The sequence below is a fragment of the Pseudoxanthomonas sacheonensis genome (assembly GCF_010093305.1).
Taxonomy (GTDB): domain Bacteria; phylum Pseudomonadota; class Gammaproteobacteria; order Xanthomonadales; family Xanthomonadaceae; genus Pseudoxanthomonas_A; species Pseudoxanthomonas_A sacheonensis.
Map to the genome: position 1 here is coordinate 57672 of NZ_PDWS01000002.1, position 57492 is coordinate 115163.

Sequence of the window (57492 nt, forward strand, 5' to 3'; positions counted from 1 at the left end):
GGCGCTGAAATCGCTGCAGCCCTGCCGGTCGATCACCACCAGCTCGCCGTCCAGGCGCACGTCCTTCACCGGCAACGCTTCCACCGCCTGGGCCACCTCGGGAAAGGTCGCGGTCCAGTCCAGTTTTCCGCGTGAGCGCAGCTTGACCTTGCCGTCGACCAGGTCGGCCATCATCCGATAGCCATCCCATTTGATCTCGTGCAGCCAGCCGTCGCCGGCCGGTGCGGTTTCGCGGCTGCTGGCCAGTTGCGGGGAGAATCCCGCCGGATAGTCGCCCTTGCGCGCTCCTGCCATGGCCAGGGCGCGACGCTTCCAGGCATCGGATCCCAAGGGCATGCGCTGCTTGGCGCGCGTCGCGGATATCCCGCTTCCGGCCTTCTTCCGAGGCGAGTTCTTGCCCAGCAGATCGTCCGCCTCGGCATCGCCGGAATGTTCATCCTCGCGCTTGATCAGCAGCCACTGCTTCTGTTTGCCCCGCATGCTGGTACGCACCAGTTTCCACGCACCGTTCAACTTGTCGCCGTGCAGTACGAAATCCAGCTTGCCCGCGGCAATGGCTTCAAGGGGGTCGCCTTCGCTGGCCCAGGTGCCGTGGTCGAATACCTGCACGTGCCCGGCCCCGTAATTCCCTTCCGGAATATCGCCTTCGAAGGTGGCGTACGCCAAAGGGTGGTCTTCGACTTCGACGGCAAGCCTTTTCTCCCCTGTGCGCAAGGACGGACCTTTGGGAACCGCCCAGCTCTTGAGCACGCCATCGGCTTCCAGCCTGAAATCGTAGTGGCGGGCGGTGGCGTGGTGCAGTTGCACCACGAATATGGGGCGATGCCGTGCGCCGGAAACGACGGCCGCCCGTTTCCCTTCTGCCGCGCGCCGGGCAGCCGGACCCGCATCGGAATCCGGTTCCGGCGTTTCATCGAAGCGCCGCTTGCGCTTGTAGTCGCGCAACGACATCGGTCAGCCCGCCTTGCGCTTGGCCGCCTTCTTGGCAGGCGCTTTGGCCGCCTTCTTCGTCGCTTTCCTGGCTTTGGGGGCAGTCTTCTTGGCCGGCGTTCGTTTCTTGCTGTCCAGGCTCTTCTGCAGCAGCGACATGAAGTCCACCACATTGGTGGCGGCATCTTCCGGTTCGGCGCTGGATTCGACGATCCTGGTGGTGGCGCCCTTGGACTTCACGCGCTTCTGGATGATGGCCTGGAGCCTTTCCCGGAACTCGTCGTGGTAGTCCTCCGGCGACCATTTCCCCGACATGGAAGAGATCAGTTGCTTGGCCATCTCCATTTCCTTGGGCGTGATCCGGTAATCGGAAGACTTGCCGGAAGGAAGCTTGTAATCGGCCGGGTCCACCAGTTCCTGCGGATACCTCAACAGGATCAGGACAAGCGCATCGTCCTCGGGCATGACCGCGCAAAGGTATTCGCGGGTGCGGATGACCACGCGCGCGATGCCGATCTTCTTGCCAGCCTTCAGGGTTTCGCGCAGCAGCACATAACCCTTCTCCGCTTTCTTGCCCGGCACCAGGATGTAGGGCTTCTCGAAGTAACGATGGTTGATGCTGCCTGCGTCGATGAAGGCTTCCACCTCGACGGATTCATGGCTTTCCGGCGCAGCGGACTGGATATCCTCCTTCTCCACGGTGACGTAGTTGCCCTTGGAGTATTCGAAGGCCTTGACGATGTCTTTCCAGGGAACCTCCTCGCCGGTCTCGGCGTTGACCCGCTCGAAACGGATCGGATTCTTGTCGCGGGAATCCAGCATGCGGAAATGCAGGTCCACCTTGCGTTCGCCCGACATCAGCGAGACGGGGACGTTCAGCAGGCCGAAGGAAAGCGAACCGGTCCAGATGGGTCTTGCCACGGGGATCTCCTTCGATGGGCGACCCGAAGCCAGGGCCGAACGTGGGAACCGATACCGCCGCGGCCGTTATACAAGCGTGAGGAAGCGCTGCGGGGATTCACTTGCGGTTTCGCGCAACCGCGCATCATGCGACGCGTTCTTCCATGGAGACGCGCGGATGAAACTCACGAAGACATTCAACAGATTGGCCCAGTCCACCGCCAAATTCACCGGCAATCCGCTTTGTTTCTGCCTTGCGGCCGTGATCGTGCTGATATGGGCGGCCACCGGACCCTACTTCGGCTTCAGCGAGGTCTGGCAACTGGTGATCAACACCGGAACGACTATCATCACTTTCCTGATGGTGTTCCTGATCCAGAATACGCAGAACCGCGATACCGAAGCCATGCAGATCAAGCTGGACGAGCTGATCTTCGTCACCCGGCTGGCCAACAACGAACTGCTGGATCTGGAAGAACTGGAGGAAGCGGAGCTGGACCGGTTGCGCCAGCGCTACGAGGACATGGCCAAACAGGCGAAGGCGGAACGTGCGCGCAAGCTTGCGGACGGCAAGTCCGGCGACCGGTGACGGGTGCGGAACCGCACGGTCAGAACGTGACCGGGACGCGCACCGTGAAGCTTAGGTCCGGCGTATCGCGGGTCAGGCCGGCGCCCAGGGCGACGTTCAGCGATGCCTTGTCGTTGAAGCGGTAGGTACCGCCCAGCAACAGCGTGGCCAGGGTGACGCGCACCGCGCCGGCGACGTCCTGGCCGTTCTGCTTGGTCTTGCCGATGATGTTCTGGTCGTAGCCGATGCTGATGGCGGCCTTCTCATTGAGCGCCAGGCCCATGCCAAGGTTGAAACCGATGATGTCGCCGGCTTCGACATCGCCCAGGAATTCTTTCTGTCCGCCTATGACGGTGCGCGAGACATCGCTGCGCTCGAAGTTGTGCAGGTAGCTCAGACTGCCGAAGAAGACCACGGGATCGGACGGAAACAGCCAGGTGATGCCCGGCTGCAGGGCCTCGAAGCCGCTTCCAGTGGGCAGTTCCAGAGGAAGGCCGGTGCCGGTGGTGTTGCCTATGCAGCGAGTGACGCAATCGGTGGTCACCTCGAACAGATCGGTGCCGGTACGGCTCTTGTAGCGCAGCCAGGCCACGTAATAAGGCTTGTCCGGACCTCCCCGGTTGAGCTGGTAGCGGGCGGTCACTTCCACATCGCCCATGCCGCTTCCGTTGGCGTTGAACACCCGATCCACCGCCGAACCGGTGAAGATTTCGCGGCTGACCGTGTCGCTGTTGACGTAAACATAAGGCAGCCTGGCTTCCATCTCGAAGCGGTTGCCCATGCCGTAGCGCGCGGTCAACACGGCCGTGGCCGAGGTGGTCTTCACCTGGCGCACGTCGATCAGGCCGATCAACAGCGCGGGGATGATGGTGTAGCCGACCAGGGCGACGCGGTCGTTGGACGCGTATCCGTATTGCAAGCCGGGTTCCAGCACCAGCGTGCCGGATGGCGTCAGCACGCCGGGTTGATCGAAGATCTGGGCCACTTCCGGCGGCCTGTTCTGCGATTCGGGCGCCTGCCCCACCGGCTGTCGCGACGGCTCCTGTGCGGCGGCAGTCTGCGCATAAGCCGGTACCTGCATGCTGCCTGTGGTAAGCGCCGGCGCGGGCATGCCGCGGGCGCGCGCATTGGCCAGCAGCTCTTCGTTCAAGGCCTGCTGGAGTTGCGAGAGATTGCGTTCCTGCGTTTCCAGCGAGCTGCGCATGTCCTGCAACTGGCGCGATTGCTCGTTGATCTGCCGCTGCAGTCCGTCCAGCTTGGATTCTTCATTGGCGGAAACGGATTCCTGCGCATGCAGCGATCCGCATATCGCCAAGGTCAGACAGGCCACGGGTAGCAAAGCAAGCAAATGCGACGGTCCCTTTCGTTTCATGCGTTGTCCCCGGTAGCCTGTTTCAAGGTGATCCTGGTGCAGCGATAAGCGCGTTGTGCAGCGCGCCGTAGGTGTTCATTTCCTGCAGCATGCCCAACGTGTCCACACCCACGTTCAATGTGGTCAGCGCGGTTATGGTCTGGCCGTCCAGCGTGTTCTGGATCACCAGCGCGTTGCCGCCGGCGCCGGGATCGATGCGATTGCCTTCGCCGATCTGCACCACTCTGCCCTCGTTGATGGCGGCCAGGGCGCTGGCCTGGTCGGCGGTCATGCGGCCCAGATCTGGAATCTGCAAGTTGGCGCTGGCGACGAGTTGCCCGTTGACGTAGACCAGCCGTTCGATTCCGAACGAGAGCACCATTCCGGACGGCATCATCAACCCGCCCCTCATGTCGGCTAGTCGGGCCGGATCCACCGGCACCCATTCTTCGCCAAGAAGCGGTGGCGAACTTGCACCGTCCGCTCTGGCGGTAAGCGGCAGGCATGCGCCTGTCGCGAACATGCACAAGCAAGCGAAACCGGCTATGGCGTTCATGGCTCAGATATCTCCCGGTCCACGGCGCGGCATGGCTATATTGCGCAGCCCTTCGCGCTGGATGCCCATGTCCAGCGGGGCCGGCGGCGCGGTGCGCCAGTCGCGCGGATGATTGAAGCGTGCGATCTCGCGCCGGTTATGGATCACGAACAGCACGCGGTTGTCCCACAACGCCTCGAAGCGCGCGCGCGACATCGCGCGGGTACCGCGCGCCGGGTCGCCCAGCAATACGCGGCCGTTGCGCAGGCCTTTGACCACGACGAAATGCCGATAGCCGCGATCGTTCAACAGCACGATCGCCGGCACGCCCTCTTCGGACAGCTTGTCCAGCGGCAGTTCGAAACCGTCGGCCTCGAAACCCCGCGACTGCAGATAGCGCCGCATGTCCAGCATCGAGAAGCCTTCCTTGCGGATCTTGGCCTGGTCGCCGTTGGTGTACATCCTCACGAAGACCTGTTCTTCGTTCACCGGCACGCCGTACTGGTAGCTCAGCAGCGTGGCCGTAGCCGCCGATCCGCAACTGAAATCGTAGCGCTGAGGTACGGTGGTCCTGAACCGCGCTTCCTTCAAACTGGTGATGCGCAAGCCGTAGCTGCCGCCGTACGGCGCGCGCACGTCGATTCCGCCCGCCCGCACCGGCATGGCCCATGCCAGTAGCGACAAAGCCAGACCGACGCCCACGATCAGGGATACGGCTCTGGTCATGGCGTCGGCGCCACGAACTGCACGTTTACCACCATTCCATTCTGGATCAGCACGTTGCTGCCGGTGTTCTGGATCACCGTGTTGATGCCGTTGCCGTTGGCGAAAGAGCCGTCGCTGATGACATTGGCGCCGCTGACGATATGGTCGGCGGTATTGCCTTCGACGGTTCCGTCTATCAGCACGTCGTTGTCGACCGTGCTTTCCCCGCCGCGCAACCGGTCCAGTTCTCCGGCATCGACTGGAATGCCGATACTGGGGTTGCCGACTTCATCGGACGATACTGCGACCGGTGCCGCCGGTTGGATTTCCTTGCCGAAAAGCACACTGTCGGAGTGCATGCCGTCGAGGAGCAGACTGTCGGGGAGCTTGTCGCTGTCGGCAACGCCGTCGACAAGCACGAAGGCCGCAGTGCCGGCAGCAGGCAGTCCATCGGCGTCGTGCCCCTGTACAGACGCTTCGGTGGAGCCTGCCAGGCAGGGGCCGGTCGCTAGAACACAGGCCAGCGACAAAGTGATGCGATTGATGCGCATGGTGGTTTCTCCTTTTCCACGCGTTCCGCGCGCGCTCGCCGTCCGTTCCGGCACGATCGTGCGCGTGATGCACCGGGCCGCCGTAACGGACCGGTGCATCGTTGCGAACCGCTTACGGACCTACGGTCAGGTTGGCCTGCACGGTGATGCCCTGCTGGATCAGCGAGGCTGCGCCGCTGTTCTGGGCCGCTACCATGACGCCCGCTGCCGATTGGCCGACGCTGGTCATGTTGTTGGACATGTCGAAGGCGCCTGCATCGTTGGCCACTGAACCGCCGTTTCCGCCTGCTCCACCGACCGCTCCGTTGCCGACGCCGCCATTGCCGGTGCCGCCGTTGCCGTCGCCGCCCACACCGCCTTCGGCGCCCACCGCGCCCTCGGCGCCATCGCCGGCAGTCGCATCGCCATTGGTCGCGCTTGAGGAAGCGCCGCCGTTGGTGGCATCGCCATTGGTGGCCGAACCGCCATCGCCGCCGTTGCCTGCGGTGCTGGCCACGTCGCCGCTGTTGCCGCCCGTGCCGGAGCCCGCGCCGCCGGTGGAGGTCGCTGCACCCGAAGTGCCCGCGCCGCCACTGGCCGTGGCGGTGCCACCGGTGCCGGTGCCGTCGCCGGAAGTGCCGGCGCCGCCGGTTCCGGTCGCATCGCCGCTGGTCGCGCTGCCTGCACCGCGTTCGCGCACGCGTCCGCTCTGGCCGTCGCCATCGCCGCCGCCGGCCGCACTCAAGCCGCCGCCGTCGCCGCCGCCGGCAAGACCGTCACCGCCGCCGGCCGCGCTAAGCGCGCCCGCATCGCCGCCGTCGCCATCGCCATCGCCGCCACGGCCGCTGTCGTTGTGGTCGGAACGTCCGCCACGCCCGCCGTCACCGGCGGTTGCGTCGCCGATCCAGGCGCTGCCATTGCTGGAATCGCCCGCCGACGCGCTGCCGTTGTTGGCATCGCCGCCGAAACCGCCACTGCCGCCGTCGCCGCCGTCGCCGCCATTGCCACCGTAGCCATTGCCGCCGTTGCCTTCGCCACCGTAGCCGTCGCCGCCGGCACCGCCGCGGGCGCCATTGGCGTCGCCCCAGTTGTTGGCGACATTACCGATATCGTGCACGCGCACATCGGTGACATAGCCATTGAGCTTGGTCGTGGCGATGGCCTTGCTGTGGTTGAACGAATTCGAGAAGGTGGCCGTGGCCGTTCCGCCGTTGTTGGCGGCTGCGGTGCCGAAGCCGTCCGCATAAGCGACGCCATTGGCGCTGTTGTCGCTGTTGTCGCTGTTGTCGCTATTGTCACTGTTATCGCTGTTGTCGCTGTTGTCCGTAAGAGTGATCGTGTCGATCGCTACCTGCAGATTTTCGCCAGCGCCGTTTTCGGTGTTTTCCGCGGCAAACGCCTGGCCGCCCAATCCCAGGCCGAGCGCGACCGCAGATGCAATCAAGGTCTTTTTCGTACTCATCTCCATTCTCCTGACACGTCGGCCCGATACCCAGGGGAGGCATCGATCAAGCGACGTTCGTCGCATTAACAATGCGATTTGTTATCGCCGCGCTTGCGTCGTGTGAAGAAAAACTAATGAATGAAGACGGCGGGAAACCGCCAGATTGCGTTGTATCGACGGTTACACAATTTCGCGCCAATAACGCAGCCAAAATCGGCTACCGGACAAATCCACTGGAATGCGTTGAAAAACAGCGCTGGGAAAAATGCGCTTCGGAGTTAACAAAAAAGGCCCGGCGTGAATTGCAACCGCCCGTTTTCGAGACGATTTCAGGCGTAGAAACAGGCCCGATTGCGCAACCTCATCCGGGCATCGGCCAGGTCGATTGACCTATGCGCCAGCCTGCCAGCACCGCGGCCAGGCCCAGTGCCACATGCAGGAAAACGGTGAGGCCCAGCAACGCCCAACGTTCCGCGCGCACCAATAGCAGCAGGTCCAATCCGAAGGCGGAAAACGTAGTCAGGCCGCCCATCAGGCCGGTCAGCAGCAGCGCACGCCAGAAATCGGTTTCGCTGCGCTGCAGTATCCAGACCAGCAGCAGGCCTGCGAAGAAGCATCCGACGACGTTCACCGTCAGGGTGGAAATGGAGAATGCATGCTGCGTGGACCTGGGCAGCAGCAGATTCACGCCGTGGCGCAACAGCGCGCCGGCGGCGCCGCCTACCGCCACTGCGACGGCCTGCATCAAAGCCGTGCTCATGTTCCGGAATTCTTGCCGCCGCGCGGCTTGTCGTTGCCGCGCCGCGCTTCGCTGCGCGCTGCACGCAAGCGATCGATCTTTTCTTTCAATTTGATCTCCATGCCCCGCTCCACCGGTTCGTAATACACGCGCTCGCCCATCGCGTCGGGGAAGGCGGTCTGGTCCAGGGCGATGCCGCCTTCGGCGTCGTGATCGTACTGGTAGCCGGTGCCGTAACCCAGCTCCTTCATCAGTTTGGTCGGCGCATTGCGCAGATGCATGGGCACATCCTGGGTGCCGTATTCGCGTACGTCGCGCTTGGCGGCGCCGAAAGCAAGGTAACCGGCATTGGACTTGGCGGTACTGGCCAGGTAGATAACCAACTGCGCCAAGGCAAGTTCGCCTTCGGGACTGCCCAGGCGGTCGTAGGTTTCCCAGGCTTCGATGGCCATCTGCAAAGCGCGCGGATCGGCCAGGCCCACATCCTCCACCGCCATGCGGGTCATGCGCCGCGCCAGATATCCGGGATCGCAGCCCCCATCCAGCATGCGTGTAAGCCAATACAGAGCGCCATCGGGGTTGGAGCTGCGCACCGATTTGTGCAGCGCCGATATCTGGTCGTAGAACTGTTCGCCGCCTTTGTCGAAACGGCGGGTGCGGTCGGCGAGCACCTGCAGCAGGGTCTGCTCGGTGATCTCGCCGCCCTCGCCGAGCGCGAGTTCGGCCGCGATCTCCAGCAGAGTGAGCGCGCGGCGTACATCGCCATCGGCCGCGCCGGCGATTTCGCCCAGGGACTGCTCGGACACCTGGATACCCTGCCCGCCCAGCCCACGCTCCTCATCGGCCAGGGCATGCCGCATCGCTTCCATGATGTCCTCGCGCGACACCGCTTCCATGACGTGCACGCGGCACCGCGAGAGCAGTGCGGAATTCAACTCGAAAGAAGGGTTCTCGGTGGTCGCGCCTACGAAGATGATGGTGCCGCGTTCGATATGCGGCAGGAACGCATCCTGCTGGGCCTTGTTGAAGCGGTGCACTTCGTCGACGAACAGCACCGTGTGCCGTCCCTCGGCGAAACGGTGCGCGGCTTCGGCCAGCACCTGCCGTACTTCGGGCAATCCCGACAACACCGCCGAGATCGCCTTGAATTCGGCATCGGCGTACTTGGCCAGCAGCAGCGCCAGCGTGGTCTTGCCGCAACCCGGCGGACCCCACAGGATCATCGAATGCACATGGCCCGACTCGACCGCACGGCGCAGGGCGCTGCCCGGCGCCAGCAAACGGCGCTGGCCGACCATTTCATCCAGCGTGCGGGGCCGGATGCGCTCGGCCAGCGGACGCATCGCGGTGCGGTCCACGCTGAGCAGGTCGGGTTCGTCGGTCAGTTTGTTCTTCGGCTTCGCCACCGGGACATTCTAGCGGTCAGGGGGTCGCAGGCGATGCGAAGAGCTTCACCTCTCCCCTCGTGGGAGAGGTCGACGCGCTTGCGCGACGGGAGAGGGCGAGCGAAGACAGCAGAGTTGACCCAGTAATGCAGCCGCCGCATTCGATATCGACCGCTATGCCGACCACATTGGCCATGGATTGTTTCTCCGTTTACCCCCCATCCCCGCCCCCGTATCAAGTACGGGGCAGGCTCTTCTCCCACAAGGGGAGAAGGATCAGACGGTCAGATATCGCCGACCACGTCCACGCCCTTGGCCGGGGTGTACTTGAAAGTGGTACCGGCGAACGCCGGGTTGCGCTTCCAACCGCTGAAGCTGATCTTGGTGTTCTGGCCGACGGCATCGAGCACTTCCATCCGGCTCAGCCCGCCCTTGCCGAAGCCCAGACGCGCGGACTGGAAGCTGGCCTCGCCCTCGCTCTTGGGCGTCAGGGTCAGCCATTGCAGGCCGTCGGCGGTACCGGACTCCTTGACGTTGAACTGCTGGTCCAGTTTGGCCGGGTCGATCAGCGCCGACAGCGGGCTGTTCTGTTCCTCGCTGCCCTGTTCGCGCACGGTGACCTGCTGGAGGTCGGGGTCATAGACCCACACCTTCTTGCCGTCGGCGACGATGAGCTGCGGGTACGGCTTGGCGTATTCCCAGCGGAACAGGCGCGGCGCGGACAAGGCCACGCGGCCGCTGGAGGTTTCCTTGAGTTTGCCCTTGGCGTCGTAGACCTGCTGGCTGAACTGTCCGTCCAGGCCCTTGAGGCCCGTGGTGAAGGATTTCAGGTCGTCGCGCGCTCCGGCGCAGGCATTGCCTGCCAGCAGCGCGGCGCCGAGAAAAAAGGTACCGAAGGGAAGCGTGCGGAGGGGCTGTTTCATGAGGATCCCTGGGAAGCGGTATGGAGACAGTGTCGCGAGTTGAAGCTGAACACGCACCGATTTGGCTGGACCATCGATGAATCGCGTCGATTTAACTAGTAGTGGGCTTGTTAACTGGTAGTGGGTTGGAGGAAAACCGTTCGTGGTGAGCCTGTCGAACCACGCTTTTCGCGCAACAGCACGGGTGCGGTAAGCCGGACCTGAAGCACCGCGCCAAGAGCGTGGTTCGACAGGCTCACCATGAACGGAACTTCTTGTTTTTGGGTATCCGAATAAAGCCAGACGGACAGCTCTAGCGCACGGCCTCCTCTGAAACCTGCGCCGTATTCAAATCCCCGTACACGATCTGCGCGCGGAATCCGCGGCGGACGTACTGGTAGAGCTCGCGGAAGGCGGGATAGTCGGCGGGCAGGCACAGCTTGTCGGGCCCATGGATGGCGTTGAGGCTGAGGCGATGCGTAGCGGTCACCACCTGCCCCTCCCGCTTCCAGCTGGCTTCGTACTCGCCGGCCGCATTGCTGAAACGGCTGCTGCGCGGAATGGCGATGAGCGGGACCGTCGCAGGGAATTTCAGCGTATAGGTTTCTTCCCGCAGACTGTCGTTGCAATAGAACGGCGTGGCGTTGGTTTCGCTGGAAGCGGTGGCGTAGATGCCGCGCATCGAATCGGCGCCGGGCGGATCCGGCAGCGTCATGCCGCCGACCACACTGAAATCGACGTAGTCGGTGGCGTCGAACTCGAACGAATAACCGAACGGCTTGCCCAGATCGTCCACGTCGCCTTTCAGTTTCAGGCGTCCCACGCCATTGAAGCCGGAAGCGGACATGATGGAGTCTTCCACCCGCGCCCGGTTCTGCGAGGTGAGTTGCGAGAACATGCCGCGCAAGCCGATTTCGCCCGAAGCGCCGCTGTCCTGCAGCGTGTGTCCGCTGACGTCGCCATTGGCGCTGAAGGTGTAGAAACTGTCGGCGCGGTAAGCGCTCACCGCAGGGCCGTTGGCGGGCGTACGCGAGAGCTTTCCATCCGCTGTGTGCACTACTGGCGCGCCCAGGTCGCTGGCGGGCAGCTGTCCGAAACGCGCGTACGGACTGGTGGAATCCAGATAGAGGTCGAATTCCGGCAGATAGTTGATCGCGTGGTTGAAGCGGCCCAGCACCGCGACCGGCGGCAAGGTCGGGCCGCCGCCCGCGCCGATCAGCACGGGCGTGCTGGCGATGCCTTTGGCGGCCAGCAGCGCTTCCAGGATCACGGTGTGATCCTTGCAGTCGCCGTAACGGTTGGCCAGGATGCTGTCGGCCGAATTCGGCTCCAGGCCGCCATTGCCCAGATAGACGGCGACGTAGCGGATGTTCTTGGCGACCCATTCGTAGATCGCGGCCGCTTGCGCGCGGCGGTCGCCGATGCCTTTGGTGATCTCGTCGGCGCGCGACCGCACGGCCGGGGTGAGCGCGGCCGCCTCGGCGCCTTTGGACTGGTAGGCGCGGCCCATCGCGGAGAAGTCTGGATAGGTGCTGGCCATGATGGTGGGGCCGTATTCCCAGCCCGCGGCGGTCCAGTTCTGGTTCTGCATGGGGGTCTTGCGCTGGTAGGTCCACGACCAATGCGCGGTGTCGCCTTCCACTCTGGGACGGTCGCTGCCCTGCACGTCGCGGGTGTACAGATGCATGGGCAGGCTTTTCGGCGCACTCAGAGTGATCTTGGCGTCGTCGTACTGGGTGAACAGGCTCAGGTTTTCCCACAGGCCGAAATAGCCGGGGAAATACGGGGTGTTCTGGCTCTGCCGGTAGCGGTAGACCACGCGCGTGCCGGGCGAAAGGTTGGGGAATACGATGACCTTGACCTTGCGGTCGGCGTACATCGCGGCCGAGGCGCTGGAATAGCTTTCCTGGGTGTATATCTTGTCGGCAGGCACATCATGGCGCTCGCCGTCGGGCGTCAGCGTGTAAGCCGCCAGCACTTCCAGCGATTCCATCTTCTCGCTGTAGCTCAGCCGCACCTGGCTGAAATTGTCCACGCTGGCCTTGGTCTTGATCAGGATTTCGTATTCGTTGGTTTCCACGCTGGTGGCGTCGGCCTTCACTTCGTAATCGGCACGGTAGCGGACGAAGCTGAAGCTGTTGACGGGCTCCTGTGCCGGCGCGGGCTGCGGTTCCGTCTGCGGTGTTGATTGCCGAGCTTGTGCTGGGACCTGAGCGTACGAGGCGATCGGGAAAAGTGCGGCCAGCAGAAGTAAGGCGACTCGTTGCATTCGGTTCCAATTACACAGCATGAGCAGTATGAGGAAGACAGCTGGTGCAGCCGGCTTTGTTTTTGTAGAGCCGGGCTTGCTCGGCTGCTTCCGACTCATGCCAAGAGCAGCCGAGCAAGCTCGGCTCTACAAGGAAGGAAAGCGAGCCATGATTGACCGGGTTGGCACATGACTCGAAATACTAATCGCGCGGCGGTGGGGCCAGCACGCTGCGATCGCCGTTGTGTTCGGGCGGAGTCACTACGCCTGCCGCTTCCATGGCTTCGACCAGGCGCGCGGCGCGGTTGTAGCCGATCTTCAGCCGGCGCTGCACGCCGGAGATGGAGGCCCGGCGCGTTTCGGTGACGATGCGCACCGCTTCGTCGTAGAGCGGGTCGCTTTCGGCGTCGCCCGATCCCGCCGCGGCTTCGGGCAGGCCGGTGGCTCCGACCACGGTGCCGTCGCCCATGGTCTGTATTTCCTCCAGCACGCCTTCGATATAGTCGGCCTTGCCGGTGGCTTTCAGGTGCTCGACCACGCGGTGCACTTCTTCGTCGCTGACGAAGGCGCCATGGATGCGCTCGGGCATGGCGGTGCCGGGCGGCAGGTAAAGCATGTCGCCCATGCCCAGCAGCGTTTCGGCGCCCGACTGGTCCAGGATGGTGCGCGAATCGATCTTGCTGGAGACCTGGAAAGCGATGCGGGTGGGGATATTGGCCTTGATCAGGCCGGTGATCACGTCCACCGACGGGCGCTGCGTGGCCAGGATCAGGTGCATGCCGGCTGCGCGCGATTTTTGCGCCAGACGCGCGATCAGTTCTTCCACCTTCTTGCCGACGATCATCATCATGTCGGCGAATTCGTCGATGAAGATGACGATGAAAGGCAGCGTTTCCAACGGCATCGGCGCTTCGGACAAATCGGGATTGGGCTTGAACAGCGGATCCATCAATGGCTGCCCGGCATCCTGGGCATCCTTGACCTTCTTGTTGAAACCGCCCAGGTTGCGCACGCCCACCGCGCTCATCAGCTTGTAGCGGCGCTCCATTTCCGCCACGCACCAGCGCAGGCCGTTTGCGGCCTCCTTCATGTCGGTGACCACCGGCGCCAGCAGGTGCGGGATGCCCTGGTAGACGGACAGCTCCAGCATCTTCGGGTCGATCATCAGGATGCGCACGTCCTTGGCGCTGGCCTTGTACAGCAGGCTCAGCACCATGGCGTTCACAGCCACCGACTTGCCCGAACCTGTGGTGCCAGCGACCAGCAAGTGCGGCATGCGCGCCAGATCGGCCACGGTCGGCCGGCCGGCGATATCCTTGCCCAGGGCGATGGTCAGCGGGCTGGGAGACTTGTCGTATTCCTTGGAGCGCAGCAGCTCACTGAGGTAGATCATCTCGCGGCTGGTATTGGGGATTTCCAGACCGATCACCGACTTGCCGGGAATCACGTCCACCACGCGCACGGATTTCACGCTGAGGCCGCGGGCGATGTCCTTGTCCAGCGAATTGACCTGGCTGACCTTCACGCCGGGCGCGGGTTCCATCTCGAAACGCGTGATCACCGGCCCCGGATAGGCGCCGACCACCTGCACGTCGATGCGGAAGTCCTTGAGCTTGAATTCGATCTGGCGCGACAGGGTTTCCAGGGTTTCCTCGGAATACCCCCGGGTCTGCGGCTTGGGATCGTCCAGCAGCGAAAGCGGCGGAATGCCGGAGTCGTCGCCACCGGTACCGTGGAACAACGGGATCTGCTGTTCGCGCTTGGCGCGGTCGCTTTTTTCGATCACCGGCGCTGGCGGCGGCTCGATGTGCACGGGTTCGCGGCGGGCGCGCTGCACGGCATCGACTTTGCGCACTTCCTCGCGCTCCTCGCGCAGCACGCGGGTTTGTTGCCATTCCTGCGCCTGGTGGGTGCCGCGGCGGAATAGCGCCGGTAGCGCCATCACGCCCTTGCCGATGCGCTCCATCACCGCGAACCAGGACAGGCCGGTGGCCAGGGTCACCGAGACCAGGAACAGGGCCAGCAGGAACAGATTGCCGCCCAGACTACCGAACAGGCTGTTGAGCGAACCGCCGACCAGGCGCCCCAGGATGCCGCCGGGGCCCGCAGAGAAATCCGCAGCGGGAACACCACGCATGAACAACAGGCCAGTGGACGAAATAAGGAAGCCGACCATGCCGATAAGACGCAGCGCCGGCCCCAGGTCCGCTTCGCCGTCGCCGTCGGTGTCCATGCCGAACAGCGCGATCCAGGCCACCACGCCGAGCATGATCGGCAGCAGGAAAGCCACATAGCCGCAAAGGTAGAGCAGCATGTCCGCCACCCACGCCCCTACCCGTCCGCCCAGGTTATGAATGGGCGCGGTCAGACTGCCGGATTGCGACCAACTGGGGTCATCGGGCGAGTAGGTGAACAGACTCGCCAGCAAGTACAGCAGTAAAGGCGCGATGGCGATGAGTGCGAGATCGCGCCACAGGCGCTGGCGACGCGGATTGACCGCCGACGCCTGCTTGCGGGCGGCCGAATTGGCGCCCTTGGCTTTGGAAGTTTCCGGAAGCTGCTTTGCCACCTATCGACCAGACCTTAAGAATGCTGCATTAGTCTTTGATAATAAACGAATCAGGAAGGGATTTCAGTAGCAATCCGCCATTGTGATGCGATTACCGGTAACCGAGGATCTCCATGATCCCGTTCGTGGTGAGCCTGTCGAACCACGCTTTCCGCGAAAGGCTCCAGGCGCATCGGTATTCCGCCAAGAGCAATGGTTCGATGCTTCGACAGGCTCAGCACTCACCACGAACGGGTCCCGTGGACTCCCAGGAACCAATACGCATCACCGCATTCCATCCGCGCGCCTTGATTCGCCTTCGCCCCACCGCCACTCTATGCGCTTGCCGAAGCGATGCGAAAACGCAGCCGCATCGCCTTTCCCACCTTCATTTTGAGTATACATGAGCACTTCAAAGCACTGCCGTCTCTTGATCCTGGGTTCCGGCCCCGCCGGTTGGACCGCCGCCGTCTATGCCGCGCGCGCCAACCTCAAGCCGGTCCTGATTACCGGGCTGCAGCAAGGGGGTCAGCTGATGACCACCACCGAAGTGGACAACTGGCCGGGCGACGCCCACGGCCTGATGGGTCCGGACCTGATGACGCGCATGCAGGCCCATGCCGAACGTTTCGACACCGAGGTGATCTTCGACCACATCCACACCGTGGACCTGGCCCAGCGCCCGTTCAAGCTGATCGGCGACAACGGCGAGTACACCGCCGACGCGCTGGTCATCGCCACCGGCGCCACCGCCAAATACCTGGGCCTGGAATCGGAAGAGCACTTCAAGGGCCGCGGCGTTTCCGCCTGCGCCACCTGCGACGGGTTCTTCTACCGCGACCAGGACGTGGTGGTGGTCGGCGGCGGCAATACGGCGGTCGAGGAAGCGCTGTACCTGTCCAATATCGCCCGCAAGGTCTATCTGGTGCACCGCCGCGATACCCTGCGCGCGGAGAAGATCATGCAGGACAAGCTGTTCGCCAAGGTCCAGTCCGGCAAGATCGAACTGGTCTGGCACCACGCCGTGGACGAAGTGCTGGGCAACGAGGCCGGCGTCACCGGCGTGCGGGTCAAGTCGGTGCAGGACGGCAGTACGCGTGAGATCACCGCGCACGGGCTGTTCGTGGCCATCGGCCATACGCCCAACACCAGCCTGTTCGAAGGCCAGTTGGCGATGAAGAACGGCTACATCACCATCCGCACGGGTCTAGATGGCGAAGCCACCGCCACGACCGTGCCGGGCGTGTTCGCTGCCGGCGATGTGGCCGACCAGGTCTACCGCCAGGCCATTACCTCCGCTGGCTTCGGCTGCATGGCCGCGCTGGATGCCGAGCGCTATCTGGACAAGGACGCTTGATGCTGCGGATCAGTACCGACCCGGCGGAACTGGACGTCGCGCTGATCCACGATTTCCTTGCCTGCGGCTCCTACTGGGCTGCCGGCATTCCTCGCACCACATTGGAACGCGCCTTGGCCAACTCCGTTTGCTATGGCGGTTTTGTCGATGGCGCGCAGGTGGCTTTCGCGCGTGCGGTGACCGATCAGGCCACGTTCGCCTATCTGGCCGACGTATTCGTGGTGCCGGAGCAGCGCGGCAAGGGCTATGGGCGCGATATCGTCCGCGCCCTGATGGAAGATTCCCGCCTGCAGGGCCTGCGCCGCTGGCACCTGGTCACGCGCGACATGCACAAGCTCTACCGGGGTCTTGGCTTTACCGAACTGAGCCAGCCGGAGCTGCATATGCAGAAGCACGATCCGGACGTATACCGGCGAGCGGCCAACGAATCGGCATGATCGAGTCGGTATTGCCGTCGGCGGCCTTATCGCAATACCTACTCGTCATTCCCGCGAAGGCGGGAACCCAGTGACTTTGCTCTTTTGCTCGGCACCCGCGAACCCCAACGCCAAGTCGCTGGGTTCCCGCCTTCGCGGGAATGACGCCGGAAAGAAGGCTTGATGCCGAACCTGCGCATTGTTGGCGATCTTGCGGATATTCCTACGGAAGGTTGGGATTCGTTGCACGAGGGCCGCAACCCGTTCGTTTCCCACGCCTTTCTCTCCGGCCTGGAGCAACACGGCTGCCTGCGCGAGGACTGGGGCTGGATTCCACAACACATCACCTTGTGGGAAGGCAGCGAACTGGTTGCCGCCGCCCCTGGCTACTTGAAAACCAACTCGCACGGCGAATTCGTGTTCGACCATGCCTGGGCGCACGCCTATGCGCAGCATGGGCGGGACTATTTCCCTAAATGGCTGGGAGCGGTGCCCTACTCACCCGTCACCGGGCCGCGCCTGCTGGCGCGCACGCAGGCGCACAGGACAGCCCTTCTTGATGCCGCCATGGCGCAGGCTCGCGACAGCCGCTTGTCCTCGGCCCACATCAATTTCCACACGGACGAGGAGGATTCCGCGTTCGGCCCTGACTGGCTGGCCCGCACCGACGTGCAATACCACTGGCGCAACGAAGCGGGCTGGAAGGATTTCGACGGTTTCCTTGCCGCCTTCGACCACAAGCACCGCAAGAACATCCGCCAGGAACGCGCCAAGGTGCAGCGCGCCGGCATCGATTTCCGCATCGTGCACGGCGACGAGGCCAGCGACGAGGATCTGGCGACCATGTTCGCCTTCTACCTGCTGACGTTCCACGATTATGGAAACTCTCCCGCGCTGACCCTGGAATTCATACGCCATTTGGCCCGCGCAATGCCTCGCAACCTGGTGTTGTTTCTGGCCGAGCGCGAAAGCCGCCCGATAGCAGGAGCGATGTGCCTGCGCGGCGGCGACACGCTGTACGGCCGTTATTGGGGCGCCAGCGAAACCTCGCCCGGGCTGCATTTCGAAACCTGCTACTACCAGGGCATCGAATACTGCCTGCGCGAAGGACTGAAGGTCTTCGAGCCCGGCGCCCAGGGCGAGCACAAGCTGGCGCGCGGCTTTCTGCCTACTTTCGTGCGCAGCCGGCACTGGATCGCCGATGCGGATTTCGCCGACGCGCTGAAGCACTGGTGCGCCGAGGAAACCCGCTCGGTGCAGCGCTATGCCGCCACGCTGGCCTCCCATTCGCCTTTCCGCCACATGTAGGAGCGGGCCCTGCCCGCGACGCTTTATGTTGGTCCTCAAAATAGAGCGTCGCGGGCAGGGCCCGCTCCTACAATGGAAGGATGAGCCGCCCCCCCGCCTTGCTTGCTCCTGATCCGGCCTCGCCCTTCCCTCCGGCTGAGGCCGCGCTGCGCCAGCCCGATGGTCTGTTGGCCATCGGCGGAGATCTTTCTCCTGCACGCCTGCTCAACGCCTACCGCCACGGCATCTTCCCCTGGTATTCCGAAGGCCAGCCGGTGTTGTGGTGGACGCCGGATCCGCGCATGGTGTTCCGTACGGATGGCGTCAGGCTGTCCTCGCGTTTCCGACGGCAGCTGCGCCGAAGCACGTGGCAGGTACGCGCCGACACCGCGTTCGCCAAGGTGGTCGCCGCTTGCGCCAGCACGCCGCGACCGGGCCAGGACGGTACCTGGATCACCGATGACATGCAGGCTGCTTACCTGGAGTTGCACCGGCTGGGACATGCGCATTCGGTCGAGGTCTTCGACGTTGACGATTCGGGCGAGGAGCGCCTGGTCGGCGGCATTTACGGCGTGGCGATCGGCCGGATGTTCTTCGGCGAAAGTATGTATAGCGGCGAATCCGGCGGGTCCAAGGTCGCACTGGCCACGCTGGCGCTGCGCTTGCGCGACTGGGGGTGGCCGCTGATCGATGCCCAGGTGGAAAATCCGCACCTGTCCCGCCTGGGGGCCGAAAGCTGGCCCCGGTCCCGGTTCCTGGCCAAGGTGGACCAACTGGCCGGGATCCCGGAGCCTCCGGGCGATTGGACCCAGCGCTTCGGCGTGGTCCAGGCCGCCGCACTGGCCGAAGTCAGCGCCGATTAACACATTTTTTGCATGCGCGGCGGCCGGCGCGTAGAATCCCCGCTCTTACGGCTTACGCCGCTCGCTACACCTACAGGTTTACATGTCGAAAGACGACTCAATCGAATTCGAAGGCACCGTCACCGAGACGCTGCCCAACACCATGTTCCGGGTCAAGCTGGAGAACGGGCACGAAATCATCGCCCACATCTCCGGCCGCATGCGCAAGAACTACATCCGCATCCTCACCGGCGACAAGGTAAAGGTCGAAATGACCCCCTACGATCTGACCAAGGGCCGGATCACCTACCGCATGAAATAAGCCGGTACGGCCGTAGCGGTAGGAGCGACGCAAGTCGCGACCGGACCTTTTCCCGTAGGCCATTCCTTCGAAAGCGCCTCAATCGCGACTTGCGTCGCTCCTACATCGTTCCTACATCGCTCCTGCGGCATTGCGGCCGCTGTCCGACTTTGCAGAGTTTGGCTTTATCACGTGCGGTTGGTCACTGACACTTCAAGCAGATTCGAGCCGGCTCAAGCTTGCCTAACCTGAGCTCGGCCCACTTCCGGGCCGTCATCCTGGTCAGGCTCAGATGTTCAAGTTCAAATCGACATTGATTCTCGTGGCCCTTTTGGGTTTCGCGACCACGGCCCACGCTCGGCAGGAAAGCGAAAAGTTGGCGGATTGCGTCGACCTGCCCGCCGATTACCAGGCCACGCGTTTCGGTTCCCAATACCTGCTGGTCAAAGACGGCGACAATTACTATCGGCTTGGGTTCGGCGGCAGTTGCAGCGCCATTTCCCTGTCCTCAAGCGTCAAGATCAGCACTGAAGGCCAGGCCAATCGCCTGTGTCCGAAGGCAACAAAAATTTCGACCAAGCGCGACAGCTGCGATGTGCGCGAAGTGATGCGTGTGGACGAGCACGAATACCAGCAATACGCCCGCAAGAATCGATGATGGCCGAATAAATCTGGCGTTCCGGACAAAAAAAAGGCGGCCGATCGGCCGCCTTTTCCATCCATAACCGGATTGTCGCCTAAACGGTCGCAGGCAACAGCCGCTCCGGTTCGGATTGGGCGACGACCACCAGGTCGTCGTCCTTCACGTCGATGCTGACGCGGCCGCCGCCCACCAGCTTGCCGAACAGCAATTCGTCGGCCAGCGGACGTTTGACCTTGTCCTGGATCAGGCGGGACATCGGGCGTGCGCCCATCAACGGGTCGAAACCGTGCTTGGCCAGCCAGTCGCGCGCGGCCGGCGTGCTGGACAGGCTTACGTGCTTCTCCTGCAGCAGCATTTCCAGCTCGATCAGGAACTTGTCCACCACGCGCTGGATATGATCGAAGCCCAACCCCTGGAATTGCACCACCGCGTCCAGGCGGTTGCGGAATTCGGGAGTGAAGCTCTTGCGGATCACTTCCATCGCATCGGTGGAATGGTCCTGCTGGGTGAAGCCGATGGTGCGCCGCGCCGCCTGGGTGGCCCCGGCATTGGTGGTCATCACCAGGATCACGTTCTTGAAATTGGCTTCGCGACCGTTGGTGTCGGTGAGGATGCCGCGGTCCATGACCTGCAACAGGATGTTGAAGATATCCGGGTGCGCCTTCTCCACTTCGTCCAGCAGCAGCACGCAGTGCGGGGTCTTGACGATCTTCTCGGTCAGCAGACCGCCCTGGTCGAAACCGACGTAGCCCGGAGGCGCGCCGATCAGGCGGCTGACCGAATGCGATTCCATGTATTCGCTCATGTCGAAGCGCACCAGTTCTATACCCAGCTGCAGCGCCAGCTGCTTGGTCACCTCGGTCTTGCCGACGCCGGTGGGGCCGGCGAACAGGAAATTGCCGATCGGCTTGTCCGGATTGGCCAGGCCCGAGCGTGCCAGCTTGATCGCCGAAGACAGCGTCTCGATGGCCGGGTCCTGGCCGAAGATCACCATCTTCAGGTTGCGCTCCAGGTGCTGCAGCACGTCCTTGTCGGACGAGGACACTTGCTTGGCCGGAATGCGCGCCATCTTGGCCACGATGGTCTCGATTTCCTCGACGTCGATCAGGCTCTTGCGCACGCCTTCGGGCAATAGCTGCTGGCGCGCGCCGGCCTCGTCGATGACGTCGATGGCTTTGTCGGGCAGCAGACGGTCGCCGATATGCTTGACCGACAGGTCCACCGCCGCCTGCAGCGCATCGTCGGCATAGGTGACGTGGTGGTGGGCTTCGTATTTGGGCTTGAGGCCCTGCAGGATTTCGAAGGTTTCGCCAACGGTGGGTTCGACGATGTCGATCTTCTGGAAGCGGCGCGCCAGGGCGCGGTCTTTTTCGAAGATGCCGCGGTATTCCTGGAAGGTGGTGGAACCGATGCAGCGCAGCTCGCCCGAAGCCAGTGCGGGCTTGATCAGATTGCTGGCGTCCATGGTGCCGCCGCTGGCCGAGCCGGCGCCGATGATGGTGTGGATCTCGTCGATGAACAGGATGGCTCCGGGGAGCTTCTTGATGGCCGAGAGCACGCTCTTCAGGCGCTTTTCGAAGTCGCCGCGGTACTTGGTGCCCGCGACCAGCGCGCCCAGGTCCAGTGAAAAGATGGTCGCATCCAGCAGCACTTCGGGCACCTGCCCTTCGACGATGCGCTTGGCCAGACCCTCGGCCAGGGCGGTCTTGCCCACGCCGGCCTCGCCCACATAGAGCGGATTGTTCTTACGGCGACGGCACAGGACCTGGATGGTGCGCTCGACCTCGTCGGCACGACCCACCAGCGGATCGATCTTGCCGCTGCGCGCCAGTTCGTTGAGGTTGCTGGCGAATTCGGCCAGGGCGTCGCCCTTGCCTTCGCCCTCGGCACCCTCGCCGGTCTTGCCCTCGCCCTCGGGGTGGCCGCCGGATTCGTGTTCCTCGCCCTGCTTGGCGATACCGTGCGACAGGTAATTGACCACGTCCAGGCGGGTGACGTCCTGCTGGGTCAGGAAATAGACCGCGTGGGAGTCTTTTTCGCCGAAAATCGCCACCAGCACATTGGCGCCGGTGACCTCCTTCTTGCCCGAGGACTGCACGTGGTAGACCGCGCGCTGGAGCACGCGCTGGAAGCCCAGGGTGGGCTGGGTGTCGCGTCCGTCGTCTTCGGCCAGGCGCGATACGGAGGCCTCGATGGCCTGTTCCAGGTCGTTGCGCAGGCGCGGGGCGTCGCCGCCGCAGGCCTTGAGCACGGCCTGGGCCGAAGCGTTGTCCAGCAGGGCCAGCAGCAGGTGTTCCACGGTCATGAATTCATGCCGGGCTTCACGGGCGCGCTTGTAGCACTGGCCGATGGTTTGCTCTAGATCTTTGCTGAACATGGGTTGCTCCGACTGCTGTTCCCCACAATATGAGGCCTGTCCGGCGGATTTCCACAACCCTTTCGGGTTTCAGTGTTCAGGATATGGAAAGCAGTGAAGGCCGACGGGCAAAGTGTCCAAAGGCGAAGCGATATCCCGGCAGTCCACCGTTTTGCTCCTTTGCCCTCCCCTCGTATCGCCCTTTTTACGCCTTTTCCATCGTGCACAGCAAAGGGTGCTGGCTCATCCGTGCGTATTCGTTGACCTGGGAGACCTTGGATTCGGCCACTTCACGGGTATACACCCCGCAGACGCCGCGGCCCCTGGTATGGACGTGCAGCATCACCTGGGTGGCTTTTTCGATATCCATGGCGAAAAACTGCTGCAGCACCAGCACCACGAAATCCATCGGCGTGTAGTCGTCGTTGAGCAGCAGTACCTGGTACAGCGGCGGGCGCGCCACCTCGGGCTTGCTGGTTTCCACCAATACGCCGTGGTCGCGTTCGTTTTCGTTATTGCGGGGCATGGGAGAATTATACGGATTGGACGGGCCGCATCGCTGCCCGCACAATTCATGAAATCACTGGAGAACCGCCTTGCACAGGAAATCGCCCCTCAAGTCCCTCTCGCTGGCCCTCGGTATCGGCCTGGCAATGTCCTCGCCGCTGGCCGCCCAGGAAACGGAAAGGACCGTTCCGGATGCGCGCATCAAGGCCCAGCTGACGGAGCTTGGCTACAAATACGAACTGGACGACGACAACGATTTCAAGCTGGTCTTCGAAGTCGGCGACGAGGGCCGCAGCCAGATCGTATACGTGCTGTCCGCTGTGGAGACCTATGGCGAGCACTCGGTGCGCGAAGTCTGGTCGCCGGCCTACGAATCGCCCACCGAGGACTTCCCTGGGCCTGTGGCCAATCGTCTGCTGGAGGCCTCTAACATCGCCAAGCTGGGCGCCTGGGTGAAACAGGGGAAAAACGCGACGTTCGTGATCAAGATTCCATCCGACGCCAGCAAGGAAGAGCTGGACGACGCCATCGACGCGGCCATCAAGCTTGCCGACGAGATGGAAAACGAACTCACCCCCGGCCGGGACGATCTGTAAGTGAGTTACCGCGAAGGCCGTTTCTGGCAACCGGACGTGACCGTGGCCACCGTGGTGGTGCGCGACGGGCGCCTGTTGATGGTCGAGGAACGGGCCCAGGGCAAGCTGGTGTTCAATCAGCCGGCCGGCCATCTGGAACCGGATGAAAGCCTGTCCGAAGCGGCCCTGCGCGAGACCCGCGAAGAAACCGGCTGGGAAGTGAAGTTGACGGCATTCATCGGCGCCTACCAGTGGAAGGCCGAAACCGACCGGCATTACCTACGCTTCGCTTTTGCGGCCGAGCCGCTAAGCCACGACGCGTCGCGCGAGCTGGATGAAGGCATCGTGCAGGCGTTGTGGATGACGCCTGCGGAACTGCAGGAACAGCGGGCGCGCCACCGCAGCCCGTTGGTCTGGCAGGTGGTGCAGGATTACCTGGCCGGACGCCGTTCGCCGCTGTCGATGCTGCAGCAGATCGCATGAGCGCGCCGCGGGTCATCGTTGGCGTATCGGGCGGCGTCGATTCGTCGGTGGCCGCTCTGCAGCTGGCGCAAGCCGGCGAACCGGTCGCCGGGCTGTTCATGCAGAACTGGGCCGACGACGGCAGTGGTGACTGCCGCGCGGAAGAAGATCGCCGGGATGCGGTGGCGGTCTGCGGAAAGCTGGGAATCCCCTTCCATTTCCGCGATTTTTCCGCCGAATACTGGCAAGGCGTGTTCTCGCATTTCCTGGCCGAATACGCCACCGGCCGCACGCCCAACCCGGACGTGCTGTGCAACCGCGAAGTGAAATTCAAGCATTTCCTGGATGCGGCGCGCGAACTGGGCGCCGAGAAGATCGCCACCGGCCACTACGCCCGTATCGCCCACGAACGTGGCGTAGCCAAACTGCTGCGCGCGGTGGACCGCAACAAGGACCAGAGCTACTTCCTGCATCAGCTGGGCCAGGCCCAGTTGTCGGCCACTTTGTTCCCGGTGGGCGGGCTGCAGAAATCGGATTTGCGGGAGATCGCCCGCCAGGCCGGATTGCCGACCCACGACAAGAAGGATTCCACCGGCATCTGCTTCATCGGCGAGCGCGATTTCCGCGAATTCCTCGGCCGCTATCTGCCCGCCAAGACCGGCGAGATGCGGGACCCCGGCGGGCAGAAGATCGGCGAGCATCCGGGCGTTTTCTATTTCACTCTCGGCCAGCGCGAAGGCCTGCAGATCGGCGGCGTGCGCGGCCGTGCGGCGGCGCCGTGGTATGTGGTGGGCAAGGACGTGGCCAGCAATGTGCTGTACGTGGATCAGGACACCGCGAGCCCTTACCTGCAATCCACGGCGTTGTGGTCGGAAGCCGCGCACTGGGTGGCAGGAGATCCTCCGGCCGATGAGTTCGAATGCACGGCGCAGACGCGCTACCGGCAGGCAGACGAACCCTGCCGTGTGAAAGTCCTGGGCGACGGCGCATTGGAAGTCGTTTTTCCGAATCCCCAGCGGGCCGTGACCCCGGGACAATCGGTGGTGCTTTACCAGGACGACGTATGCCTGGGCGGCGCGGTGATCGCGCGCACCAACGCGCCCCTGGAACAGAAATTAGCGGAGCAGGCAGCTTGAACAGATCCCTTCCAGAACGCGTGCTGGCCTTGGCCGGCCTGGTCCAGGCACTGGCCCAGGTGCGGCGCATCGCCGAGACCGGGCAGTCCGACGCCAGCGCGGTGCAGACGGTGCTGGACAGCGTGTTCCGCATCGATGCCGATACGCCGCAGGCCGTCTACGGACGTGCCGCCGATCTTGTGCCCGGCTTGCGCCTGCTGCGCGATTATTTCAACAAGGAAACCGCCGACGACGGCCTGCCCCGCCTTGCGCTGGCGGTATTGCAGCTGGAAAGGCGCTTCGTGGGCGAAACCAATACCGTGGCGGCGGTGGCCAGCGGAATAAACGAGATATCGGCCCAGGCCGAGTCCGCCGGCAGCACGCATCCGGACGTGCTTTCGGCATTGGGCGCGTTGTACGCGGACACCATCAGCCACCTGCGTCCGCGCGTGATGGTGCAGGGAAACCCCCACTATCTGGGCCAGCCGGGCGTGGTGGCTGAGATCCGCGCCATTCTGCTGGCGGCGGTGCGTTCGGCGGTACTGTGGCGGCAGCTCGGCGGCAGCTATTGGGATTTCCTGTTCTCGCGCCGTGCGATGGCCGATGCGGCCAGCGAGTGGCTGCGCTAAAGCCCTTGTAGGAGCGGGTCCTGCCCGCGAGCTCTTGCCTCAGCCCGCCCACGATCTCTCAAAACATGGCTCAAGAAAGCATCGTAGGAGCGACGTAAGTCGCGAACATTCGTGTACGGCTTTGCGGCTTGCGTCGCTCCTACGATCTTGGCAAGAGCTCGCGGGCAGGGCCCGCTCCTACAGAAGAAAAAACCCGGCTCAGGCCGGGCTTTTTTTTGATCAGGCGGCTACGGTGTCCGCTACGTCCTTGTAGTCCTCGATCTGGTCGAAGTTCATGTAGCGGTAGATCTCGGCGCCGTTGGCGCTCAGCACGCCCATGTCGGCCATGTACTCGGCCTTGGTGGGAATACGCCCCAGGCGCGAGCAGATCGCAGCCAGTTCCGCCGAACCCAGGTACACATTGGAGTTCTTACCCAACCGGTTGGGGAAGTTGCGCGTGCTGGTCGAGAATACGGTGGCGCCTTCGCGTACTTGCGCCTGGTTGCCCATGCACAGCGAGCAGCCAGGCATTTCCATGCGTGCGCCGGCGGTGCCGAAGGTGCCGTAATGGCCTTCTTTGGTCAGCTCGGCTGCGTCCATCTTGGTTGGCGGCGCCACCCACAGTTTGCTGGGGATGTCGCGCTTGCCTTCCAGCAGTTTCGACGCGGCACGGAAGTGGCCGATGTTGGTCATGCAGGAACCGATGAACACTTCCTCGATCGGTGCGCCTGCGACTTCGGACAGCGTCTTCACATCGTCCGGATCGTTCGGGCAGGCCACGATGGGCTCGTGCACGTCGGCCAGGTCGATGTCGATGATCGCGGCGTATTCCGCATCGGCATCGCGTTCCAGCAATTGCGGATCGGCCAGCCATGCTTCCATGGCCTTGATGCGGCGGGTGATGGAACGCACGTCCTGGTAGCCCTCGGCGATCATCCACTTCAGCATCACGATGTTGCTGTTGATGTATTCGATGATCGGCGCCTTGTCCAAATGCACGGTGCAACCGGCGGCGGAGCGTTCGGCCGAGGCGTCGGACAGTTCGAACGCCTGCTCCACTTTCAGGTTGGGCAGGCCTTCGATCTCCAGAATGCGGCCGGAGAAGATGTTCTTCTTGCCCTGCTTGGCCACAGTCAGCAGACCGGACTTGATGGCGTACAGCGGAATCGCGTTGACCAGATCGCGCAGAGTCACGCCGGGCTGCAATTCGCCTTTGAAACGCACCAGCACCGACTCGGGCATGTCCAGCGGCATCACGCCGGTAGCCGCGGCGAAGGCGACCAGACCCGAGCCTGCGGGGAACGAAATACCGATCGGGAAGCGCGTGTGCGAGTCGCCGCCGGTGCCGACGGTATCGGGCAGCAGCATGCGGTTGAGCCAGCTGTGGATGATGCCGTCGCCCGGACGCAGCGGAATGCCGCCGCGCGTGCTGATGAAGGCCGGCAGCTCGTGGTGCGTTTTCACGTCCACGGATTTCGGGTAGGCGGCGGTGTGGCAGAACGACTGCATCACCAGATCCGCGCTGAAGCCCAGGCAGGCAAGGTCCTTCAATTCATCGCGCGTCATCGGGCCGGTGGTGTCCTGCGAACCCACTGAGGTCATCTTCGGCTCGCAGTACGTACCCGGACGCATGCCCTTCCCTTCCGGCAGTCCGCAGGCGCGGCCTACCATCTTCTGCGCCAGTGTGAAGCCTTTGCCAGTATCGGCAGGCACCTGCGGCAGGCGGAACAAAGTGGACGGCGGCAGGCCCAGCGCTTCGCGCGCCTTGGCGGTCAGGCCGCGGCCGATGATCAACGGGATGCGGCCGCCGGCGCGCACTTCGTCGAACAGCACGTCCGACTTGACCTGGAATTCGGCGATCACTTCGCCGTTCTTGAGCGCCTTGCCTTCGTACGGGCGCAGTTCGACCACATCGCCCATGTTCATCTGGGTGACGTCGAGTTCGATCGGCAGCGCGCCGGCGTCTTCCATCGTGTTGTAGAAAATAGGCGCGATCTTGCTGCCCAGGCACACGCCGCCGAAGCGCTTGTTGGGGATGAAAGGAATGTCCTCGCCGGTGAACCACAGCACCGAGTTGGTCGCGGACTTGCGGCTGGAACCGGTGCCGACCACATCGCCCACGTAGGCGACCAGATGGCCCTTTTCCTTCAACGATTCGATGAACTTCACCGGGCCGCGCTTGCCGTCTTCCTCGGGCGTGATGCCTTCGCGCTTGTTCTTGAGCATGGCCAGCGCGTGCAGCGGGATATCCGGGCGCGTGGTGGCGTCCGGCGCGGGCGACAGATCGTCGGTGTTGGTCTCGCCGGTCACCTTCAGCACGGTCACGGTCAGGCTCTGCGGCACTTCGGGGCGGCTGGTGAACCATTCGGCCTCGGCCCAGCTCTTGATCACGCCCTGCGCGTGGGCGTTGCCGGCGTCGGCCTTGTCCTTGACGTCGTGGAAGGCGTCGAACATCAGCAGTGTCTTCTTCAACGCTTCGGCGGCGATGGCGCCCAGCTGCGCATCGTCCAGCAGCTCCACCAGCGGATGGATGTTGTAGCCGCCCAGCATGGTGCCGAGCAGTTCGGTCGCGCGTTCGCGGGAAATCAGCGCGCACTTTTCGCTGCCGAACGCCACCGCCGCCAGATACGAGGCCTTGACCTTGGCCGCATCGTCCACGCCCGCCGGTACGCGATGGGTGATCAGATCGACCAGGAAGGCTTCTTCGCCCGCAGGCGGCGCCTTCAGCAGTTCGATCACCTCGGCAGTCTGTTGCGCGGACAGCGGCAGCGGCGGAATTCCGAGCGCGGCGCGTTCGGCAACGTGTTGGCGGTAGGCTTGAAGCATGGATACGTCTCCGGGTGAATCGATTGAAGTGTGGAAAAGGTTCAGGCTGCAGGAACGATCAGCTTGAGGCCCTTGAAATAGTCACGATAGAAGCTGTCGTCGCGGGTGATCAGTCCATCGCACTGCAGCAGTGCGTGAGCACCGATCAGGAAATCGGGAACCGCGCGGCTACGGGCGCCGCCGCGCTGGCGGTAGCGCCGCTGCATTTCGCCGGCGCGCAACGCAGATTTGGCTTCCAGGGCATTGAAGCGGATGCTCATTTCCTCCAGCACGCTCAGGGCCTCGGAGCCATCGCGCAAAGCGCTGCAGACTTCGGCCAGCGCCACGTCGCAGACCACCACAGGCCCGTTGCTCAGGCACTGGCGCAGGCAGGCTTCGGCGGCGTCGGCCTGCGGGCCGTCGGCCAGCAAGTCCACCAGCACGGAAGAATCTATGGCGATCATGACAAGGCCGTCTCAGGGATCCAGCGGATCGCCGGGCGCGCGCCCGCGGATGGCGCGCATGGCCTCGTCGGTGGACTCGAAGCCGTCCAACTTGAAGCGGCCGCGCGCGCGGGAAATCGCATCGTCCACGCTCTTGCGCAGAACGATGCGGCCGTTCTCGAGTTCGACTTTCAGTATGCTGCCCTTGGTGAGACCCAGGGCATCGCGCACTGCCTTGGGCAGGGTGATCTGGCCACGTTCGGCGACGGTCGCTTCCATCGGCATGCTCCTCAGGTATGCCGCAATAATACGTACTTTATTATCCATACTCAAGCGCGCATACTGGCTGTAGGTCGGGGCTACGCCCCCGACCTGCATTGGTCGTAAGGTGGATGACGCCCCGATTGGGGATAATCACTGAACGGTCGACGCGGTATGACGGTCTGACATCCGCAGCAAGCGCCAGTCGCGCCCTCCCCCAGCTACAGGAGCCTCCCGATGAGTGATTCCTTCGCCACCCGCACCTCTCTACAGGTCAATGGCAAGTCCTACACCTACTTCAGCCTGCCCAAACTGGCCCAGCACTTCGACCCCGGATCGAGCCCGGGACAGGCGTTCGCCCGTCTGCCCTACTCCATGAAGATCCTGCTGGAGAACCTGCTGCGCCATGAAGACGGCGGCATGACCGTGGGCAAGGAGCATATCCAAGCAGTGGCGCAATGGGACGCGACCCGCGAGCCGGACACCGAAATCGCCTTCATGCCGGCGCGGGTGGTGCTGCAGGATTTCACCGGCGTGCCCTGCGTGGTCGATCTGGCCGCCATGCGCGATGCGGTGGGAAAATTGGGCGGCAAGGCCAGCCAGATCAATCCGCTGATTCCCTCCGAACTGGTCATCGACCACTCCGTGCAAGTGGATGTGTTCGGCCGCGCCGACGCGCTGGACCTCAACGGCAAGATCGAATTCGAACGCAACAAGGAACGCTACAGCTTCCTGCGCTGGGGCCAGAAGTCCTTCGGCAACTTCAAGGTGGTGCCGCCCAACACCGGCATCGTGCACCAGGTGAACCTGGAGAACCTGGCCCGCGTGGTGATGGAGCGCGAAGTGGACGGCGAACTGCTGGCGTTCCCGGATACGGTATTCGGCACCGATTCGCACACCACCATGATCAACGGCATCGGCGTGCTGGGCTGGGGCGTGGGCGGTATCGAGGCCGAGGCGGCGATGCTGGGCCAGCCGTCGTCCATGCTGATTCCGCAGGTGGTGGGTTTCAAACTGACCGGCAAGCTTCCCGAAGGCGCCACCGCCACGGATCTGGTGCTGACCGTCACCCAGATGCTGCGCAAGTTCGGGGTGGTCGGGAAATTCGTCGAATTCTTCGGCGACGGCCTGCAGCACTTGCCCCTGGCCGACCGCGCCACCATCGCCAACATGGCCCCGGAATACGGCGCAACCTGCGGCATTTTCCCTATCGATTCCGAATCGCTGACTTACCTGCGCCTTTCCGGCCGCCCCGCCGAACTGGTCTCGCTCGTCGAAAGCTATGCCAAGGCCCAGGGACTGTGGCATGAACCTGGGCAGCAGGAAGCGACTTATTCGGCGACCCTGCACCTGGACATGACCGGAGTCCGGCCGTCGATGGCCGGACCGAAGCGCCCGCAGGATCGCGTGCTGCTGGAGGAAGTGCACGCGAACTTCGTGGAAAACCTGGCTCCGTTGATCGCCAACCGCAAACCGAAGAACGGCAGTATCGAACGTTTGGTCGCCGAAGGCGGCGGACAGCCGCAGGCCGAACATCTGGCCGCCAAACCGATTTCCAAGATCTTCATCCAGGACCAGGACGCCGAGCTCAACGATGGCTCGGTGGTCATCGCCGCGATCACTTCCTGCACCAACACCTCCAATCCGGCGGTAATGCTGGGCGCCGGCCTGCTGGCGCGAAACGCCTTGGCCAAGGGCCTGAAATCGGCACCATGGGTGAAGACTTCGCTCGGCCCCGGCTCGCTGGTGGTGACCGACTACCTGAAGAAGGCCGGCGTGCTGGATCCGCTGGAAAAACTGGGTTTCTACGTGGTCGGCTACGGCTGCACCACCTGCATCGGCAACTCCGGACCGTTGCCGGACGCGGTTTCCAAGGGCATCGCCGAAAACGACCTGGTGGTGGCTTCGGTGCTGTCCGGCAACCGCAACTTCGAAGGCCGCGTACACCCGGAAGTGAAAGCCAACTACCTGGCCTCGCCGCCGCTGGTGGTGGCCTACGCCATCGCCGGCACGGTCAACATCGATCTGACCACGCAGCCGTTGGGCAAAGGAACCGACGGCAAGGACGTCTACCTGCGCGACATCTGGCCCAGCAACAAGGAAATCGGCGACGCCATCGCGGCCACGGTGGGACCCGAACTGTTCGCGCAGAACTACGCGGACGTGTTCAAGGGCGACTCGCGCTGGGCCTCAATCGAATCGCCCGATGGCGAGTCCTACGCGTGGGACGAATCGTCCACCTACATCAAGAATCCGCCTTACTTCGACGGCATGACCATGCACGTGGGCACCATCGACGATGTGCGGGGCGCGCGCGTGCTGGGCCTGTTCGGCGATTCCATCACCACCGACCACATCTCGCCGGCCGGCAACATCAAGAAGGACTCGCCCGCAGGCCGTTTCCTGCAGCAACGCGGCGTGCAGCCGGCCGACTTCAACAGCTACGGCTCGCGCCGCGGCAACGACGATGTGATGGTGCGCGGCACCTTCGCCAACATCCGCATCAAGAACCTGATGTTCGGCGGCGAGGAAGGCGGAAATACGCTTTATTTCAGCGGTAAAAACCCAACCGGCGAAAAGATGGCGATCTACGATGCGGCCATGAAGTACAAAGCCGACGGGGTGCCGCTGGTGGTGTTCGCCGGCAAGGAATACGGCACCGGATCCTCGCGCGACTGGGCCGCCAAAGGCACCAACCTGCTCGGGGTCAAGGCGGTGGTCGCGGAAAGTTTCGAGCGCATCCACCGTTCCAACCTGGTGGGCATGGGCGTGCTGCCCCTGCAGTTCAAGGACGGCGAGAACGCGCAGACGCTGGGGCTGGACGGGTCGGAAACCTTCGACATCACCGGCCTGCAGGATGGCGCCGGCAAACTTGCCACGCTCACCGCGACCCGCGCGGACGGCAGCATGCTGAAGTTCGACGCCAAGGTGCTGTTGCTCACGCCCAAGGAAGTGGAGTACTTCCGCAACGGCGGCTTGCTGCACTACGTGCTGCGCCAGTTGGCGGCCAGAAAGGCTGCGTAGGTCGGGGCTACGTCCCCGACGCATGAGATATCGATTGCCGCACGTCGGGGGCGTAGCCCCGACCTACGGTGACGGGTTCCTGGTTCCTGGTTCCTGGTTACGGGTTTGGCTTCCATTGCGCGTAGTAAACACGCCATTGGCCGTCTTCCAGGCGCCAGCCGGTGGTGATGGAATAAGTCTGCGCGCTATCGGGAATGAAGCGACCCTGGCTTCCGGTCAGCAGCGCCGTGAAGCGCAAAGTGGCCTGGCCCGATTTCTCTTCGAATTCGACCGGTCCGATGGTTACGCCTATCGTCGAATTGCCCAATACCTGCGCCCGCATTAGATTGTGCAATGCAGCACGATCCATTCCATCGTTTCCGATGAAATCGGCAGACACGCCTTCCATGAAATCCCCTGCTCTGCGCTCGGTCGCCGCAGTCTGCATGCGCTGCAATTGCGCGCGCAGCGCCGTTTCCGGGGTGTCGCGCGCGCAAGCGGCCAGTGCCGCCAGAGCCAGCAGCAGCAAGCCGGTTCGGACCAGCCGCCGAAAGGTCCGCAGTCTCGATTCCAATGTCTTCGCCTTTTCCATCCGGGACGGTATGCTCGTATCGTGGAACCCCACAAACGGACACTTGCTCTTCGCATGTGCCGGACCAAACAAGGCCCTGGGGAGGGAGTGAAACATGAGTCAGGATCGTCCGTGGTTCAAGAATTATCCGCAAGGCGTGCCGCATGAAATCGATCTGGACGAATACCGCTCGATCGTTTCGGTATTCGAAACAGCAGTCAAGAATTTCAATGACCGCCCGGCATTCTCCAACTTCGGCAAGACCCTGACCTACAGCGAAATAGAGGTGCTCAGCCGCCATTTCGCGGCCTACCTGCTCGGCGAGTTGAAGCTGAAGAAAGGCGACCGCGTCGCCATCATGGCGCCCAACTGCCTGCAATACCCTATCGCCATCTTCGGCATCCTGCGCGCAGGATTGACCGTGGTGAACGTCAACCCGATGTACACCGCGCGCGAACTCAAGCACCAGCTGATCGACTCGGGCGCCAGCGCGCTGGTGGTGGTGGACAATTTCGGCCACACCGTACAGGAAGTGGTGGCCGACACGCCGCTGAAGCAGGTCATCACCACCGGGCTGGGCGATCTGGTCGGCTTTCCCAAGGGCGCCATCGTCAACTTCGTGCTGAAGTACGTGAAGAAGATGATTCCGGACTACGACATCGCCGGAGCGGTCCGCTTCAAGGATGCGTTGACCCTGGGCCGGATGCACCGGCTGCCCGAGATAGACATCGACAGCGAAGATATCGCTTTCCTGCAGTACACCGGCGGCACCACCGGCGTTTCCAAGGGCGCCATGCTGACCCACCGCAACCTGGTGGCCAACATGCAGCAAGCCGGCGTATGGGTGGGCACCGAGCTGAACCACGGCAACGAAGTCATCATCACCGCGCTGCCGCTGTACCACATCTTCGCGTTGACGGCCAACGGCCTGGTCTTCATGAAACTGGGCGGGCTCAACCACTTGATCAGCAATCCGCGCGACATGCCGGGTTTCGTCAAGGAACTGCAGAAGACGCGCTTCACCGCCATCACCGGCGTCAACACGCTGTTCAACGGTCTGCTCAATACCCCGGGCTTCGATCAGGTCGACTTCTCCAACCTCAAGATGACTCTGGGCGGCGGCATGGCCGTACAGCGCGCGGTCGCGGAAAAATGGAAGAAAGTGACCGGCGTAACCCTGGTGGAAGCTTATGGCCTGACCGAAACCTCGCCGGCGGCGTGCATCAATCCGATGGACCTGAAGGACTACAACGGCGCCATCGGCCTGCCTATTCCTTCCACCGACGTATGCCTGAAGGACGACGATGGCGCGACCCTTACCGTACTGGGTGAAGTGGGCGAACTGTGCATCAAGGGCCCGCAGGTGATGAAGGGTTACTGGCAGCGTCCGGAAGAGACCGCCAACGTGATCGACGCCGATGGCTGGTTGCACACCGGCGACATGGCCAAGATGGACGAAAACGGGTTCTTCTACATCGTCGATCGCAAGAAGGACATGATTCTGGTATCCGGTTTCAATGTGTATCCCAACGAGGTGGAGGACGTCATCGCCAGCATGGAGGGAGTGCTCGAAGTGGCCGCCATCGGCGTGCCCGACGAGAAATCGGGCGAGGCGGTCAAGGTATTCGTGGTGAAGAAGGATCCGTCCCTCACCGCCGACCAGATCAAAGCCTATTGCCGCGAGAATCTGACCGGGTACAAACAACCCAAACTGGTCGAATTCCGTACCGAGCTGCCCAAGACGAACGTCGGCAAGATCCTCCGCAAGGAGCTGCGCGGCCCCTCTCCGCGGTAAGCCCGCATCCGGTTCCAACCCAAGGCCGGCCCACGCCGGCCTTTTTTTTGCCCCGAGCGGGCCCCTGCGCGGACTATTTTTCTGATTTTTATGACGCATGTCACGCTTTTTGCAACAGCAAGGTTAATCCTCCCTTACACAAGCTCTTCACAGCGCCGGAAGGGGTTTTTAACGGAGTGTTCAGGTGTAGCATCGGCCCCGGCCACTACCCTTGACCACCAGACCGTCCACCCCCCATAGCTTCCCTTACAACGCAATCAAGCCGAGGATCCCAAAATGAGCAATGTCGAAAAACTGCTGCGCAGCCGCCCCTACCAGACCCTTCGCGTCGATTCCGAGCCGAATGGCGACAGCCACTGGATGTACATGCATGCGGAGGCCGCTCCTGGCGTTCGCCCCTGCTTCCACAGCCAGATGCTCGACGATGTGCTCAGCTTCATGAATTCCATCACCCTTCGCGAGTCGCAGCGCCAGTCGGGCAAGTTGCGCCATCTGGTGGTCGCATCGGAAGGTTCCGCATTCAATCTCGGCGGCGATCTGGCGCTGTTCTCGCATTTGATCCGCGAAGGCAATCGCGACCGCTTGCTCAGCTACGCGCGCCGCTGCATCGATGGCGTGTACCACCTCAACACGGGCCTGGGCGGAGATGTCCGCACCATCGCCCTGATCCAGGGCGACGCGTTGGGCGGCGGCTTGGAAATCGCGCTGTCCTGCCACACCATCGTGGCCGAAGAAGGCGTGGACATGGGCCTGCCGGAAGTGCTGTTCGGCCTGTTCCCGGGCATGGGCGCCTACTCTTTCCTGTGCAAGCGCATGTCGCCGCAGCTGGCGGAAAAAATCATCCTCGAAGGCAATATCTTCAGCAGCGACGAGATGTACCGCATGGGCGTGGTGGATGTGCTGGTTCCCAAGGGCCAGGGCGCATCGGCGGTGCAGGAATTGATCAACAAGCAGCAGCGTTCCTCGCATGCCTACCTGGCCATGAACGCTTGCCGCAATCTGGCGCAGCCGGTCGGCTACGACGAACTCATGCGCATCACCGAGGTCTGGGTGGACACCGCGCTGGCGCTGGGCGACAAGTCGCTGAAGATGATGGAGCGGATCGTTCGCGCCCAGGAAAGGCGCGCTTCCGCGCGTGCCGCCTGAGACGGCTGAGTTCCGGAGCGCGCCTCTAAAGGACTAGACCACAGGGGGAAAAGTCGAAACGGCTGCCTTGCGCAGCCGTCAGGAACGATCGCTGCCCTTCTCGGCGCCGTCGCGCATACGTCCGCGCGCTTCCAACGCCGCGCGTCCCTGGCTGAGGCTTGTGTTCAACATCGCAAGCCGCTGACGCCATTCGGTCGCGATCTGCTTGTCGCTGGCTTGCATCAGCTCGCCGCTAGCGGCCGCGAGCTTGACCAGACCGAGGTTGCTGGCCACGCCTTTCAGCGCATGCGCATGTTCGCGCAGATGCGCGCCGTCGCCGCTTTCCATCGCATGGGCCATGGCGCCCAGGCAGCCCTCGGCATCGTTGAGGCACTGCTGGATGAACTCGCGCTCGAACGCGTCGCCCATGCCCAGCACGCTGAGTTCGTTGAGCACGCTCGGATCCAGCACGTTGTCCGAAACCGGCAGCTGCGGCCTGTCGGTCTGGACCGGAGCGGTAACGCGGCCGTTGAGGGCGATTTCCGCCAGCACGTCGAGCAAGCGCGTGGCCACGATCGGCTTGGCCAGGAAGGCGCGCGCACCCGCTTGTTCGCAGCGCGAGATGGCATCCGGGGTGACGTCGGCGCTCAATACCAGCACCGGCGTGCGCGGCCCGCCGCCGGCTTCCATGATGCGCAACTGCTTCAACAGATCCAGGCCGCTGATGCCGGGCATATGCAGATCGACGATGACGGTGTCGTAGTCGGCGATTTCCAGCGCGTCCAGCACTTCCTCGCCTCCGTTCACGCAGACCACCCGGTGCCCCGCTTTCTGCAGCAGACGCTGGACGACCATGCGGTTGGCTTCGTGGTCGTCGGCGACCAGGATCTGCAGGCTGCGCACGCGCGCGCGGTGGCGCAGGAACGGATCGGAGAACGCGATGATGTTTTCCGCGCTGTGCTGTTCCTGTTCCTCGATCCACGCCGGAACCACCGGCGCCTTGACGGTCTGCACCGCTTCGAACGGCAGCTCGACCCAGAAACTGCTGCCGCGGTGCTCGGCGCTTTCGAAGCCGATGCTGCCGCCCATTGCCTCGGTAAGGCCCTTGGCGATCGTGGTGCCCAGGCCGGTGCCGCCATAGCGCCGCGACAGGCTGACGTCGGCTTGTTCGAAGGCCTCGAAAAGCCGAGCGCGCACGCTGGCGGGAATGCCGATGCCGGTATCGGTGACGATGAAACGCAGATTGATCTTGTCGTCGTGGCTGGGGACCAGCTTGACTTCCAGCCGCACGGAGCCGGTATTGGTGAACTTGACCGCATTGCCGGCCAGATTCAGCAGCACCTGGCGCAGATGGCGGATGTCGCCGCGCAATTTGGAAGGCACGTCCGAATCGATGCGCGCTTCGTAGTTGAGCTGCTTGCCGCGCGCCTGCGGCAACAGGATCATGCCGATGCTGTCGATCAGTTCCTGTGGCGAGAATTCGACGACGTCGAGCTTCAGCTTGCCCGCCTCGATCGCAGAGATGTCCAGCACGTCCTCCACCAGCGCCAGCATGCTGCGGGTCGAGGCCTGGATGGTGGACAGGCATTCGCGCTGTTCGCTGTCCAGTTGGGTGGTGGCCAACAGTTCCGACATGCCCGACAGGCCATTCAAGGGCGTGCGGAATTCGTGGCTCATGTTGGCCAGGAAGCGGCTCTTGGCCTCGTTGGCGCGATGGGCTTCCTCGGTAGCGCGGGTCAACTGGCGCAGCAACCCGGACAAGTACATGGGCACGGCGATCAGGCCCAGCAGCAAACCGATGCCCAGCGTGCGGTTCTGCACCCAGTAATCGCTCGTCACCAGCACCACGGCGAAACTGGCGCAGGCCATCGCCACTGCGATGACCAGGTAACGGTTGCCGTAACGCAGACCGTTGCCCACGGTGACCCACATCAGCACGATATAGGCCCAGGCAAGCGGCTCGCCCATGCCGATCATGGCTGCGGCCAGCAGCCCGTAATCTGCCACCATGCCCAACGCCCGGCGCGGGCCGGACTTGCCGGGACTGGCAAGCAGCCAGGCGACGATGGCGATGCCGTTGGCCAGGCCCGAAAGCACGATCGTCAACACGACCGAATACTCGCGGGCGCCGAGCATCTGGCGGGAAGACGGCAACAACGCATAGGCCAGGATCAGCGTTATCAGGCTCAGGCGGACGATGGCCTGACCGTGTTCGCTGTCGGGGCGGTTGGAGAGCCGGCTCCTGACCCAGGTCGTCAAGGCGTTCATGGCTTACTGCATGCCCGGGCGGACGTGGACGGTGGAGAACTGGTCGCAGATATCGTCGAGCCTTGCGCGGCCGCGGCCCAGCGCATCCACGCAAGCCGGATCGAACAGGCGGCCGCGCTGCGCGTACAGATACGCCAGCGCCGCATCCCGGTCCCATGCCTTCTTGTACGGGCGCGGCGAGATCAGCGCGTCGAATACATCGGCGACGGCCACGATCCTGGCTTCCAGCGGGATCGCATCGCCCTTCAGGCCATCGGGATAGCCGCTGCCGTCGTAGCGCTCGTGGTGGCGCAGCGCGATGACGGCGCCCGCCTGGATGAAGCGGTTGTGGCTGCCGCTGAGCAGTTCGTGGCCGATGCGCGGATGCCGGCGCATGACCTCGGTTTCTTCCTCGGTCAACGGTCCGGGCTTCATCAGCACCGAATCGGGAATGGCGATCTTGCCCATGTCGTGCAACGGCGCGGCCATCTCGATGGCGCGCACTTCGTCCTCGGGCAGGCCGAGCTGTTCGGCGATCAGGCCGGCGACATGGGCCATGCGTTCCAGATAGGCGCTGGTGCCGCTGTCCCGGTATTCGATGGCGCGCGCCAGCCGCGAGAGCGTCTCGCGTTCGCGCTCCTCCACTTCGTGCATGCTGGAAAGCAGCCGCTGTTCCAGCGACATGGCGCGCTGTTTGATGTTCTCGCTCTGCTGGCGAAGCTGCAGCAGGTTGCGGCAGCGGGCGCGCAGCTCGCGCGGACGCACGGGCTTGACCAGGAAGTCGATGACGCCCGCTTCCAGCGCAGCCTGGCGGATCGGCTCGTCGCCGACCACGGTGATCAGGATGATCGGTATATCCCGGTGCATCGGCAGGCGCCGGAAGCGGCGCGCGAATTCCAGCCCGTCCATGCCGGGCATGCGGTAATCCAGCAGCAGCAGATCCGTACGATTGGCTTCGCACCAGGCCAACGCCACCGAAGGATCGCCGAAATCGTGCACGGACAATTCCGAGGCGATGTCCTCGATGACATGGCGCAGCATCGTCCGCGCTGAAGTTTGATCGTCCACGATGACGATATCCAAGCCGTTTCCAACCCCATTGGGCCACGTGACGTGGCTGTCCTGTGAGGATACTCCGGTGTAGACCCTGCTGGCATCTAGCATTGTTCGACTCCTACCGGCCAACACGTCTTGGCGACGAATATACCGGTGCTTCGGAACTGGGAGACTTCTCGCCCGCGTGTTCGGGGGAGCGCGCGAAAAGTCCTGTCTTTAGCCGGAATAACGCAGAAACCGTGCCACTTTGGGTATCTGAACATCCCGGTCTGAAAGTGTGACGGAGTTCATATTTATTGGCCGCGCCCGTGCTCGCAACGCCGGTCCGGCCAAGGACGCAGGGCGCCTCAGGTCGGGATCGGCGGGCAAAAGCTGCCCAACGGCGTCACTTGGAAGCGCTTCAGCCCGTGCTTTCGGGGCGCATGTACGGGAACAGCAGGACGTCGCGGATCGAATCGGACCCGGTCAGCAGCATCACCAGCCGGTCTATGCCGATACCCAGCCCGCCGGTGGGCGCCAGTCCCACTTCCAGGGCCCGGATGTAGTCGGCATCGAAGTGCATGGCTTCGTCGTCCCCACCCTCCTTGGCTTCGACCTGGGCCAGGAAACGGGCCGCTTGGTCCTCGGGATCGTTGAGCTCGGAGAAGCCGTTGGCCAGCTCCTTGCCGTTGACGAACAACTCGAAACGGTCGGTGTAGCCGGGCTCATCGTCGTTGGCGCGGGCCAGCGGCGAGACCTCGACCGGATGGTCGGTGATGAAGGTCGGCTGGACCAGATGGTGTTCGACCGTCTTCTCGAAGATTTCCAGCAGCAGCTTGCCCCAGCCGTAGCCGGGCTTGACGTGGATCTTCAGGCGTTCGCAATGGCGGACCAGGGCTTGGCGGTCGGTGCAGTCGGCCAGGCTGATTTCCGGGTTGTGGTGGCGCACCGCTTCGTCCATGCGCCAGCGCCGGAAAGCCGGGTCCAGATCGATCCGTTCGCCGTCCCACGTCATCTGGCCGGTGCCCAGCACTGCGTGGGCCACGTCGCGGATCACGCCTTCGGTCAGGTCCATGATCTCGTTGTAGGTGGCGTAGGCCTCGTACAACTCCAGCATGGTGAATTCGGGGTTGTGGCGGGTGCTGACGCCTTCGTTGCGGAAGTTGCGGTTGATCTCGTAGACGCGCTCCATGCCGCCCACGACCAGACGCTTGAGATACAGTTCTGGGGCGACCCGCAGATACAGATCCAGGCCCAGCGCGTTGTGGTGGGTGGTGAACGGTTTGGCCGCCGCGCCGCCGGGGATGTAATGCATCATCGGCGTCTCCACTTCCAGGAAGCGGCGCGCGTCCAGCCATTCGCGGATGGCGCGGATGATCTTGGAACGCTTGATGAAGACTTCGCGCGCTTCCGGCGTCACGATCAGATCGACGTAGCGCTGGCGGTAGCGTTGTTCCACGTCCGAAAGGCCGTGCCACTTGTCCGGCAGCGGACGCAGCGACTTGGTCAGCAGGCGCAGCGCGGAAACCTTGATCGACAGTTCGCCGGTGCGGGTGCGGGTCAGACCGCCCTCCACGCCGACGATGTCGCCCACGTCCCAGCCCTTGAAGGCGTCGTAGACCCCGCCCAGCGTGTTGGATTGCAGGAACAGCTGCACGCGCCCCGATTCGTCCTGGATCTGGGCGAAGCTGGCCTTGCCCATGACCCGCTTGGCCATCAGCCGGCCGGCGACTTTCACTACGCGGTCGGCCGCTTCCAGCGCTTCGGAGGTCCACACTTCGGCGTCGGCGTACTGCGCCTGCAGGTCGCCGGCGTAGTCGAGTCGGCGGAAGTCGTTGGGAAAGGCGATGCCCTGCGCGCGCAGGGCCGTGAGTTTCGCGCGGCGCTCGGCGATGAGGCTGTTCTCGTCGACGGGAAGCGGCAGCGCGGAAGTCGGATCGGTCATGGAGGCGGGTTTCGGCTATGGAAGGAAGGGTTGCAGGGTGATGATGCTGGAAATCAGGCGTCGCTGCGTTTGGAACCCGCCTCCAGGCCGGATTTGAGGCTGGCCTCGACGAATTCGTCCAGGTCTCCGTCCAGCACCTTCTGGGTGTCGGTGCGCTCCACGCCGGTGCGCAGATCCTTGATGCGGCTCTGGTCCAGCACGTAGTTGCGGATCTGACTGCCCCAGCCGATGTCGGACTTGGTCGCCTCCAGCGCGTCGCGTTCGGTATTGCGCTTCTGGATCTCCAGCTCGTACAACTTGGCTTTCAGCATCTTCATCGCGGTGTCGCGGTTGGCGTGCTGGCTGCGGCCGGTCTGGCAGGCGACCACGGTGTTGGTCGGGATGTGGGTGATGCGCACCGCCGATTCGGTCTTGTTGACGTGCTGTCCACCGGCGCCGGAGGAGCGGTAGACGTCGGTACGCAGGTCGGCGGGGTTGATGTCGATCTCGATGTTGTCGTCCACTTCCGGCGACACGAACACCGAAGTGAACGAAGTGTGCCGGCGGTTGTCCGAATCGAACGGCGATTTGCGAACCAGCCGGTGCACGCCGATTTCGGTCTTCAGCCAGCCGTAGGCGTATTCGCCTTCCACGCGGAACGAGGCGGATTTCACCCCGGCCACTTCGCCGGCGCTGACTTCCATCAGCTCGGTCTTCCAGCCGCGCGATTCGCACCAGCGCAGGTACATGCGCAGCATCATCTCGGCCCAGTCCTGGGCTTCGGTGCCGCCAGCGCCGGCCTGGATGTCGACGAAGCAGTTGGCCGGATCCAGTTCGCCGGAGAACATGCGCTGGAATTCCAGCTTCTCCACGTGCGCATCGAAACGGTCCACGTCGGCCACCACGGCCAGCGCGGTTTCCTCGTCGTTCTCGCTTTCGGCCAGGTCCAGCAGCTCGCTGGCTTCGCCCAGGCCTTCTTCCAGGCTGGCGATGCCGTTGACGTTCTTTTCCAGGCTGGAACGTTCGCGGCCCAGGGTCTGGGCGTACTCGGCGTTGTTCCAGATATCCGGGCTTTCCAGCTCGCGGTTTACTTCTTCCAGGCGCTCGCGCTTGGCGTCGTAGTCAAAGATACCCCCGAAGCGAATGCAGCCGTTCCTGCAGATCGGCGATGCGCTGGCGGATGGGGTTGAGTTCGATCATGGGTATGGGCAACGAAGGTTGAAACAGCCGCTAATTCTAGCAGGCCGGCCTAGCAGACCGGCATGTTCAGGCGCCGGAATCCGCAGCGCTGGCACCTACCCGCCCACGCAGATCGGCGCGGTAGCGGCGGCTGCACGGCAGTGTGGTCCCGTCCTTCAGGTGCAGGCGCGCATCGCCGGTGTCCAGGGGCTCGATCGAAGCCACCTGATCGAGGTTCACCAGATAGCTGCGATGCACGCGGGCGAAGCGGCGCGGGTCCAGCTTGGTCTCGATGCCGGCGATGGTGCTGCGCAAGGGATAGTCGTGCTGGCGGACGCGCAGGTTGACGTAGTTGCCCGAGGCCTGGATCCATTCGATGTCGTTGGCCGCGACCAGGAACTCCCGGCCCAGTTTACGCACCAGGAAGCGTTCCGGCAGCTCGACAGGTTCCACCGGCGGTCCTTCGTCGGGTGCCTCCAGCAGGCTGGCCTCGCCTTGCCAGCGGCGCAGCACGAAGCGGTAGCCCTCCATCACCACAACGATGGAGGCGAAGCTGCGGATGTCCTTCAGGTATTCGTAGAGGAACTCCCTGCCCCACGGGCCGAAATCGTATTCCATGCCTTGCCAGCGATAAACCAGCATGCGCAGCGACACCATGCCCGCCACGTGCAACAGCGAAACCGCCACGCTGGCCAGCAGATACCAGGGAATGCGCTGCCGCCAGTTGTCCCAGTGCAGCGGGAAGCGACGGGTGAACCAGGCGATGGCGGGCAGCAGGGCCAGCAACCAGACCAGCCCGCTGCTCCCTTCCCACAGCACCGGCTCCCAGCTCAGAGTGTCCGATTGGCGCCGCCTGATCTCCATCAGGGTGGTGAGGCTGTTGCCGATGAAGTTGCTGCCGAGCAGCACTATCCAGAAGCCGATTTCGACGGTCCGCTGCCAAGGCAGGAAACGGCGATAGGCGGCGTCGGAATCGGAAAGGGGCATCGGCGCATTCTAGGCGAGCGGGCCGTTCGATCGCCGGCGTCCGTCCCCGGGAAGCAGCGATTGGTCCCTTGGTGCCCGCAGCCGATCCCTTCGCGCTGGCGCCATGCCGGTTGTGGACCGCCAATGACGGCCTGTCCCGAACAAAGGTTAGCCATGGAACGTCGCCACGATCTCGACTGGGTGCGCGTCTGCGCCTTCGGCCTGCTGGTGCTGTATCACGTGGGCATGTACTACGTGAGTTGGGACTGGCACGTCAAAAGTCCGCACGCCGGCGAAACCCTGGAACCGTTCATGCTGCTGTCCAGTCCCTGGCGGTTGTCGTTGCTGTTCCTGGTGTCCGGCGCGGCCAGTGCGTTCCTGCTGGCGAAGATGCCGAAAGGCTTTCTTGGTTCGCGTTCCTGGCGCCTGCTGCCGCCCCTGATCTTCGGCATGCTGGTCATCGTGCCGCCGCAGTCCTACTACGAGATTCTGGATTCGGGTTATCCCGGCGGTTACCACGATGGCTACCTGGCTTTCTGGCGGCGTTATCTGGCCGGCGATGGATCGTTCTGCGACCAGGACGGCTGCCTGGACCTGCCGACCTGGAACCACCTGTGGTTCGTCGTCTATCTGTGGGTCTATACGGTGGCGGTCTGGCTGATCAACCGCATCGCGCCGAATGCCCTGCCCCGCGCCAGCCAGTGGCTCGGCCGTATGCTGTCCGGTCCAGGCAGCCTGTTGTGGCCGGTGGTGTTATTGGCGGTAGTCCGAATCGCCCTGGTCGAGCGCTTCGAATCCACCCATGCGCTGGTCGACGACTGGTACAACCACGCGCAGTATTTCAGCGTATTCCTGCTGGGCTTCCTGATGGCCCGCACGACGGGCTTCTGGGAATCGCTGCAGCGGCTGCGCTGGTTCTCGTTGACGCTGGCTGCAGCCAGCTACGGCTTCCTCATCTGGTACTTCTACGCCAGCGGTTACGGCGACGCCAATCCGCCGCCGGACGCCCTGCGCAACTTCCAACGCATGGTCTGGGCAACCAACCAGTGGACCAGCATCGCCGCCATCTTCGGTTTCGCCTACCGGTTGCGGCATGCGGACAGCCCGGCGCTGCGCTACCTGACCCCGGCGGTGTTCCCGGTCTACATCCTGCATCAGACCGTCATCGTAATCGCCGCGTACAACCTGAAACCGCTGGGCATCGCGCCTTTGCCGGAAGGCCTGTTGCTGGTAGCGCTGACCTTCGCAGCGTGCTTCGGCGGCTACGGGATCATAAGGCGCATCCGCTGGCTGCGGCCCTTGTTCGGGCTGAAGGCGGGAAACGGATCCAGTGCGAAAAAGCCGGGCGCTGTAGAAGCGCGTGCGCCGAGTTAACTGGATGCCGGGGCACGGCGAACCCCGGCTCCGACGACCGGTGAACCGGTACAGGGACTCTCCAGTCCCTGTAGCGGGAATCACTTGACCTCGAACTCTCCCACCAGCACCGTCTCCGCCTGCTCCTTCAAGCGCATGGTGACCAGTTGCTCCCGAGCCTTGCCGCTGCCGAAATGGGTGGTGAGCTTCAGTTGCAGAGTAGTCGCACCGGTGACCAGTTGCTGGCGATCACCGAAGAAGTTGGCTTCCACCTTGTACTTGCCCGGTTTGGCGTCGCGCAACGAGAACTCTTCCGGTCCGTAGCCGCCGGTGAAGTCGTCGGACATCAATCCGCCCTGATAGGTACGCTGGTTCCCGTAGTAGCACTTCTCGCCGTTGGGATCGGTGACCCAGAGGTCCATGTCGCTGTTGTCGCTGTCCCAGCTCAGTACTACGCGCAGGTCGAGCGGCAGGTTCCTGAGCAGGCGCGGATCCACGCGACGGGTGTCCGGGCGTTGCTTCGCATTGGCGGCGATGTCGTTGAGTTCGGCCAGGGCGATCAGCTTGACTCCGTCGAAACGGCCATCCCATTGGCGTTTGACCACTTCGTACAACTGGTCGATGGCCGCCTGCGATTTTCCGACCGCCGCGTACGCCAGCCCCAGGTCGCGGAAGCTCTGGGGCTCTTCCTCGCCCAGCCGCTTGACCTGTTCGAACACGGGCACCGCCAGCGCCGGCTGCTTGGCCTGCATCAGGCGGTAGGCGAGGACGCGGAGCACGTGGCGGTTCTCCAGATCCAGTTCGGCCAGGTTCGACAGCACGCGCAGCGCCAGCGCTTGCTGGCCTTTCTGGAACAACAGGTCGGCCACGTCCAGGTAGAAGGCGGTGCTGTTGGCGTGGGAGTCGCGTTCATCCAGGTAGAGGGTGTAGATGCGGTCCTCGGGCGCGTCGCGCAGACGGCGTGCGTAGGCGGAATCCGGTTCCCAGGCTTGCAGTTCGATGCCGATGTCGCCGGTGTTGCTGCCGTTCTTCCCGCTTTCCGCAATCCCGGGTTCGCTGAGGCGGGCGCCGGTGACCTGGATACTGTCCAGGGTGCTTGCGCCGGCATAGCCTTCGGCGGCGGCGGCCGGCGCCGCCCGATCGTACGCAGGCATCGGCGCAGGCGGTGCGCTCGCTAGCGGCGCCGCCTGGGCATATGCGGCGGCCGCGACCGCAAGCGTCTCTTTCTTCTTTTCGAGTCCGCCTTTGGGCCAGTCCTTGTTCCACCACTCTATTTTCTGCTCGAAGGCAGCGGCTACCTCGTCGATGCGCTCTTTCTCCGAATCGGCCGTCTCCTTCGCCTGTTGCGATTTCAGTTCGGTGTAAACGGCCAGCAATTCCTCGGGCGGCACGATGTCGTGGGTCAGGTAGTCCTGCACGGTTTCCAGCACGATCAGCGAGGTCTCGGCGGTCACCATGCCGAACTGCTGGCCAAGGCGGCGGATGGCGGCGCGGTTGGTTTCCGGATCAACGGACAGGCCATCGATCCGATATCCGGCCCACAGCTGCGCGATGGGTCCGCTGGGGGCGGCCTGGTTCGCGTCCACGGGCATTTCCAATGCCTGCGTGCGGCCTTGGCCGTCGCAGTATTGCAACTGGAGTCTGCCGCCGTTGCCGCGCAGCCGTCCGGCGATACGGAACATGCCGTTGCGCGGAGTCGCCGATTCGTGCGCCAGCGCTTCGGCCCCGACCAATGTTTCGGAAAGCAGGCGTGGGCGTTCTTCCAGCAGAGCCTTCTTCGCTGCGTCCAGGGAGGAAGCGTCGATGGCGATCAGGTTTCCCCCGCTGGCCTCGGACCATGCGCGCAAGCGCCGGCCATCGGCATTGGCGCCTGCCGCATGCAGTGCGTAAAGGCGCTGGTTGGCGGCGACCTTGGGGAAGGATCGCGCGCCGTAGTTATCGAGGCCATCGCTGAATAGCAGGTATTCCCCGATTCCGGCCTGCGGTTTCCAATCGCTGAGATTGCTCGCGCCGTCGTAGACCGTGGCCAACAGCGATTTCTTCAATGCGGACCAGTCGCCGCCGCGTACGCTGAAATCCTCGGCCGCGTCGGCTTGATCGCGCAGGCGCACCAACGCCACTTCGATATCGCCAGCGGCCTTGAAGTATGCGTCCAGGACCGCCAGCTCGCTGGCGATGTCGCGCTTGCGTGCAGAGGCCGAACTGTCCCATAGCAGACCCATGCGCTGGGGCACTCTGCGCGGGGCCGCGGTTTCCCGCACCGGGACTTCGGCCAGGAAATAGATGTTGCCGTCGAATTCCTGCGTATAGACTTGCGGCCCTTCCGCCGCGGGCAGGCTGAGGATCAACTCGCCGCTGCCCTTGAAGCTGGCGCGACGTACGTCCGCGATCCAGCCCCTGCCCTCGCGCTGGAACCCGACCTTGCCCAACGCACCGACCGCGACCGGTTTGCCGCCGAGACCTTGCGCGGCGATCCGCAGCGAGAGCGCTTCCACGCCTGCGGCATAGCCGAGCGGCAACGACAGACGCATGCCCTTGCCTTCGCGCGGCAGGCTTTCGACGTAGCGCAGCTGCACGCGGCGGCTGCCGTTGGCGGGAATGGGAAAAATGCGCAGCTTGAAGTGATTGCCTGCAGTCTGCTCCAGCAACGCCGGATCCACCCTTTTGCGCTCGATGGCCTCGAACACCTGCCGGCCCTTGGCTTTCTCCACCGGCACCGCCGGACGCAGCTTGCCGTCGAAGTCCAGCGCGAAGCCGGTGACGTTCTGCCCATCGCGCAACGGAAAATCCAGGTTCCCTTCCAGCGGCCGCGCATTCGGATTGAAGAACACCATCTCGACCGTGGTCTGGGCCAAGCCGCCCATCACGACGGTGTCGATATCCACCGAACGCAGCACGACCGGCGTCTCGGCGCCGCTGACCTGGAGCAATGGTGGAGTTCGCGGCGCGGTGAGGTCCTGCGCAGTGCCCAATGTAGCGAAGACCACGCAGGCGAAACTTGCGATCCAGAGGAATACGGGCTTGGCGATCCTGCGCATGATTTTCTGCTTGTCCTGGGATAGGTGAGCCGACAAACGTGCGGCATGCGGAAACGGGGTTGATGGGCTACTCCGATGACGGCCCCATGCGGAGCCCACCCGGCCCTACAGAGCTTCGCGGTGTTCTACGATCAACTGGATGGCGTTGCCGCCACGGTAGTCGTCGGGCACCAGGCGATAGGCGATCCGCAAGCGGGACTCCGGCTCTTGTTCCCGCCAGCCGCCGAAATGGATGGCATTGAGAGGTTCGCGGCGGCCCTCTGCGCGCAGGACCAGCTTGAGGTGGCGTTCGCCGACCACGCGCCAGTCGATCACTTCGAACACGCCATCGAACAGTGGCTCGCCATAGCCCTGCCCCCACGGCCCGCCGTTGCGCAGCGCCTCGGCATTGGCTGCGGCGAACTCCTCCGCCGACAGTTCGCCGTCGCTGAGCAGTTCCGCATGCAGCATGGCCGGATCCATCATCGCTTCGGCCTGTTCGCGGAAGGCGGCCTGGAAGCGGGCGAATTCGCTTTCTTCCAGACTGAGCCCCGCCGCCATCGCGTGACCGCCGAACTTGCCCATCAATCCCGGATGCGCGGTATCCACATTGGCCAGCGCGTCGCGGATGTGGAAGCCGGGAATGGACCGCGCCGAGCCGCGCAGGCTGCTGCTACCGGGTTCCGAGGGCGCAAAAGCGATCACCGGACGATGCAGCTTCTCCTTCATCTTCGATGCCACCAGGCCGACCACGCCCGGATGCCATTCCGCATCGAAAAGGCACACGGCGATCGGCGTTCGCAGGTCGCCCTGGCTCTCGATCCGTTCCAGGGCGGCTTCGGCTTCGTCCACCATCTGCTGCTGCACGCCACGGCGTTCTGCGTTGATGCCGTTCAATATCTCAGCGAGCTCATGGGCCTGGGTGGCGTCGTCGCTGAGCAGGCATTCGATGCCGATGGCCATGTCTTCCAGGCGCCCGGCGGCATTGAGCCGGGGCCCGATGGCAAAGCCGATGTCTGCGGCCGTCAGCCGAGCAGCCTCGCGGCCGGACACCTCGATGAGCGCGCGCAGTCCGGCGCATCCCTGACCCGCGCGCAGCCGTCGCAGTCCGGCGCCGACCAGGGCACGATTGTTGACGTCCAGCGGGACCAGATCCGCTAGGGCGCGGCGCCCGTCTGGACACTTTTTCGGTAGCTGTCGAAATTTAGGCAACCTCGCCTGTGGATTCGAAACAGAGCCGAACACTTCAGATATTCCTTGGGTTGTGCACTTTTGGCCAGGGTCCATCGTGCGAGGAGATGCTAGCTAACAACTTGCACCAACCCTACCAGCCGTGTGACTCCGTCGGAAGCGGACACAAAACAGACTTCGGCGCAGCCCCCGAGGGGCTGCCGATATCCGCCTGAAAGGAGCAATAAACCCAAGGATATGCCTTTAATATCAATTAGTTACTTGATACTAGCTGCCATAGTTGCTGCCCTGATTACGTTCGCCAAGGCTCAGGTGTGAGATCAGACGCTGCGTGATACAGCGGCAGACGATAGGTCCCGAATAGCCGCCGAAGCCGGCCCCAGTCGCGCCCTAGGAAGAGCCAGCGGAAATCTTCGTCGAATTGAAACTCCGAACGGAATGGATAGGTCGGCCTGTCATTGTCCACTCCTTCCAGAAGATCGAACCCATCTAGCGCAAGCACGCTGATCGCAGGCGCATCCTTCCGCTTCCGCCTACCCTCAAAGCCACATAGCCGCTCGGTTACCCTGCCAAGGAGTTCGGCAGGCGCAGGACGCAGATCAATGATCTCCGTCGCAACTCCTCTTGCACCTGCCGCACGCGTAACTGCAGCGAGCACTGCTTTGGCGCACAAATCGTCTGGGCAAGCCAAAAACGCCGGTGTTCGGAAACTCGGAAACAACGCATGTACGAATTCCGAGGCAACCTGTTCGGCGAGAACTTCACCTTCGCGTAGCGAGGTCATTTACTGCAGCCCCTGCGGACCAAGACCTATCCGCTCGCCCATGGCGCGCACATAGAACGGTTCGAGGCTGGCATCCTTTAACCAACCCGGGAGATCACCAGGCTCAAAAGCAGTCAGGTCGACGGTGGTTCGAAGCGCTCGGCAGTGCGGCTGCAATTCCGTCGTAGTGGCACGGGCGACACGCTCGGCATCTTTCGCTGGCACAGAGACGGCAACCAACAGTCCTCGCTGTTCGGAGCCATAGGGCGCACCGATGCCAGCCAGATAAGCCGCCTCGACACAATCCAGACCCGCGTAGAGCGCAATCAACCGGTCGACTAACCAAGTAGGCCAATCGCTGGAAGCCCCTATCCAAAGCTGCTGACCGCCCGTGTCGATCCGCTCGACGATGGCCACCTCTCCATGATCGAGCAGCGCAGCGATTTCTTCGGGATACAGCGTACAACCTACCTCGTTTGGGTTGAGCATCAGTGTCGCACCCCGTGTCCATTCGAATAGTTGACGTCCGGTTAGCACCAAGACAGTCGCTGCAGACCCGGCCGCTGTTCTGGCCTGCGATTCTTCGGTGAAGAATGGCAACACGGTCAGACCTTCGGGCGTTGTGAACTGGATGAAGCGCAGACGTTCACCACGACGACCACTGCGTGGCGTGTGAGCGTAGACCGTTGCATCCAGCAGCGCACGGAAAAAGGCCGGTTCCGCCGACTTGTCGGCGAGTGCCTCATGCATCAGCCTGGCGAGTTCGTCTGCAGGAATCACGCGTGTTCGTTGGGCTCGGTTAGACTAAGGAATACTTAGTCTAACCGGATTGTATGCCTCCGCGCCCATGCCTGGAAGCAAGCCCACGCCTCGGGCGCGACCGTGCGCGCCCCTTTCCCGACGCGCACTACTTGCGCACTATTTTGGTGATGGTGCCATCCATACCGGTCGAGGTGAGCTCGAAGTTAACCTGATCGCCCTGCTTCAGGGCGGTCAGGTCCACCTCGGGCGCCTTGAAGGTCATGGTCATCGCCGGCCACTTCAGAGCATCGATTGGTCCATGAGCGATCGTGATCGTCTTCGCAGCGGTGTCGACCGCCTCGACCGTGCCGCTGGCCGACGCCATGGTAGCCGCCGATGCCATTTCCGGCATGGGCATCGATTCGTTGGAAGCTGATGCCGCCGTGGATGCTTTCGATTCTGCAGGCATTTCCGCATGATTCGTCGACGCGGGGGCATTCGCATCCCCCGAAGGCGACGAGCAGGCGGTCAGCAGTGCAAGGGTGAGTACGAGGGTGGGCATTTTCATGGGTTCTCCTTGGGCTAGATGATGAGTGCAAAAAAGGGACCACCTACGCAGCTGCCAGTGCCCAGGTGGTCATACTTCGTCAGCAAGGGCAATTGCGGTCGCCCTCTTGTGTAGCAGCGGTCCTATCCGTGGTGATGACGCGGTCGTAGCGCTTCGCGGCGCCATCCACCAGTTCAGCGGTCACACACGAGTCCTCGGTGACGGTGACGCGTGCGTGGCCGATGGTTTTGTATAGCGTGGCACCGCTGCTCTTGTAGGGGACGAAGCCGCGCTGGATCGCCAGCGACGTGCCGACATCCGGTGCCGGCGTGTGCTTGAAGCACACCTGGAGCTGATGATCGGCGATCTGGTGGACCGAGCCGACTGGGGCTCGCTCACGCGGCGCGGCCGCAGCAGCGATCGGGAGCAGCAGGCTGATGGCGAGCGATGTTAGATGCAGTTTCATGGGAACCTCCTGATAAGTCAGAGGGAGTGGCACGCCGGGCACCAAACGGGGCGCTCGCCGTGGCCGGTCATGTCGGCAACGCCGACGAAGAAAGTGAGCTGGGACGTGATTGGCGTGATCGCCGCAAGCGACGCCGCTGCAGCAACCGGTACGCGGCCGGAATCACGAGCATCGAGAGCAACGGCGCACTGAGCATGCCGCCGACCATCGGCGCAGCAATGCGCTGCATGACTTCCGAGCCGGCGCCGCTTCCGATCAGGATCGGGAACAGACCGGCCAGGATCACGGCTACGGTCATCGCCTTTGGTCGCACGCGTTGCACGGCGCCTTCGCGGATCGCGGCGTCGAGTTCCGCCTCGCCCGCGCTCGGATTCGCGGCGAGTTGGCGTTCCCACGCGTGGCGCAGGTACAGCAACATGATGATGCCGAACTCGGCGGCGACGCCGGCCAGGGCGATGAAGCCGATCAGCGTGGCGACCGATACGGCATGGCCCATGCCCCAGATCAGCCACAAGCCCCCGACCAATGCGAGTGGCAGGCTGAGCATGATGATCGCGGCCTCCGACACGCGTCGAAACACCAAGTAAATCAGGCCGAAGATGATTACCAACGTCGCGGGAACCACCACGCGCAGCCGCTCACTGGCACGTTTGAGGTACTCGTACTGGCCGGACCAACCCACGGCGTATCCGGCTGGCATCGGCACCTGCTTTGCGACCGCACGTTGCAGATCGGTCACCACCGAGCCGAGATCGCGTCCAGCCACATCCACGTAAACATAATTGCTGAGGCGAGCGTTATCGCTGCGCAACATCGGCGGGCCTTCGCTGAAGCTCAGCTCGGCGACCTGTCCCAACGTCAGCTGCACACCACTTGGCGCGAGCAAAGGCAACTGCGCGAGTGCGGCCGGCGAGTCGCGGATCGTGCGTGGATAGCGCACCACCACCGGGTAGCGTTCGCGGCCCTGGATGGTCTCCGCGACCGGTTCTCCACCCACCACCGTCGCAATCAACCGCTGCACATCGGCCTGGCTTAAGCCGTACCGGGCGGCCATATCGGGCCGCACCTTCACGTCGATGTAGCGACCACCCGCGATGCGTTCGGCCAGCGCCGAACTCACGCCGGGCACGGTGCGTGCAACCCGTTCGATGCGATCGCTCAACTGCGCCAGCACCGCAACGTCGGGCCCCGAGACCTTGATGCCGATCGGGCTCTTGATGCCGGTGGCCAGCATGTCGATGCGGTTGCGGATGGGCGGCACGAACAGGTTCGTCAGCCCCGGCACCTTGACTGCGCGGTCAAGTTCCTCGCGCAGCTTCTCGGGTGTCATCCCCGGCCGCCATTGGCTGCGCGGCTTGAAGGTGATCGTCGTCTCGAACATCTCCAGCGGTGCCGGGTCGGTGGCGGTCTCAGCCCGGCCCGCCTTGCCAAACACGTGGTCCACTTCGGGCACGGTCTTGAGCATGCGGTCAGTCTGTTGCAGCAACTGCGATGCCTTGCCAGCAGACAAGCCGGGCAATGCCGATGGCATGTATAGCAGCGTGCCTTCCTCCAGGGGCGGCATGAACTCACTGCCAAGACGTAAGAGCGGAATCAGGCTAACCAGCAGCACGACACCGGCCAGCGCCAATGTCAGTTTCGGGAAACGCAGCACTGCATCCAGCACCGGCCGATACAGCGCGATCAGGATGCGATTGAGCGGGTTGTCTTTCTCGGATCGGATATGGCCGCGGATCAGGTAGCCCATCAGTACCGGAATCAGGGTGATGGACAGGCCCGCCGCAGCGGCCATGGCATAAGTCTTGGTGTAGGCCAGCGGTGAGAACAACCGTCCTTCCTGCGCCTGCAAGGCGAACACCGGCACGAACGACAGCGTGATCACCAGCAGACTGACGAACAGCGCCGGACCGACCTCGCTGGCGGAAACCGCCATCAGCTCCCAGCGCTCGGCGCCCTCGGGTTCACGGTGGTGCTCGTCGCGGAAATGCTCGAGGTGCTTGTGCGCGTTCTCGATCATCACCACCGCGGCATCGACCATCGCGCCAATCGCGATCGCGATGCCACCGAGCGATAGCAGGTTCGCGGTGATGCCCTGCATGTGCATGACGATGAAGGCCGCGAGCACGCCCAAGGGCAAGGTGATCACCGCCACCAAGGAGGAGCGTACGTGCCACAGGAACAGCGCACACACCAGGGCGACGACAAGGAATTCCTCGCCGAGCTTGCGAGTGAGGTTGCGCACGGCTTCGAGGATCAATTCGGAGCGGTCATAGGTCGGCACGATTTCGACACCGGCCGGCAGGCTTCCCTTCAGGTCCTGCAGCTTGGCCTTGACGGCTTCGATCGCGGCCAAAGCGTTCTTGCCCGAACGCAGAATGATCACGCCGCCGGCGACTTCGCCTTCGCCATCGAGTTCGGTGATGCCGCGGCGCAAGGCCGGTCCGCGTTGCACCATCGCCACATCCTGCAGTAGCACCGGCACGCCGTCGTTGCCGGTCGTCACAGGGACGCGCTCGAAATCGGCGCGCGTACGCAGATAGCCTTCGCTGCGTACCATGAACTCGGCTTCGCCCTGCTCGATCACCGAGCCGCCAGTGGCGCCGTTGGCGGACTGAATGGCTTCGACGAGTTGGTTGATGGTGAGGCCGCGCGCCGCCAGCGCCTGCGGATTTGGCACGATTTGCCAGGCTTGGACCATGCCGCCGACGCTTGCGACTTCGGCCACGTCGGGCACGGTCTTGAGGTCGTAGCGCAGAAACCAGTCCTGTAAGGCGCGCAGCTGCCCCAGGTCGTGCTTGCCGGTGCGATCGACGAGCGCGTACTCATAGATCCAGCCAAGACCCGTGGCATCCGGCCCGATCGCCGGACTGACCTGCGCCGGCAAGCGATCACGTACCTGGCTCAGATACTCGAGCACGCGCGAGCGTGCCCAGTACAAGTCGGTCTTGTCGTCGAACAGCACGTAGACGAACGAGTCGCCGAAGAACGAGAAGCCACGCACCGCCTTGACGCCCGGCACCGACAGCATCGTTGTGGTCAAGGGATAGGTGACCTGGTCTTCGACGATGCGCGGCGTCTGCCCGGGCCATTCGGTGCGGATGATGACCTGCGTATCCGACAGGTCGGGCAAGGCATCGAGCGGCGTGTGCAATACCGACCAGATGCCGGCCGCTGCCAGCGCAATGGCAGCCACCAGCACAAATAGCCGGTTAGCGATAGAGGCGCGAATGATGCGGGCGATCATGGCTGCCGTCCCGCCGCAGGCACATCACGAATGGTGCAATCCGGGTTCGCCTCGGGCGCGAACTTGGGCACCAACTGCATGTCCATGTAGGGCGACTTGCCGGGTTTGTCGAAGTGCTTGTCCGGCACCATCGGGTCATACCAATAGGTCACTGGGCATTGCCGTGCCTTGGGTGACGCGGTGACCGCTGGTGTTGCAACGGCTGGGGGCGCCTTCTTCTTGGGCGGTACTACGGGTGGCGCCGGGCGCGCGGGCGCAGCCTGCGGCGGCATCGCCATGTCTGGCATACCGGGCATGACATCGCTCGGCATGTTCGCTTCTTCATCACCCGCACCGGCATTGAGGCGTTCGAGTGCGCCTGACAGGTTCGCTTCGGAATCGATCAGGAACTGCCCCGAGGCCACCACCTTCTCGCCACCTTTCAGCCCCGCGAGAATTTCAGTCATGCCGTCACCACTGCGACCGGTCTGCACGCGCACGGGATGGAACATGTCGTCGGCGCCGAGCACGATCACGCGAGCCTGCGCACCCGCTCCGATCAACGCGTCCGTCGGTACCAGCGGCCGTTCGATACTCGCAGTTGGCTGCAAGGTGATCTGCGCGAACATGCCCGGTGCCAGGAGACCGTCCGGGTTGTCCAGAACGATGCGGGCCCGTTGGGTGCGGCTACTCATGTCCACTTGCGGCAGCAAGGTTTCCACGCGGCCGTGGAAGGCCTCGCCTGGCAATGCGTCGACAGCCGCTTCCACCAACGTACCCGTCGCGATGCCCGCAGTGCCCGCTTGCGGAATCGACGCTTCGAGCCAGACCGTCCGGGTACCGTTGACGCGGAACAGCAGCGTGCCTATCGGCGCCGACTGCCCTTCGCGCACGCCGATTTCGCTGACGACGCCGGTCACGGGTGAGGTCAAGGTGAGTCGTCCGCGCTGCCCCGCACCACTGCCCGCGGGCAGACCCAACGCACGCAACCGTTCGTGGGCGGCGGATTGCAAACCTCGTGCGGCGGCGGAGCGAGCTCCACCTAACGCTCGCGCTTCGGCAATCGCAGTGTTCCAACTTGGCGCGATGATGCTGGCCAGGGGTTGCCCCGCGCGCACCGGCTCAAACGGGGCACGCACGTGCAAGCGCTCGACGATGGCGTCGACTCGCGCACTGACGATGCGTTCCTGACGCAGGTCCCAGCCAATGGTGCCCGGCACGCGGACGGCTGCCGTCAGTCGGCCAGGCTTGACCACCACCGTGCGGATGCCGAGGTTCTGGCGCACGCCCGGTGCAACGGCAACGCCGCCGGCCGTCGCCTCGTCGGCGTACTTCGGCACCAGTTGCATGTCCATGAAGGGCGACTTGCCAGGCTTGTCGAAGTGTTGGTCGGGCACCATCGGGTCGTACCAATAGAGCGCCTTGCGTTCGGCGGACTGCGGGCTCGAGGTGTCGGCGGCGGATGAACTCCCGTGAGTGCGCCCCCACCAGTAACCGAGGCCGACGGCGGCCACCAGCGCAAGGGAAACAGCAGCAGTGACCACGCTGCGACGAGTGGTATTCATGGCTGCATCTCCGAGGGCAACAGGAAGGCCAGCGCGGCCCAGGCACGTCCGAGTTCACCCAGGTGTTCGGCGTGCGCGAGGTGCACATCGAGTTCGTCACGTCTGGCGTTGAGCCACGGCTGCAGTTCGCCGCCGGCGCGATACGCGGCGAGCGTCGTCGCACTGCGGTCCTGCGCGAGCGGCAACAGGGAGTGCTCATGCAGGGCGACCTGGCGCTTCAGCCCTTCCCATCGAGCGAGATCCGCGCGAATGCGCGCCGCTTCCTGGCGACGCAGGTCTTCGCGGGTCGCCAACGCGGCCTGATAGTCCGCTTCCCGGGCTGCGATGCCACGATCCTGCCGGTTACGCGAGAACAGCGGCAAGCCGATGCCCACTTCGAACATGATCATGTCGCTGCGACCACCGGCACGCTGGCCATAGGACGCACCCACGCTCCAGTCCGGATGCTTGTCGGCGCGGGCGACATCGATCGCAGCTGCGGCGGTTTCGAGCTGAGCGGTGGCGGGAAGCAACGGCCCTACCCGATTCACCTCTGCCAGCAATCGGGCTTCGGATACAGGCAGCGAGTCAAAGTTCGGGGCTTGATCGGCAACCTCGACCGGCGCGTCGCCCAGCCAGCGCGCCAGCCCGGCTTGTGCCGCCAGCTTCTCGGCACGGGCGGCCTCGATGCGGTTGTCGAGTTCCAGCAGTGCGGCCTCGGTGGCGAGTGCGTCGCTCACCGGTTCGCCACCGCTCGCCACGCGTGCCTTCGACACCTTCGCCGCCAGCGCGGCTTGCTCACGCAGCTTCTGCAGCGCCGTCAATTGGCGCTGCGCGGCCCACACGGCGATCCAGGCTTCGGCCGTGGCGCGGCGCACGGCCAGCACTTCGGCGTCTGCTTGCGCCTGCGCTTCGTCGATCTGGCGCGCGGCGAAGGACTGACGCGCTGAACGCTTGGCCCGCGAGGGAATCTCTTGCCGCAGCCCGATCTTCTTCATGGTCATGTCGTCGGCGCGCGTATCGAAGGCATCGCTTCCGGTGACTGGCAGGTTGTCGATGCCGACCATCAGCATTGGATCAGGCAAGGCGCCGGCGCGGGCTGCTTCTTCTTGCGCGGCCAACACACCGGAGCGGCGGGCATCGAGCATCGGCGCACGCTCGCTGGCCAGACGGATGGCTTCCGGCAGCGTGAGCTTATGGGATGCGGCCAAAGCCGCAAATGGCGTCGCCAGCACGGCCACGCACAAGGTCCGGACCAACGCACACTTAAGTGCGGCCCAGGACCGACAACGATCAAAACGGGAGTTCATGACGCCTCCGAAACGGACATGGCCGCGCGCACGGCGCATCGGCGCCGGCGCGGATTCGCTACGTCGTTTCGGGGGCTAGATCAGAAGACTGCAGAAACGCAGCCGTGGGGGCGGATCGGATCGGGCGATCGGCACGTCAGCCTGGATGGTGACGTGGGATACAGGTTGCACGTAGACCGGCGCCAGGATGAGCGCCGGCAACGCAAGCGGTGGCACCGATAGCTTGGCGGTGTCGGTAGTAACTGTGTGATCAGGATTACAGTGCTTCTGACAAAGAAGCGGATTGTCCTTGTCGTGCTGCTGGGCCATGCCCATCTCGGCGCAAGGCTCCGCCATCGCCATGGTCTGGGCGGACATCTGCTCCATCGGGCACAGATACGCCGCCAGCGCCGCCTGCTGGAACAGCAGGCAGACGATCACCAGGACGGCGATCTGTAGGCGGTGGCGGGCGCGCCGGGTCATGGGCGGGATGGTACTCCTCTGGCGGCGAGCAAGCCGAATAGTCCATAGACGCGGTTTAGCGCGGCGAGTTCCCAACATCCGGTGGCCAACCGACTACCCACAGCACGGCCTTTGCTGCTGGATGGGCGGACACGGCACCGTGCCGTAGGAGCAGAAAACACAGCAGTCGCCCGGTTCGGGCTTCAGCAGCTCGCCACAGGCCGTGCACTCGTAGAAGAACTGGCACGCCGTCGTCGGCATGGTCTCGACGGCCTGGTGACCGCATTG

The 57492-nt window shown here is 63.7% G+C and carries 47 protein-coding genes and 2 pseudogenes (2 of these 49 running past the window's edge); 16 read left to right on the top strand and 33 right to left on the bottom strand.

The features are described 5' to 3' along the window. Both ligD and ku read right to left on the bottom strand, forming a co-directional pair. Window positions 1–951: the 5' portion of a DNA ligase D gene (gene ligD / locus CSC73_RS02225; RefSeq protein ID WP_163838835.1), read on the bottom strand. The gene continues 1563 nt to the left of window position 1, outside the view; only the first 951 of its 2514 coding nucleotides appear in the window; the start codon lies at window positions 949–951; the stop codon falls past the left edge of the window. Between the two features lie 3 nt (window positions 952–954). Continuing rightward, the gene (gene ku, locus CSC73_RS02230) at window positions 955–1851 is read right to left on the bottom strand and encodes a non-homologous end joining protein Ku (protein ID WP_163838836.1); all 897 of its coding nucleotides are present in this window, start codon (window positions 1849–1851) and stop codon (window positions 955–957) included. A gap of 157 nt (window positions 1852–2008) precedes the next feature. On the opposite strand from ku, the gene CSC73_RS02235 reads away from it, so the two are divergent. Beyond that, a complete protein-coding gene (locus CSC73_RS02235; RefSeq protein WP_163838837.1) occupies window positions 2009–2419 on the top strand; it encodes a low affinity iron permease family protein in 411 nt (136 codons plus the stop codon). 19 nt (window positions 2420–2438) lie between these two features. Here the strand turns inward: CSC73_RS02235 and CSC73_RS02240 are convergent, their stop codons facing one another. From CSC73_RS02240 to CSC73_RS02260, 5 genes are all read right to left on the bottom strand, one after another. Beyond that, complete coding sequence (locus CSC73_RS02240) at window positions 2439–3770, bottom strand: acetate kinase (RefSeq protein WP_163838838.1); 1332 nt, start codon at window positions 3768–3770, stop codon at window positions 2439–2441. A 22-nt stretch (window positions 3771–3792) separates the two neighbouring features. Further along, window positions 3793–4146 (bottom strand): hypothetical protein, encoded by a 354-nt coding sequence (locus tag CSC73_RS02245; protein WP_163838839.1) that lies wholly within the window; start codon window positions 4144–4146, stop codon window positions 3793–3795. 162 nt (window positions 4147–4308) lie between these two features. Continuing rightward, a complete protein-coding gene (locus CSC73_RS02250; RefSeq protein WP_163838840.1) occupies window positions 4309–5010 on the bottom strand; it encodes a C39 family peptidase in 702 nt (233 codons plus the stop codon). After that, window positions 5007–5540, bottom strand: a complete 534-nt coding sequence (locus tag CSC73_RS18410) for a hypothetical protein (RefSeq protein ID WP_163838841.1) — start codon at window positions 5538–5540, stop codon at window positions 5007–5009. The genes CSC73_RS02250 and CSC73_RS18410 overlap by 4 nt, the downstream gene beginning before the upstream one ends. Window positions 5541–5652: 112 nt before the next feature. Further along, on the bottom strand, window positions 5653–6981 hold the full coding sequence (locus tag CSC73_RS02260; protein WP_163838842.1) for a hypothetical protein: 1329 nt from the start codon (window positions 6979–6981) through the stop codon (window positions 5653–5655). 116 nt (window positions 6982–7097) lie between these two features. On the opposite strand from CSC73_RS02260, the gene CSC73_RS02265 reads away from it, so the two are divergent. Beyond that, window positions 7098–7352, top strand: a complete 255-nt coding sequence (locus tag CSC73_RS02265; protein ID WP_163838843.1) for a hypothetical protein — start codon at window positions 7098–7100, stop codon at window positions 7350–7352. Here the strand turns inward: CSC73_RS02265 and CSC73_RS02270 are convergent. The 5 genes from CSC73_RS02270 to CSC73_RS02290 form a co-directional block, all read right to left on the bottom strand. Further along, a complete protein-coding gene (locus CSC73_RS02270) occupies window positions 7325–7723 on the bottom strand; it encodes a fluoride efflux transporter FluC (protein ID WP_163838844.1) in 399 nt (132 codons plus the stop codon). The genes CSC73_RS02265 and CSC73_RS02270 overlap by 28 nt on opposite strands. Then, complete coding sequence (locus CSC73_RS02275) at window positions 7720–9045, bottom strand: replication-associated recombination protein A (protein ID WP_211840799.1); 1326 nt, start codon at window positions 9043–9045, stop codon at window positions 7720–7722. Before CSC73_RS02275 ends, CSC73_RS02270 begins: the two co-directional genes overlap by 4 nt. 326 nt (window positions 9046–9371) lie before the next feature. Then, entirely contained in the window at window positions 9372–10010 is a 639-nt protein-coding gene (lolA, locus tag CSC73_RS02280; RefSeq protein ID WP_163838846.1) for an outer membrane lipoprotein periplasmic chaperone LolA, read from the bottom strand. Between the two features lie 292 nt (window positions 10011–10302). Then, on the bottom strand, window positions 10303–12258 hold the full coding sequence (locus CSC73_RS02285; protein WP_163838847.1) for a DUF3857 domain-containing protein: 1956 nt from the start codon (window positions 12256–12258) through the stop codon (window positions 10303–10305). A 181-nt stretch (window positions 12259–12439) separates the two neighbouring features. Further along, entirely contained in the window at window positions 12440–14806 is a 2367-nt protein-coding gene (locus CSC73_RS02290) for a DNA translocase FtsK (RefSeq protein ID WP_163838848.1), read from the bottom strand. A 382-nt stretch (window positions 14807–15188) separates the two neighbouring features. Between CSC73_RS02290 and trxB the strand changes: the two genes are divergently transcribed. From trxB to CSC73_RS02320, 6 genes are all read left to right on the top strand, one after another. Continuing rightward, a complete protein-coding gene (gene trxB / locus CSC73_RS02295; RefSeq protein WP_163838849.1) occupies window positions 15189–16142 on the top strand; it encodes a thioredoxin-disulfide reductase in 954 nt (317 codons plus the stop codon). Then, the gene (locus tag CSC73_RS02300; RefSeq protein WP_163838850.1) at window positions 16142–16579 is read left to right on the top strand and encodes a GNAT family N-acetyltransferase; all 438 of its coding nucleotides are present in this window, start codon (window positions 16142–16144) and stop codon (window positions 16577–16579) included. The genes trxB and CSC73_RS02300 overlap by 1 nt, the downstream gene beginning before the upstream one ends. Window positions 16580–16741: 162 nt before the next feature. Continuing rightward, on the top strand, window positions 16742–17866 hold the full coding sequence (locus CSC73_RS02305; RefSeq protein WP_163838851.1) for a GNAT family N-acetyltransferase: 1125 nt from the start codon (window positions 16742–16744) through the stop codon (window positions 17864–17866). An 80-nt stretch (window positions 17867–17946) separates the two neighbouring features. Next, complete coding sequence (gene aat / locus CSC73_RS02310; protein WP_163838852.1) at window positions 17947–18708, top strand: leucyl/phenylalanyl-tRNA--protein transferase; 762 nt, start codon at window positions 17947–17949, stop codon at window positions 18706–18708. A gap of 82 nt (window positions 18709–18790) precedes the next feature. Further along, window positions 18791–19009 carry a translation initiation factor IF-1 gene (gene infA, locus CSC73_RS02315; RefSeq protein WP_079726088.1) on the top strand — a complete coding sequence of 73 codons (219 nt, stop codon included), beginning with the start codon at window positions 18791–18793 and terminating at the stop codon, window positions 19007–19009. 355 nt (window positions 19010–19364) lie between these two features. Further along, on the top strand, window positions 19365–19646 hold the full coding sequence (locus CSC73_RS02320; RefSeq protein ID WP_163838853.1) for a hypothetical protein: 282 nt from the start codon (window positions 19365–19367) through the stop codon (window positions 19644–19646). A gap of 79 nt (window positions 19647–19725) precedes the next feature. Here CSC73_RS02320 and clpA read toward each other — a convergent pair whose 3' ends face one another. Next, window positions 19726–22008, bottom strand: coding sequence for an ATP-dependent Clp protease ATP-binding subunit ClpA (clpA, locus tag CSC73_RS02325; RefSeq protein ID WP_163838854.1), 2283 nt, complete (start codon window positions 22006–22008; stop codon window positions 19726–19728). Between the two features lie 184 nt (window positions 22009–22192). Continuing rightward, the gene (gene clpS, locus CSC73_RS02330) at window positions 22193–22513 is read right to left on the bottom strand and encodes an ATP-dependent Clp protease adapter ClpS (RefSeq protein ID WP_163838855.1); all 321 of its coding nucleotides are present in this window, start codon (window positions 22511–22513) and stop codon (window positions 22193–22195) included. A gap of 70 nt (window positions 22514–22583) precedes the next feature. On the opposite strand from clpS, the gene CSC73_RS02335 reads away from it, so the two are divergent. From CSC73_RS02335 to hflD, 4 genes are read left to right on the top strand one after another with little or no spacing between them, the layout of a single operon-like run. After that, entirely contained in the window at window positions 22584–23090 is a 507-nt protein-coding gene (locus tag CSC73_RS02335) for a YbjN domain-containing protein (RefSeq protein WP_246197288.1), read from the top strand. After that, window positions 23091–23552, top strand: coding sequence for an NUDIX hydrolase (locus tag CSC73_RS02340; RefSeq protein WP_163838856.1), 462 nt, complete (start codon window positions 23091–23093; stop codon window positions 23550–23552). Continuing rightward, entirely contained in the window at window positions 23549–24667 is a 1119-nt protein-coding gene (gene mnmA, locus CSC73_RS02345; protein WP_163838857.1) for a tRNA 2-thiouridine(34) synthase MnmA, read from the top strand. Before CSC73_RS02340 ends, mnmA begins: the two co-directional genes overlap by 4 nt. Then, the gene (hflD, locus tag CSC73_RS02350) at window positions 24664–25275 is read left to right on the top strand and encodes a high frequency lysogenization protein HflD (RefSeq protein WP_211840791.1); all 612 of its coding nucleotides are present in this window, start codon (window positions 24664–24666) and stop codon (window positions 25273–25275) included. Before mnmA ends, hflD begins: the two co-directional genes overlap by 4 nt. Before the next feature lie 219 nt (window positions 25276–25494). On the opposite strand, the gene acnB is transcribed toward hflD, so the two are convergent. The 3 genes from acnB to CSC73_RS02365 are packed head-to-tail and all read right to left on the bottom strand — an operon-like array spanning window position 25495 to window position 28781. Then, window positions 25495–28080: a bifunctional aconitate hydratase 2/2-methylisocitrate dehydratase gene (acnB, locus tag CSC73_RS02355; RefSeq protein ID WP_163838859.1), complete on the bottom strand. Its 2586-nt coding sequence runs from the start codon at window positions 28078–28080 to the stop codon at window positions 25495–25497. A 41-nt stretch (window positions 28081–28121) separates the two neighbouring features. Next, the gene (locus CSC73_RS02360; RefSeq protein WP_093280102.1) at window positions 28122–28523 is read right to left on the bottom strand and encodes a type II toxin-antitoxin system VapC family toxin; all 402 of its coding nucleotides are present in this window, start codon (window positions 28521–28523) and stop codon (window positions 28122–28124) included. Between the two features lie 12 nt (window positions 28524–28535). Continuing rightward, window positions 28536–28781 (bottom strand): AbrB/MazE/SpoVT family DNA-binding domain-containing protein, encoded by a 246-nt coding sequence (locus CSC73_RS02365; RefSeq protein ID WP_162312898.1) that lies wholly within the window; start codon window positions 28779–28781, stop codon window positions 28536–28538. Window positions 28782–29000: 219 nt separating this feature from the next. On the opposite strand from CSC73_RS02365, the pseudogene acnA reads away from it, so the two are divergent. Further along, window positions 29001–31712 (top strand): annotated as a pseudogene (gene acnA, locus CSC73_RS02370) (aconitate hydratase AcnA); the annotation flags it as partial. A gap of 172 nt (window positions 31713–31884) precedes the next feature. Here acnA and CSC73_RS02375 read toward each other — a convergent pair. Continuing rightward, window positions 31885–32295: a nuclear transport factor 2 family protein gene (locus CSC73_RS02375; RefSeq protein WP_163838861.1), complete on the bottom strand. Its 411-nt coding sequence runs from the start codon at window positions 32293–32295 to the stop codon at window positions 31885–31887. Between the two features lie 157 nt (window positions 32296–32452). Between CSC73_RS02375 and CSC73_RS02380 the strand changes: the two genes are divergently transcribed. Together CSC73_RS02380 and CSC73_RS02385 are read left to right on the top strand one after the other, a co-directional pair. Further along, the gene (locus CSC73_RS02380; protein ID WP_163838862.1) at window positions 32453–34132 is read left to right on the top strand and encodes a long-chain fatty acid--CoA ligase; all 1680 of its coding nucleotides are present in this window, start codon (window positions 32453–32455) and stop codon (window positions 34130–34132) included. Window positions 34133–34408: 276 nt separating this feature from the next. After that, complete coding sequence (locus CSC73_RS02385) at window positions 34409–35278, top strand: crotonase/enoyl-CoA hydratase family protein (protein WP_163838863.1); 870 nt, start codon at window positions 34409–34411, stop codon at window positions 35276–35278. Window positions 35279–35356: 78 nt separating this feature from the next. Here CSC73_RS02385 and CSC73_RS02390 read toward each other — a convergent pair whose 3' ends face one another. The 5 genes from CSC73_RS02390 to CSC73_RS02410 form a co-directional block, all read right to left on the bottom strand. After that, on the bottom strand, window positions 35357–37525 hold the full coding sequence (locus tag CSC73_RS02390; protein WP_163838864.1) for an ATP-binding protein: 2169 nt from the start codon (window positions 37523–37525) through the stop codon (window positions 35357–35359). Between the two features lie 3 nt (window positions 37526–37528). Next, a complete protein-coding gene (gene rpfG / locus CSC73_RS02395; protein WP_163838865.1) occupies window positions 37529–38668 on the bottom strand; it encodes a cyclic di-GMP phosphodiesterase response regulator RpfG in 1140 nt (379 codons plus the stop codon). A 292-nt stretch (window positions 38669–38960) separates the two neighbouring features. After that, complete coding sequence (gene lysS / locus CSC73_RS02400) at window positions 38961–40484, bottom strand: lysine--tRNA ligase (protein ID WP_163838866.1); 1524 nt, start codon at window positions 40482–40484, stop codon at window positions 38961–38963. Window positions 40485–40537: 53 nt separating this feature from the next. Next, a protein-coding gene (prfB, locus tag CSC73_RS02405; RefSeq protein WP_163838867.1) for a peptide chain release factor 2 occupies window positions 40538–41663 on the bottom strand; the annotation gives its coding sequence in 2 pieces (ribosomal slippage) (window positions 40538–41587 and window positions 41589–41663; 1125 coding nt in all). A gap of 66 nt (window positions 41664–41729) precedes the next feature. Beyond that, the gene (locus CSC73_RS02410) at window positions 41730–42629 is read right to left on the bottom strand and encodes a LytTR family DNA-binding domain-containing protein (protein ID WP_163838868.1); all 900 of its coding nucleotides are present in this window, start codon (window positions 42627–42629) and stop codon (window positions 41730–41732) included. Window positions 42630–42782: 153 nt separating this feature from the next. On the opposite strand from CSC73_RS02410, the gene CSC73_RS02415 reads away from it, so the two are divergent. Next, complete coding sequence (locus tag CSC73_RS02415) at window positions 42783–43982, top strand: acyltransferase (protein ID WP_246197290.1); 1200 nt, start codon at window positions 42783–42785, stop codon at window positions 43980–43982. A gap of 80 nt (window positions 43983–44062) precedes the next feature. Here the strand turns inward: CSC73_RS02415 and CSC73_RS02420 are convergent, their stop codons facing one another. The 10 genes and pseudogenes from CSC73_RS02420 to CSC73_RS18425 form a co-directional block, all read right to left on the bottom strand. Then, a complete protein-coding gene (locus CSC73_RS02420; RefSeq protein WP_163838870.1) occupies window positions 44063–46999 on the bottom strand; it encodes a VIT domain-containing protein in 2937 nt (978 codons plus the stop codon). A gap of 105 nt (window positions 47000–47104) precedes the next feature. Further along, a pseudogene (locus CSC73_RS02425) lies at window positions 47105–48139 on the bottom strand (DHHA1 domain-containing protein); the annotation flags it as partial. Window positions 48140–48953: 814 nt separating this feature from the next. Further along, a complete protein-coding gene (locus CSC73_RS02430) occupies window positions 48954–49712 on the bottom strand; it encodes an SseB family protein (protein WP_130522582.1) in 759 nt (252 codons plus the stop codon). A 127-nt stretch (window positions 49713–49839) separates the two neighbouring features. Then, a complete protein-coding gene (locus CSC73_RS02435; RefSeq protein ID WP_234852496.1) occupies window positions 49840–50241 on the bottom strand; it encodes a copper-binding protein in 402 nt (133 codons plus the stop codon). Between the two features lie 79 nt (window positions 50242–50320). Then, window positions 50321–50686, bottom strand: a complete 366-nt coding sequence (locus CSC73_RS02440) for a hypothetical protein (RefSeq protein WP_130522583.1) — start codon at window positions 50684–50686, stop codon at window positions 50321–50323. 67 nt (window positions 50687–50753) lie between these two features. Beyond that, on the bottom strand, window positions 50754–53930 hold the full coding sequence (locus tag CSC73_RS02445) for an efflux RND transporter permease subunit (protein ID WP_130522584.1): 3177 nt from the start codon (window positions 53928–53930) through the stop codon (window positions 50754–50756). Then, complete coding sequence (locus CSC73_RS18420; RefSeq protein ID WP_130522585.1) at window positions 53927–55474, bottom strand: efflux RND transporter periplasmic adaptor subunit; 1548 nt, start codon at window positions 55472–55474, stop codon at window positions 53927–53929. The genes CSC73_RS02445 and CSC73_RS18420 overlap by 4 nt, the downstream gene beginning before the upstream one ends. Continuing rightward, window positions 55471–56694, bottom strand: a complete 1224-nt coding sequence (locus tag CSC73_RS02455) for a TolC family protein (RefSeq protein ID WP_234852498.1) — start codon at window positions 56692–56694, stop codon at window positions 55471–55473. Before CSC73_RS02455 ends, CSC73_RS18420 begins: the two co-directional genes overlap by 4 nt. A gap of 144 nt (window positions 56695–56838) precedes the next feature. Beyond that, the gene (locus tag CSC73_RS02460; RefSeq protein ID WP_130522587.1) at window positions 56839–57225 is read right to left on the bottom strand and encodes a hypothetical protein; all 387 of its coding nucleotides are present in this window, start codon (window positions 57223–57225) and stop codon (window positions 56839–56841) included. A gap of 93 nt (window positions 57226–57318) precedes the next feature. Further along, window positions 57319–57492, bottom strand: partial view of a GDCCVxC domain-containing (seleno)protein gene (locus CSC73_RS18425; RefSeq protein ID WP_484573146.1) — the 3' portion only. 117 nt of this gene lie beyond the right edge of the window; only the last 174 of its 291 coding nucleotides appear in the window; the start codon falls outside the window, past its right edge; the stop codon is at window positions 57319–57321.

What these genes read in the sequence shown, in the direction of transcription:
- CSC73_RS02235 (WP_163838837.1), top strand. Translation starts at nt 2,009, where the DNA reads ATGAAACTCACGAAGACATTCAACAGATTGGCCCAGTCCACCGCCAAA.
- CSC73_RS02240 (WP_163838838.1), bottom strand. Translation starts at nt 3,770, where the DNA reads ATGAAACGAAAGGGACCGTCGCATTTGCTTGCTTTGCTACCCGTGGCC.
- CSC73_RS02245 (WP_163838839.1), bottom strand. Translation starts at nt 4,146, where the DNA reads ATGATGCCGTCCGGAATGGTGCTCTCGTTCGGAATCGAACGGCTGGTC.
- CSC73_RS02250 (WP_163838840.1), bottom strand. Translation starts at nt 5,010, where the DNA reads ATGACCAGAGCCGTATCCCTGATCGTGGGCGTCGGTCTGGCTTTGTCG.
- CSC73_RS18410 (WP_163838841.1), bottom strand. Translation starts at nt 5,540, where the DNA reads ATGCGCATCAATCGCATCACTTTGTCGCTGGCCTGTGTTCTAGCGACC.
- CSC73_RS02260 (WP_163838842.1), bottom strand. Translation starts at nt 6,981, where the DNA reads ATGAGTACGAAAAAGACCTTGATTGCATCTGCGGTCGCGCTCGGCCTG.
- CSC73_RS02265 (WP_163838843.1), top strand. Translation starts at nt 7,098, where the DNA reads ATGAATGAAGACGGCGGGAAACCGCCAGATTGCGTTGTATCGACGGTT.
- CSC73_RS02270 (WP_163838844.1), bottom strand. Translation starts at nt 7,723, where the DNA reads ATGAGCACGGCTTTGATGCAGGCCGTCGCAGTGGCGGTAGGCGGCGCC.
- CSC73_RS02275 (WP_211840799.1), bottom strand. Translation starts at nt 9,045, where the DNA reads ATGCGTCCGCTGGCCGAGCGCATCCGGCCCCGCACGCTGGATGAAATG.
- lolA (WP_163838846.1), bottom strand. Translation starts at nt 10,010, where the DNA reads ATGAAACAGCCCCTCCGCACGCTTCCCTTCGGTACCTTTTTTCTCGGC.
- CSC73_RS02285 (WP_163838847.1), bottom strand. Translation starts at nt 12,258, where the DNA reads ATGCAACGAGTCGCCTTACTTCTGCTGGCCGCACTTTTCCCGATCGCC.
- trxB (WP_163838849.1), top strand. Translation starts at nt 15,189, where the DNA reads ATGAGCACTTCAAAGCACTGCCGTCTCTTGATCCTGGGTTCCGGCCCC.
- CSC73_RS02300 (WP_163838850.1), top strand. Translation starts at nt 16,142, where the DNA reads ATGCTGCGGATCAGTACCGACCCGGCGGAACTGGACGTCGCGCTGATC.
- CSC73_RS02305 (WP_163838851.1), top strand. Translation starts at nt 16,742, where the DNA reads ATGCCGAACCTGCGCATTGTTGGCGATCTTGCGGATATTCCTACGGAA.
- aat (WP_163838852.1), top strand. Translation starts at nt 17,947, where the DNA reads ATGAGCCGCCCCCCCGCCTTGCTTGCTCCTGATCCGGCCTCGCCCTTC.
- infA (WP_079726088.1), top strand. Translation starts at nt 18,791, where the DNA reads ATGTCGAAAGACGACTCAATCGAATTCGAAGGCACCGTCACCGAGACG.
- clpA (WP_163838854.1), bottom strand. Translation starts at nt 22,008, where the DNA reads ATGTTCAGCAAAGATCTAGAGCAAACCATCGGCCAGTGCTACAAGCGC.
- clpS (WP_163838855.1), bottom strand. Translation starts at nt 22,513, where the DNA reads ATGCCCCGCAATAACGAAAACGAACGCGACCACGGCGTATTGGTGGAA.
- mnmA (WP_163838857.1), top strand. Translation starts at nt 23,549, where the DNA reads ATGAGCGCGCCGCGGGTCATCGTTGGCGTATCGGGCGGCGTCGATTCG.
- acnB (WP_163838859.1), bottom strand. Translation starts at nt 28,080, where the DNA reads ATGCTTCAAGCCTACCGCCAACACGTTGCCGAACGCGCCGCGCTCGGA.
- CSC73_RS02360 (WP_093280102.1), bottom strand. Translation starts at nt 28,523, where the DNA reads ATGATCGCCATAGATTCTTCCGTGCTGGTGGACTTGCTGGCCGACGGC.
- CSC73_RS02365 (WP_162312898.1), bottom strand. Translation starts at nt 28,781, where the DNA reads ATGGAAGCGACCGTCGCCGAACGTGGCCAGATCACCCTGCCCAAGGCA.
- CSC73_RS02380 (WP_163838862.1), top strand. Translation starts at nt 32,453, where the DNA reads ATGAGTCAGGATCGTCCGTGGTTCAAGAATTATCCGCAAGGCGTGCCG.
- CSC73_RS02385 (WP_163838863.1), top strand. Translation starts at nt 34,409, where the DNA reads ATGAGCAATGTCGAAAAACTGCTGCGCAGCCGCCCCTACCAGACCCTT.
- CSC73_RS02390 (WP_163838864.1), bottom strand. Translation starts at nt 37,525, where the DNA reads ATGAACGCCTTGACGACCTGGGTCAGGAGCCGGCTCTCCAACCGCCCC.
- rpfG (WP_163838865.1), bottom strand. Translation starts at nt 38,668, where the DNA reads ATGCTAGATGCCAGCAGGGTCTACACCGGAGTATCCTCACAGGACAGC.
- lysS (WP_163838866.1), bottom strand. Translation starts at nt 40,484, where the DNA reads ATGACCGATCCGACTTCCGCGCTGCCGCTTCCCGTCGACGAGAACAGC.
- CSC73_RS02410 (WP_163838868.1), bottom strand. Translation starts at nt 42,629, where the DNA reads ATGCCCCTTTCCGATTCCGACGCCGCCTATCGCCGTTTCCTGCCTTGG.
- CSC73_RS02415 (WP_246197290.1), top strand. Translation starts at nt 42,783, where the DNA reads ATGGAACGTCGCCACGATCTCGACTGGGTGCGCGTCTGCGCCTTCGGC.
- CSC73_RS02420 (WP_163838870.1), bottom strand. Translation starts at nt 46,999, where the DNA reads ATGCGCAGGATCGCCAAGCCCGTATTCCTCTGGATCGCAAGTTTCGCC.
- CSC73_RS02435 (WP_234852496.1), bottom strand. Translation starts at nt 50,241, where the DNA reads ATGAAAATGCCCACCCTCGTACTCACCCTTGCACTGCTGACCGCCTGC.
- CSC73_RS02440 (WP_130522583.1), bottom strand. Translation starts at nt 50,686, where the DNA reads ATGAAACTGCATCTAACATCGCTCGCCATCAGCCTGCTGCTCCCGATC.
- CSC73_RS02445 (WP_130522584.1), bottom strand. Translation starts at nt 53,930, where the DNA reads ATGATCGCCCGCATCATTCGCGCCTCTATCGCTAACCGGCTATTTGTG.
- CSC73_RS18420 (WP_130522585.1), bottom strand. Translation starts at nt 55,474, where the DNA reads ATGAATACCACTCGTCGCAGCGTGGTCACTGCTGCTGTTTCCCTTGCG.
- CSC73_RS02460 (WP_130522587.1), bottom strand. Translation starts at nt 57,225, where the DNA reads ATGACCCGGCGCGCCCGCCACCGCCTACAGATCGCCGTCCTGGTGATC.